Annotated in this window: 46 protein-coding genes; 16 read left to right on the forward strand and 30 right to left on the reverse strand. The window is 37.1% G+C overall.

Going from position 1 to position 49,828, the window contains the following annotated elements:
- Nucleotides 1–587: IS3 family transposase (locus IE867_RS09375; RefSeq protein WP_192484465.1), on the forward strand; the 587-nt coding region annotated here is incomplete at its 5' end.
- 78 nt (nt 588–665) lie between these two features.
- Here the strand turns inward: IE867_RS09375 and IE867_RS14900 are convergent.
- Nucleotides 666–1,403 carry a response regulator transcription factor gene (locus IE867_RS14900; RefSeq protein WP_192484466.1) on the reverse strand — a complete coding sequence of 246 codons (738 nt, stop codon included), beginning with the start codon at nt 1,401–1,403 and terminating at the stop codon, nt 666–668.
- 363 nt (nt 1,404–1,766) lie between these two features.
- Between IE867_RS14900 and IE867_RS09385 the strand changes: the two genes are divergently transcribed.
- From IE867_RS09385 to IE867_RS09415, 7 genes are all read left to right on the forward strand, one after another.
- On the forward strand, nt 1,767–3,035 hold the full coding sequence (locus IE867_RS09385; RefSeq protein WP_192484467.1) for an MFS transporter: 1,269 nt from the start codon (nt 1,767–1,769) through the stop codon (nt 3,033–3,035).
- 429 nt (nt 3,036–3,464) lie between these two features.
- The gene (locus IE867_RS09390) at nt 3,465–3,998 is read left to right on the forward strand and encodes a disulfide bond formation protein B (protein WP_192484468.1); all 534 of its coding nucleotides are present in this window, start codon (nt 3,465–3,467) and stop codon (nt 3,996–3,998) included.
- Between the two features lie 3 nt (nt 3,999–4,001).
- The gene (locus tag IE867_RS09395; protein WP_192484469.1) at nt 4,002–5,207 is read left to right on the forward strand and encodes an efflux RND transporter periplasmic adaptor subunit; all 1,206 of its coding nucleotides are present in this window, start codon (nt 4,002–4,004) and stop codon (nt 5,205–5,207) included.
- An 11-nt stretch (nt 5,208–5,218) separates the two neighbouring features.
- Nucleotides 5,219–8,332, forward strand: a complete 3,114-nt coding sequence (locus tag IE867_RS09400; RefSeq protein WP_192484470.1) for an efflux RND transporter permease subunit — start codon at nt 5,219–5,221, stop codon at nt 8,330–8,332.
- A 237-nt stretch (nt 8,333–8,569) separates the two neighbouring features.
- Complete coding sequence (locus IE867_RS09405) at nt 8,570–9,694, forward strand: ABC transporter ATP-binding protein (protein ID WP_192484471.1); 1,125 nt, start codon at nt 8,570–8,572, stop codon at nt 9,692–9,694.
- A complete protein-coding gene (locus IE867_RS09410; protein WP_192484472.1) occupies nt 9,691–10,608 on the forward strand; it encodes an ABC transporter permease in 918 nt (305 codons plus the stop codon). The genes IE867_RS09405 and IE867_RS09410 overlap by 4 nt, the downstream gene beginning before the upstream one ends.
- Complete coding sequence (locus IE867_RS09415; RefSeq protein ID WP_192484473.1) at nt 10,608–11,435, forward strand: ABC transporter permease; 828 nt, start codon at nt 10,608–10,610, stop codon at nt 11,433–11,435. The genes IE867_RS09410 and IE867_RS09415 overlap by 1 nt, the downstream gene beginning before the upstream one ends.
- Here IE867_RS09415 and IE867_RS09420 read toward each other — a convergent pair whose 3' ends face one another.
- Complete coding sequence (locus IE867_RS09420) at nt 11,436–13,898, reverse strand: TcfC E-set like domain-containing protein (protein ID WP_192484474.1); 2,463 nt, start codon at nt 13,896–13,898, stop codon at nt 11,436–11,438.
- A 181-nt stretch (nt 13,899–14,079) separates the two neighbouring features.
- Between IE867_RS09420 and IE867_RS09425 the strand changes: the two genes are divergently transcribed.
- The 3 genes from IE867_RS09425 to IE867_RS09435 are packed head-to-tail and all read left to right on the forward strand — an operon-like array spanning nt 14,080 to nt 16,035.
- A complete protein-coding gene (locus IE867_RS09425) occupies nt 14,080–14,655 on the forward strand; it encodes a hypothetical protein (RefSeq protein ID WP_192484475.1) in 576 nt (191 codons plus the stop codon).
- Nucleotides 14,630–15,208 carry a hypothetical protein gene (locus IE867_RS09430; RefSeq protein ID WP_192484476.1) on the forward strand — a complete coding sequence of 193 codons (579 nt, stop codon included), beginning with the start codon at nt 14,630–14,632 and terminating at the stop codon, nt 15,206–15,208. The genes IE867_RS09425 and IE867_RS09430 overlap by 26 nt, the downstream gene beginning before the upstream one ends.
- A 35-nt stretch (nt 15,209–15,243) precedes the next feature.
- Complete coding sequence (locus IE867_RS09435) at nt 15,244–16,035, forward strand: fimbria/pilus periplasmic chaperone (RefSeq protein ID WP_192484477.1); 792 nt, start codon at nt 15,244–15,246, stop codon at nt 16,033–16,035.
- Here IE867_RS09435 and IE867_RS09440 read toward each other — a convergent pair.
- The 7 genes from IE867_RS09440 to IE867_RS14825 all read right to left on the reverse strand — a co-directional run bounded on the left by IE867_RS09440 (nt 16,013) and on the right by IE867_RS14825 (nt 23,598).
- Nucleotides 16,013–17,404 (reverse strand): phosphomannomutase/phosphoglucomutase, encoded by a 1,392-nt coding sequence (locus IE867_RS09440; RefSeq protein WP_192484478.1) that lies wholly within the window; start codon nt 17,402–17,404, stop codon nt 16,013–16,015. The two genes, IE867_RS09435 and IE867_RS09440, sit on opposite strands and share 23 nt — an antisense overlap.
- A 37-nt stretch (nt 17,405–17,441) precedes the next feature.
- Nucleotides 17,442–18,623 (reverse strand): class I SAM-dependent methyltransferase, encoded by a 1,182-nt coding sequence (locus IE867_RS09445; RefSeq protein ID WP_192484479.1) that lies wholly within the window; start codon nt 18,621–18,623, stop codon nt 17,442–17,444.
- Nucleotides 18,624–18,625: 2 nt separating this feature from the next.
- On the reverse strand, nt 18,626–19,471 hold the full coding sequence (rluB, locus tag IE867_RS09450; RefSeq protein WP_192484480.1) for a 23S rRNA pseudouridine(2605) synthase RluB: 846 nt from the start codon (nt 19,469–19,471) through the stop codon (nt 18,626–18,628).
- A 28-nt stretch (nt 19,472–19,499) separates the two neighbouring features.
- Nucleotides 19,500–21,251 (reverse strand): alpha/beta fold hydrolase, encoded by a 1,752-nt coding sequence (locus tag IE867_RS09455; RefSeq protein ID WP_192484481.1) that lies wholly within the window; start codon nt 21,249–21,251, stop codon nt 19,500–19,502.
- A gap of 9 nt (nt 21,252–21,260) precedes the next feature.
- Nucleotides 21,261–22,013, reverse strand: coding sequence for a type IV pilus biogenesis/stability protein PilW (gene pilW / locus IE867_RS09460; protein WP_192484482.1), 753 nt, complete (start codon nt 22,011–22,013; stop codon nt 21,261–21,263).
- Nucleotides 22,013–23,137, reverse strand: coding sequence for a 23S rRNA (adenine(2503)-C(2))-methyltransferase RlmN (gene rlmN / locus IE867_RS09465; protein WP_192484483.1), 1,125 nt, complete (start codon nt 23,135–23,137; stop codon nt 22,013–22,015). Before rlmN ends, pilW begins: the two co-directional genes overlap by 1 nt.
- A 326-nt stretch (nt 23,138–23,463) precedes the next feature.
- Entirely contained in the window at nt 23,464–23,598 is a 135-nt protein-coding gene (locus IE867_RS14825; RefSeq protein ID WP_263971901.1) for a hypothetical protein, read from the reverse strand.
- Between the two features lie 356 nt (nt 23,599–23,954).
- Between IE867_RS14825 and IE867_RS09470 the strand changes: the two genes are divergently transcribed.
- From IE867_RS09470 to fabG, 3 genes are all read left to right on the forward strand, one after another.
- Nucleotides 23,955–24,812, forward strand: a complete 858-nt coding sequence (locus IE867_RS09470) for a universal stress protein (RefSeq protein ID WP_192484484.1) — start codon at nt 23,955–23,957, stop codon at nt 24,810–24,812.
- A gap of 386 nt (nt 24,813–25,198) precedes the next feature.
- Nucleotides 25,199–26,134 (forward strand): ACP S-malonyltransferase, encoded by a 936-nt coding sequence (gene fabD, locus IE867_RS09475; protein ID WP_192484485.1) that lies wholly within the window; start codon nt 25,199–25,201, stop codon nt 26,132–26,134.
- Nucleotides 26,135–26,396: 262 nt separating this feature from the next.
- A complete protein-coding gene (fabG, locus tag IE867_RS09480; protein ID WP_192484486.1) occupies nt 26,397–27,137 on the forward strand; it encodes a 3-oxoacyl-ACP reductase FabG in 741 nt (246 codons plus the stop codon).
- Here fabG and IE867_RS09485 read toward each other — a convergent pair whose 3' ends face one another.
- From IE867_RS09485 to IE867_RS09520, 8 genes are all read right to left on the reverse strand, one after another.
- Nucleotides 27,138–28,310: a UbiH/UbiF/VisC/COQ6 family ubiquinone biosynthesis hydroxylase gene (locus tag IE867_RS09485; protein ID WP_192484487.1), complete on the reverse strand. Its 1,173-nt coding sequence runs from the start codon at nt 28,308–28,310 to the stop codon at nt 27,138–27,140.
- A complete protein-coding gene (locus tag IE867_RS09490) occupies nt 28,307–29,575 on the reverse strand; it encodes an FAD-dependent monooxygenase (protein WP_192484488.1) in 1,269 nt (422 codons plus the stop codon). Before IE867_RS09490 ends, IE867_RS09485 begins: the two co-directional genes overlap by 4 nt.
- A gap of 112 nt (nt 29,576–29,687) precedes the next feature.
- Nucleotides 29,688–31,088: a S41 family peptidase gene (locus tag IE867_RS09495; protein WP_192484489.1), complete on the reverse strand. Its 1,401-nt coding sequence runs from the start codon at nt 31,086–31,088 to the stop codon at nt 29,688–29,690.
- Nucleotides 31,089–31,273: 185 nt separating this feature from the next.
- Complete coding sequence (locus IE867_RS09500) at nt 31,274–32,539, reverse strand: type II toxin-antitoxin system HipA family toxin (RefSeq protein ID WP_192484490.1); 1,266 nt, start codon at nt 32,537–32,539, stop codon at nt 31,274–31,276.
- 2 nt (nt 32,540–32,541) lie between these two features.
- Nucleotides 32,542–32,763, reverse strand: coding sequence for a helix-turn-helix transcriptional regulator (locus tag IE867_RS09505; protein WP_192484491.1), 222 nt, complete (start codon nt 32,761–32,763; stop codon nt 32,542–32,544).
- A 256-nt stretch (nt 32,764–33,019) separates the two neighbouring features.
- The gene (locus tag IE867_RS09510) at nt 33,020–33,238 is read right to left on the reverse strand and encodes a type II toxin-antitoxin system PemK/MazF family toxin (RefSeq protein ID WP_203249632.1); all 219 of its coding nucleotides are present in this window, start codon (nt 33,236–33,238) and stop codon (nt 33,020–33,022) included.
- The gene (locus IE867_RS09515) at nt 33,225–33,446 is read right to left on the reverse strand and encodes a CopG family transcriptional regulator (protein ID WP_192484492.1); all 222 of its coding nucleotides are present in this window, start codon (nt 33,444–33,446) and stop codon (nt 33,225–33,227) included. Before IE867_RS09515 ends, IE867_RS09510 begins: the two co-directional genes overlap by 14 nt.
- A gap of 84 nt (nt 33,447–33,530) precedes the next feature.
- Nucleotides 33,531–34,319 carry a sulfite exporter TauE/SafE family protein gene (locus tag IE867_RS09520; protein ID WP_225630021.1) on the reverse strand — a complete coding sequence of 263 codons (789 nt, stop codon included), beginning with the start codon at nt 34,317–34,319 and terminating at the stop codon, nt 33,531–33,533.
- Between the two features lie 103 nt (nt 34,320–34,422).
- Here IE867_RS09520 and IE867_RS09525 point away from each other — a divergent pair, with 103 nt between their 5' ends.
- Nucleotides 34,423–35,286, forward strand: a complete 864-nt coding sequence (locus IE867_RS09525; protein WP_192484493.1) for a LysR family transcriptional regulator — start codon at nt 34,423–34,425, stop codon at nt 35,284–35,286.
- Nucleotides 35,287–35,300: 14 nt separating this feature from the next.
- On the opposite strand, the gene coaD is transcribed toward IE867_RS09525, so the two are convergent.
- The 4 genes from coaD to IE867_RS09545 all read right to left on the reverse strand — a co-directional run bounded on the left by coaD (nt 35,301) and on the right by IE867_RS09545 (nt 37,534).
- Complete coding sequence (gene coaD, locus IE867_RS09530; protein ID WP_192484494.1) at nt 35,301–35,789, reverse strand: pantetheine-phosphate adenylyltransferase; 489 nt, start codon at nt 35,787–35,789, stop codon at nt 35,301–35,303.
- 21 nt (nt 35,790–35,810) lie between these two features.
- On the reverse strand, nt 35,811–36,362 hold the full coding sequence (sufT, locus tag IE867_RS09535) for a putative Fe-S cluster assembly protein SufT (protein WP_192484495.1): 552 nt from the start codon (nt 36,360–36,362) through the stop codon (nt 35,811–35,813).
- Between the two features lie 2 nt (nt 36,363–36,364).
- Nucleotides 36,365–36,772: a HesB/IscA family protein gene (locus IE867_RS09540; protein ID WP_318779340.1), complete on the reverse strand. Its 408-nt coding sequence runs from the start codon at nt 36,770–36,772 to the stop codon at nt 36,365–36,367.
- 297 nt (nt 36,773–37,069) lie between these two features.
- Nucleotides 37,070–37,534: a hypothetical protein gene (locus IE867_RS09545; protein WP_192484496.1), complete on the reverse strand. Its 465-nt coding sequence runs from the start codon at nt 37,532–37,534 to the stop codon at nt 37,070–37,072.
- A 448-nt stretch (nt 37,535–37,982) separates the two neighbouring features.
- On the opposite strand from IE867_RS09545, the gene IE867_RS09550 reads away from it, so the two are divergent.
- A complete protein-coding gene (locus IE867_RS09550) occupies nt 37,983–38,294 on the forward strand; it encodes a hypothetical protein (RefSeq protein ID WP_192484497.1) in 312 nt (103 codons plus the stop codon).
- A 267-nt stretch (nt 38,295–38,561) separates the two neighbouring features.
- On the opposite strand, the gene IE867_RS09555 is transcribed toward IE867_RS09550, so the two are convergent.
- The 9 genes from IE867_RS09555 to IE867_RS09595 form a co-directional block, all read right to left on the reverse strand.
- A complete protein-coding gene (locus tag IE867_RS09555) occupies nt 38,562–39,293 on the reverse strand; it encodes a class I SAM-dependent DNA methyltransferase (protein ID WP_192484498.1) in 732 nt (243 codons plus the stop codon).
- A gap of 1 nt (nt 39,294) precedes the next feature.
- Complete coding sequence (locus tag IE867_RS09560) at nt 39,295–39,459, reverse strand: hypothetical protein (RefSeq protein ID WP_192484499.1); 165 nt, start codon at nt 39,457–39,459, stop codon at nt 39,295–39,297.
- A gap of 99 nt (nt 39,460–39,558) precedes the next feature.
- Entirely contained in the window at nt 39,559–42,285 is a 2,727-nt protein-coding gene (locus tag IE867_RS09565; RefSeq protein ID WP_192484500.1) for a hypothetical protein, read from the reverse strand.
- 17 nt (nt 42,286–42,302) lie between these two features.
- The gene (locus IE867_RS09570; RefSeq protein WP_192484501.1) at nt 42,303–45,275 is read right to left on the reverse strand and encodes a hypothetical protein; all 2,973 of its coding nucleotides are present in this window, start codon (nt 45,273–45,275) and stop codon (nt 42,303–42,305) included.
- Nucleotides 45,276–45,400: 125 nt separating this feature from the next.
- Entirely contained in the window at nt 45,401–46,258 is an 858-nt protein-coding gene (locus IE867_RS09575) for a hypothetical protein (protein ID WP_192484502.1), read from the reverse strand.
- 162 nt (nt 46,259–46,420) lie between these two features.
- Nucleotides 46,421–46,714, reverse strand: coding sequence for a hypothetical protein (locus IE867_RS09580; RefSeq protein ID WP_192484503.1), 294 nt, complete (start codon nt 46,712–46,714; stop codon nt 46,421–46,423).
- Between the two features lie 106 nt (nt 46,715–46,820).
- Entirely contained in the window at nt 46,821–47,465 is a 645-nt protein-coding gene (locus tag IE867_RS09585) for an outer membrane beta-barrel protein (protein WP_192484504.1), read from the reverse strand.
- Nucleotides 47,466–47,696: 231 nt separating this feature from the next.
- Entirely contained in the window at nt 47,697–48,728 is a 1,032-nt protein-coding gene (locus IE867_RS09590; RefSeq protein WP_192484505.1) for a YeiH family protein, read from the reverse strand.
- 100 nt (nt 48,729–48,828) lie between these two features.
- Nucleotides 48,829–49,737, reverse strand: a complete 909-nt coding sequence (locus IE867_RS09595) for a hypothetical protein (RefSeq protein ID WP_192484506.1) — start codon at nt 49,735–49,737, stop codon at nt 48,829–48,831.
- Nucleotides 49,738–49,828 lie beyond the last annotated feature (91 nt).

Below are 49,828 nucleotides of genomic sequence, written 5' to 3' on the forward strand. Positions count from 1 at the left end.
TTGACCAAGCAAATATGGTTTGGTGTACAGATTTGACTTACATTCGCCTAAATCAAGGCTTTATCTACTTATCTGTGATCATGGATTGGTATAGTCGTTATGTGCTTAGTTGGGGACTTAGCAACTCCATGGAAGCCTCATTCTGTGTTGGCACATTAGAAGATGCGTTATTGCATTACGGAAAGCCTGATATTTTTAACAGTGATCAAGGGTCTCAGTATACCAGCACTGAATTTACAGGGCTTCTTTTAGCAAATGATATTAAGATTAGCATGGACGGTCGAGGTCGTGCCTTTGATAATATTTTTATAGAACGCTTGTGGCGTAGCGTTAAATATGAGGAGGTTTACATAAAAGATTATGCTGATATGCAAGAAGCCAAACGCTCATTAAAACGATACTTTGAGTTTTACAATTATGAAAGACATCATCAAGGTCTTGCGTATAAAAAACCAGCTGAGGTTTACTTTAACACTAGCTATAAAAATGCTGATGCTGACGCATTTAAAGAGAAACTATTATTAGGTTTAAAACCAAATGAAAACATTTGTTTGAAGCCTATAGTTGATGAGTTGAATTTGCAGTAGAAAAATATCCCATTTTTATTGCAAAGTGGTCTAGACAATGGGGAGTACTTTATTAAACACGTATAAAGACGTAAAAATTTAATAAAAATAACTCACCAATGGCTCAATCAACACCATCAATTCAGCTCGACTTCGCACTGAAAATTTGCGATAGGCTGACTGCAAATGTTTCTCAAAAGTGCGTGGTGATATCGCCATCTCATTGGCAAGCTCAATATTTGACGTCTCTGGATAATCACAACATAATTGCACAATCTCCTTTTCTCTAACAGTTAACACCTTAAAAGGGTCATCATGCATCAGTGACTGAGTTTCAAAATCTAGTTTAACCGGTTGTATATGCGCTTTAATATTCGGACAACGCATGATGAGCTTCTTAAAAGAATCCGAATAAACCAATTCTCGTAATTTATTCAGTAGAAAATTGTTACACAAATGATAACAAGCATTAAAAGCAAATTTAAACTGCAAGAAAACCAACACAAACTGTGCAGATGAATATTTAAATTTAAATAGCAAACTATCTCCCCCTTTACCAATTTGATGAAAATAGTCTGAACGAATATTTGCATAAGATAATAAATGTGAGTAAATAATTTGCTTTGGCATTTTTTGCACATTGGCATAACTATAGCATGGACAGCACTGTGCCAGATCACTCAATAGAAAATATTGACTCACCTGACTATCAATTAACGTTATTGCTCTGACTTCATCCTCAGCCACTAACGCAGCTGCTAACCCCTGAGCATTTGCAAAATCGACAACACCCTTAGCCTGCCGCAGCAAGCAATGACTTAAAATTTTGACTGGCACTTCGCACTTACCCCATTTTATTTAGACTCAAACAACGTTGACTTAAATATGACAACCTATGTTAATTGAGCGCCTATTGACACTTTAGCGCCAAGATCTTTCAAAATAATTACATTTACGTAACCGTTGCTTGCATCAAGATAAAACAATCAAAGCAAATTAAAATAGGTGGATTACCTATACTCAAACACGAAGGAGAAAAGCACTACACACTGCTTGATCTTAAATCAGCGCTTGAGATCATAGAAAAACAACGGGTTTAAATTCGTTACACTTTATGCAAAAGTATTTAGCATTTGCGCATTGCAATCGCTTTAGCGCAAAGTCATAATGCTTTTTCGTTTAAAAAACTCTCATTAAATTTTGAAAGCGACAATAACAACCAATAAAGTACATTTAAGTTTATTCATCTGGTTTTTGGGTGCATTTTTCTTCTTTTGCGAGTATTTCCTGCGCGTCTCCCCAAGTGTGATGCTGCCGCAATTATCCGACAAGTTCTCGGTAACTGCCGCAGGACTCGGTGCTTTATCTGCCTTTTTCTATTACCCATACATTCTCATGCAAATACCCGTTGGCATGATTACCGATAAATTTGGCCCTAAAAAGGTGATGATGTTAGCCGCATTTATCACTGGTATTGCTTGTATTATTTTCGCCCTTGCTAATAGCTTAACACTTGCCATTATTGCACGCATGCTCATGGGTTTTTGTGGTGCATTTGCGTTTGTTGGCACACTGCGTTTAGCGATTAACTTCTTCACTCCGAGCATCTTTGCTATGCTGACCGGCATCACGCAAGCCATGGGTATGCTTGGCGCTGCCGTTGGTGAGGCGCCAATGAGTATTTATGTGCATCATGTTGGCGTTGAGGTTGCGATGCTTAGTTTTGCGATATTATTTTTCATCATCGGTTTTCTTATGCTGTGGATGAGTAAACACAATTCAACGAACCAAGCATTGACAGCTAGCAATAGCAGCAAAATATCCCATGGCATTAAACAAGTGATAAACAATAAAGCACTATGGTTAAACTGCTTGTTTATTGGTTGCTTATATGGTCCGACAACCGTTTTTGCCGAGATGTGGGGTGCGTCATTTACTGCAAGCTTCAGAAGTCTAACACACACGGATGCCGCATTTACCACCAGTCTTATTTTTATTGGCATGGTGTTTGGTTGTCCTTTGTTTGGTTTTTTAAATAGTATGTGTAATGCACTGCAATTAATGCGTTTATCCGCTTTGCTGTGTCTTATCTTAATGATTGTGATTATTTATGTTCCAGGGTTATCATTATTGCAATTACAAGTGATTTATTTTTGCTATGGGATTTGCGATGCTGGCATTATCCCTTCTTATAATCGCTCAGCCCTTTTGGTACCGCGCCAATACTCAGGCATCGCACTTGGTATTACCAATATGTTCTCAGTTTTATTAGGTGCAATAAGTATTCAGCTTGTCGGCATTTTGATTAATCTAGTCAGTAGCGCTCAAATGCAAAGTACACACATCTATCCAGCTGAAATCTATCAACGCATATTTATACTGATTATCGTCTTATTCTGTATTTGTTTGGCACTCTCTTTCAAGATGAAACCCATATCAAAATCAACATCACTTGCACATGTTTCGTAACATTAACCTGATTTGATATAAAAAATCACAAACCCTGTTGGATTTACTGCAAACCCTCGTTAAAATGAACGTCTGTTCTAATCTGGGGTTAAAGAAGCAGTAAGTAGCTATGCAAATATTATTCAATTGGCATAATTTTAATGTTTTTACAACTTTTCGTCATTATTTTCAGCGAGCATCTACTATGCTATACCACTCGTCAATCATTTTACGGTGTTGGGTGCCGAAGAATTTTTTGATACTTTTGATTGATTGGACTGCAGGTAATATCTGGGACTATTGCCAAAGTTCGATCACTCAAAAGGGCGTAAAATTCAATGGCAAAAATGCTGCAAGATGGTTTATGGGTGGTATAGATAATGACTTCAGCGCTTTTTGCTCTATAATGACCAAAACGCACAAAGCAACTTGAGTTTAAAGGAAATCAATATGCACGGATTTAAAAGCCCGCAAATCTATTTAAGAACATTTATCATCGGTCTTTTGGTGATTGCTGGCATTATCTATTTTGAACTAACTGGTTTAAAACCTTGTCCGATGTGTTTATTGCAGCAATTTGCTATTTTATTGATTAGCATTATTGCACTTATCGCCCTTATCCATAAACCTAAAATACAGGGTGTGCGCATTTATAGTTTCACCCTTGGTGTGATTGCATTACTCGGTGCCTTGGTGGCCTTAAAGCAAGTATGGATGCAAATAAACCCAAGTGAATATGTTGGCAGCTGTGAAGCCGGTGTCGATAGTTTATTTCAAAATCTACCTTTTTTGGATTTCTTAAAGTCGCTTTTCACAAGTGGACCTGACTGCTCACAAGTTGACTGGCAACTGTTTGGTTTAAGCATGGCAAGTTATAGTTTTATTATCTTTATCGTACTTAGTACGCTACATTTTTGGCAGTTTCTATTTTATAACCCTCGTCATTTAGTAAATAAAACAAAAAATATGAAAACAGAAGGATAAATCATGGCTGAACTCTCCCTAAAAGCACCCAAGAAAAAGCTTATTAAAGCTTTTATCATCGTCATTGCCATTCTTGTCGTTATTTTTGGCGGCATCTTTGGCTTTGCTAGTTTTGTCAACGGTAAAAAGGCTTCAGCCATGGCAACTTGGAAAATGCAAGCACCTGAAGTCACCGCTACTGCCGCCAAATCTGAAACGTGGTATCCAAGTGTGAAGACCATTGGTGAAGCTGTCGCCATCCAAAATGTCAATGTTACCGCTCAAGCTTCAGGTTTAGTCTCAACCATCTCTTTTGAAGCCGGACAAATGGTTAAAAAAGGTGACGTGTTATTCACACTTGATACTGAGCAATTACAAGCACAACTAAAGCAAGCACAAGCTGATTTGGAACTTGCTAGAATCACCTACCAACGTGATGCTGACCTTTTAAAACAACAAGCCGTCTCACAACAAACGGCAGATCAATCAAAAGCAAAATATGATGCTAATCTTGCTAATGTTGAATCGATTCAAGCGGATATCAACTACCGCACGGTAAAAGCACCATTTGATGGCAAGATTGGTTTGCGTCAAATCAGCTTAGGACAATATTTTAGTGCTGGCAACAGTGCAGCAACGTTAACTGAAATATCACCGATTTATATTGATTTTAGTATTCCACAGAATAACTTTAGCAATGTTAAGGTTGGTGGTGATATTAAGTTTACATCTGACGCTTATCCAGGTGTTACTTTCAAGGCAAAAATCACTGCCATTAACTCACAAATCACCAGTGACAACAGAGCGCTTAATATTCAAGCAACCTTTGATAATAAAGATCAACAACATTTGATCTATCCTGGTATGTTTCTTGATGTCAGTTTAATTTTACCACCGATTCCAAACACCATCATTATTCCACGCAATGCCGTAAGCTATACCCTATATGGTGAAACGGTTTATGTGCTTGTGCCTGATTTTAAAGACGGGCAACCGGTGATGTCTGAATATAGTGCCATGAAAGATGGTCAAGTTCAGCTTGTATCAACAGGCAAGCAACAATATACCGCGAAGCAGGTTCCGGTTAAGACGACCATGACCAATGACAATAAAGTCATCGTTCGAGGCATTAAAGCCGGTGAGATGGTTGCGACCTCTGGTCAAAACAAACTGCAAAATGGTGTTAGTGTTGTTATCAATAATGACGTTGACTTCAAAAACAACCCATAGGAAAACGGCATATGCATTTTATTGATATTTTTATAAAACGGCCTGTGCTATCAACGGTAATCAGTTTACTGATACTCGTTGCTGGGATAGGAACTGCATTTACCTTGCAGGTACGTCAGTACCCATATATGAACAATGCGACGATTATTGTCACCACCGCGTATCCGGGTGCTAATCCTGAAATCATTCAAGGGTTTATCACAACGCCATTAGAGCAATCGGTTGGTGCAGCTGATGGTATTGATTACATGACATCACAAAGTGTACTTGGTTTAAGTACGCTTACGATTAACGTTAAACTTGGCGCTGATCCTAATAATGTCCTAAGCCAAGTGGTACAAAAAGTCAACGCAGTACAAAATAAGATGCCAAATGGTGCACAATCACCATCGATTGATATGCAATCAGGTAACTCATTCCCATCACTTATTTTGGGCTTTACCAGTGATGCTTTAAATGAACAAGAAATTACTGCTTATATCAAAAACCAACTAACGCCTAAACTGCAATCTTTAGGCGGCATCTCCAATGTCATCATTTGGGGGGAAAAAGACTATGCCATGCGTGTCTGGCTAAACTATGACAAGATGGCACGCTTTAATGTTACACCGGATGATATCGCTAACGCGTTGCAAGCCAATAGTTTGATTGCTGCCGGTGGTCAAATTAAAGGTCCTTATTTTAATGTCACACTTAACCCTACAACTAACCTTGATAATGCACAAACGTATAAACAATTAGTTGTTAAAAATGAAAATGGCAATCTCGTTCGTTTAGGTGATGTTGCAACGGTTGAATTAGGAGCTCAAAACTATACTGCCAATGTCAGCTTCAATGGCAAATATGGTGTTTTTGCTGGTGTTGTCGCCGCATCTGATGCTAACGTATTGACTGTTGTTGATAATATCATGAAAGACTTGCCAAGTATTAAAGCAAGTCTACCAACTGGTTTAAACATGAATATTGTCTACAATAATACCACTTATATTAAATCGTCTATTGAAGATGTTGTAAAAACATTGATTGAAGCAATAATTATTGTAACTGTTGTCTTATTCTTATTTATTGGTTCTTTTAGATCCGTTGTTATTCCTATTGTTGCCATCCCACTATCGATGATTGGCGCCTTCTTACTCATGTTTTTAATGGGCTTTTCCATTAACCTCTTAACGCTCTTGGCAATGGTACTTGCCATTGGTTTGGTGGTTGATGATGCCATTGTTGTACTCGAGAATATTTACCGACATATTGAAGAGGGTAAAACACCTTTTGAAGCATCTATCCAAGGTGCCCGAGAAATTGCCAATCCCGTTATTTTAATGACATTAACCCTTGTCGCTGTTTATTTACCGATTGGGATGATGGGGGGCTTAACGGGGATCTTATTTACTGAATTTGCTTACTCATTAGCAGGAGCGGTTGTTATCTCTGGGATTGTCGCTTATACATTCTCGCCAATGCTCTGCTCAAAAGTACTCTCTAAATCAATTACCGAGGCGAAAACAGTTAAGTTTATTGATAATTTATTTGAGAAACTTAAGAATGCATATGAGCGTGCCTTGCGTCTTGTTTTCAGCGTGCGCATTGTCGTGATTTTATTTGGTGCTGTTGTTTTAATTAGCTGTTACTCATTATTTATGGGCACAAAATCAGAGTTAGCACCTACCGAAGATCAGGCCTTTATCGGGATTCAAGGAACTGCCCCTTCTCCGGCTAACATTCACTATTTAAATACTTTTGCACCCGCACTTTATAAAGATATGAAAAGCTTACCAGGCGTTGAATCAACCTTTGTGGTCAATGGCTATCCACAGAGTAATAGTAGCTTTGGTGGCGTGGTCTTAAAGCCATGGAGTGAACGCAAAGAAACGCAAATGGAAATCAAACCGGTATTGCAAAACCTGGTCAATAACGTTGCAGGCTCTCAGATATATACCTTTGAAATGCCATCATTACCAGGTATTTCATTTGGTCCACCGATGCAATTTGTGATTCAATCGGTTAATAGCTATCCTGGAATCTACGCCATTGCTAATGATGTCATCAAGAAGATGATGTCAAGCGGTTTGTTTGTCTTTGCACAAAGTGATCTACAATTTGACAATCCGCAAATGATTGTACAAATTGATCGCGAAAAAGCAGCTTCTTTAGGCATTAGCATGCAGCAAATTGCTCAAGCACTTGGTTATGCTTACTCTGGAGGTTATGTGAACTACTTTAGTATGCTGGGTTATAGCTATCAGGTTATTCCTGAGCTTGCTGATAACCTTAAGCTAACCAAAGAGCAACTTGGACAAATCCGTATCACTACCACAAATGGTAAGCTCATTCCATTATCAGCCATTGTGACCTTTAAAACACAAAGTGTGCCACTGAGTTTAAACCGTTTCCAACAGCTCAACTCAGCAACCATTAATGCCGTGACCACACCAGGCGTTAGTCAAGGCCAAGCAATTGAATATATGCAAAACCTAGCTAAGACCGAGTTACCACAAGGGTATACACATGACTATGCAGGATCTGCACGTCAGTTCTTAGAAAACAGCAACCAAATGGCGATTGCTTTCTTATTTGCACTGATAGTGATCTTCTTGATGCTTGCTGCTCAATTTGAAAGCTTTAGAGACCCATTGATTATCTTAATCAGTGTACCGATGTCGATTTGTGGTGCATTAATCCCGCTGTATTTGGGGCAGTTATTTAATTCAGGTTATGCCTCAATCAACATCTACACACAAGTTGGTTTGATCACTTTGATTGGCTTGATTAGTAAGCACGGTATCTTGTTGGTGGAGTTTGCTAATAAACTGCAAGAAGAAGGCTATAGCAAAGTAGAAGCAATTTTAAAATCAGCAGCCCTTCGTCTGCGGCCAATTCTTATGACAACTGCGGCGATGGTTGTGGGTGTTATTCCACTTGTGATTGCCTCAGGTGCGGGAGCTGTAAGTCGCCAATCTATCGGTATTGTCATTGCATCTGGTATGACAATTGGTACCCTTTTCACCCTTTTCGTTGTTCCAGTTGTTTACACTTATCTTGCGAAGGATCGCCGTGTATTGATCGAACGTTGGAAAGAAGAAGATAAGATCATCGCACAAATCAATAAAGATCATCATTTAGAATAATTTCTCATAGGGCGTATTCAATACGCTGCTACATTTTTTGTCAACAAGGCGTATGCAATACGCCGCTACTTTTCTATTTTGACATCATTAAAACGTTGCAATACGCATCACACTTTTTATCAACAAGGCATATGCAGTACGCCGCTACTATATATTTTTGCTTTCTATTTTATAAAAACCCCTTTATCCTATAGCCTGATTTTTTAACACGATTAACAGATGGGGGATTTATGCCCAATGGAGAGAACAACTAATAACAAAAAACCACTCATTAGCATTCGCAATTTAGTGAAACGTTTTGATGATGGTCATACTGCTGTTGATGGTATTTCTTTAGATATTTACCCAAAAGAATTTTTCGCATTGCTTGGTAGCTCAGGTAGTGGTAAGAGTACTTTACTTAGACTCTTAGCTGGATTTGAGCAACCCACTGACGGCAAAATATTAATTGATGGCGTGGATATGACCAATATTCCACCATATAATCGCCCGATTAATATGATGTTTCAGTCTTATGCCTTGTTTCCACACATGACCATTGAACAGAATATCATGTTTGGTTTAAAGCAAGATAAACTGCCTAAAGATGAGATTGTTAAGCGCACGGCATCCGCGCTTAAGATTATTAAGATGGAGCATTTAGCCAAACGTAAACCCCATCAACTATCGGGTGGTCAGCGCCAACGTGCAGCATTAGCGCGTTGCTTGGCGAAGCGTCCTAAGCTTATTTTGTTAGATGAGCCATTATCGGCTCTTGATAAAAACTTACGTGATCAAATGAAGTTTGAATTAGTGGATATTCAAGAGCAAACCGGTAGTACTTTTATCATGGTCACACATGATCAAGAAGAAGCGATGACGATGGCATCACGCATTGGCATTATGTCCGAAGGCTGGCTTGAGCAAGTAAGTCCTCCTCAAGAGGTTTATGAATTCCCGAAAACACGCTTTGTTGCTAACTTTATAGGTAAAAGTGCAGTTTTTGAAGGTGCCATTAGTGAAATCAATGATGACTCAAGTGTTATTGATTCTGATGAGACTAAGTGCTCATTTAAACTTGATCGCCGCATTGATGGTGTTGAGGCACAACAAATCTGGGTTGGACTCCGACCTGAGAAAATATCTATATCGAAAACACCACCTGAAGATTACAACCCAAGTCAACCGGTCAACACAATCGTTGGCAAAGTGAAAGACATTGCTTATATGGGTGGTTTATCAACTTATCACGTTGAAAGTGCAACAGGCAAACGTATCACAGCAACAGACTTTAACGTTGAGCGTAATGCCGATCATCCCACTTGGGAAGATACGGTTTATCTGACGTGGGAACCTGAGAGTATCATGGTGTTGTACTCATGAAATGGCTTCATAATCTTGACCCTCATTTTGTACATAAGTGGCAAAATCGCTTTGTTATTTTGGTACCAATGCTATGGTTTATGGTCTTTCTACTTATTCCATTTTTATTTGTTTTAACCATAAGCTTCACGTTACCTGCCAATGGCACCCCGCCTTTCACTGCGATTTTGCAATACACTGATCATACCTTGCATATTATTCTGCATCTAAGCAACTATATACAAGCGCTAAGTTCTAACTTAGTATTTATTGCTCTGTTTGACTCAGTCAGTGTTGCCTTTTTTACAACAATATTATGTATTCTCATCGGCTATCCGATGGCTTTGGCACTATCGCGTATCAAACGTAAAAATGTTCAGCTAATTTTTCTGATCATGATTATCATCCCTTACTGGACGTCATTTTTATTGCGAACTTATGCGTGGGTGACATTATTAGGCAATCATCAACTCAATGTCTTTTTGATGAAGTTAGGATTACCAAGCATGGCATTGCTATATAATAACTTCTCAATGTATTTAGGCATGGTCTATTGCTATCTGCCCTTTTTGGTATTACCCCTGTATGCCACATTAATTAAATTGGATCCTATTTTAAATGATGCTGCTGCTGATTTAGGTGCCACTCCAATTAAGACGTTTTTTAAAGTCACCTTGCCACTGTCTATGCCAGGGCTTATTGCAGGAAGCTTATTGGTATTTATCCCCGCCGTTGGTGAAGTCGTCGTACCGCAAATCATGGGTGGATTAAATAGTGTTATGATCGGTAGTGTGATCTGGGAGCAATTCTTTACTGCCAATAACTGGGGAATGTCGGCAGCGATGTCGGTTATCTTATTGATTATTTTGGTTATTCCTGTGATTTGGATGCAAAAGATCCAACAACGTCAGGCAAAAGCATCAGGGAGTCTATAATGCGTATTTCCTCTTATTTTTCATACAGCAAAGTAATGCTCATTCTAGGCTTGATATTCCTATACATCCCTTTAGTCATTCTTATTCTTTTCTCATTTAGCAACTCTCAAATCATTAACTTATGGGGTGGGTTTACGCTTGATTGGTATAGGGAGCTTTTTCAAGATAGTGATATTATCAGTGCTGCTTTAATCAGCTTACAAGTCGCCCTTATTGCTTCATTGTGTGCCACAGTGCTTGGCACGATGGTTGCTTATATCATGACACGTTTTAATTACTTCAGAAGTAAAAACTTCCTTTATGGCATGGTCATTACACCTCTGGTGCTTCCAGATATTGTGCTTGGGGTCTCACTGTTATTGATGTTTACCTCATTACAGAATCTTATCGGTTGGCCACATGGTCGCGGCATGATGACGATTATCATCGCACATATTACCTTTTGTACTGCCTATGTGACGATTGTCATGCAAGCGCGTATTGCCAGTGCTGATCGCTCTATTGAGGAAGCAGCAATGGACTTAGGTGCCAAGCCTGCTAAGATTTTCTTTCAGATTACCTTACCACAGATCATCCCCTCATTGATTGCTTCATTTCTATTGGCGTTCACGCTATCGATTGATGATTTGGTCATTACTGAATTTGTCGCAGGAAGCAGTGATCCTACCTTGCCAATGTATATTTACTCAACCGTTAAAAATGGTCCTACACCTGAGATTAACGCGCTAGCCACATTGATGATTGCCATTATCTCAACTTGCGTTGTAGTTGGCGCATACATTGCATTTAAAATGGAACGAAAGCGTAAAAAACAGAAACAAAAATAATTACTTACACTCAACCTGCGATTGCCAAATATACAGATCATCATTGCTTATAGTTGGCAGTTGAATATGGCATGTTTGATCACCTTTTTCAAACGTAAGCTCAGTGCTTGTTGATAAAATATCTGCTTGAATAAAGCCATCATCATTGGTAACACCAACAATTTCATCATTGTGCTTCAATATGGCGTGAGCTAAAGGCTTAAGCTTACCATCATGATCAATCACAATATGCGACATAAATGGCACAACACGCGCTAGATGCCATTGAACTTTTTGAATATTACCTGGGTATAAAACAAGCTTTTTCGCCAATTGGTCATACTGATAACTTTCTGAAGATTTAGGCACAATGGTTAAATTATGATTTTTATAACTTGGCATTAAAAACAAATTACCTGTGCCTTGCCCTTGACCGATTTTAAGATCATTATCATAAATGTCATATTCAACCGCCTTACCCTCAGCATAAACCGATGCCACTACGCCTGAGTTATAAGCACCATCATAGCCAAAGGCGTAATCATTTTGAGCATACGCCATACTTGAATTAACCATGGCAGAAACTTGAGTGGTTTCTTTGGTGATATTACTCTGCACGTTGTATTGTGCTAATTTATTGGCACCATTAGCTGCAATAAAGCCGCTACTGTTATCTTCACTATAGTTAAGTGTGGCACTACTACTTAAATAAGCATTTGGACTACTATAATGAGAATAGTAAACTGACGCTGATTGATTAAATTTACCTTGTGTTTGACCATCATCCATATAATCAGAGCTGGCACTGACATTCCAACGACCTTGTGTAAAGTAAAAGCGAATACCTGCCTGAATCAAATGATCCTGATCAGTCTTAACTGCTGAGAATGTCATATCCGCACTTAAGCCAGAAGTGCTAAATAAATTGCGAGAAAGGCTTATACCATAACGATTTTGGTGTGTGATGGTATTCCAACTATGTGATAGTGATGTACTGACACCTAACCATGAAAAGCTTAAGTTATTTTGCAATTGTAACTGCTGCCCACTTGGCAAAGGATTAAAAAGCTCCCGTCTAGGCATTAATGAATCATTATTATCAATAACGCCTAGAATATTGCTATACCAACTAACGTTACCAAAATTCCACGTACCGGTAATCGATGACGCATATTTGTTGGTGTTTGACACGGTGTTGTACCATGACAGCCTTAAGTTGCCACCAAATAAACTATCTAAACCAAATGTCGCATAAATATCCTCGAAGTTAGACAGCATATTTCCTGTTAATGCTAAGCGATTATTTAAACTCTGTGTCCATTTGGCATTAAATATCGGTTCATCCGTATAGCTTTGCGGATAATAAAAATGCTCATCATTGCTATTGATCGTCTTTTGCAAATAGCCTAATGCAAATTGATAATTTGGCTTATCTACTTCAGGAATCAACGAAAACTTTGTAAAAAACTCTTGTGATACTGTTTTTTTATTAAATTGATCAATAACTTCAATCGTGATGTTATATGAACCATCTGGAAAGCTGTATGTATCAAGCTGCTGTTTCCCTGCGGGTAACTGCTGAGCATAAATCAATTGATTGTCTTTATAAACACGCACTTGCGAGTTGGTTGTTAACAGCACCTCAACTGGTGTGCCTGAATTGCTCGTGCTATAGCTATATACTTCATTATTATTACGCATACTCATACCAATAATATTTTGCTGAGCAAGAATATTATCCCCTGCCGTCATTGTCGTACCTACTGAGACCAGCGCTGGATTCCAATAATAGCGCAAGGTTAAGTTATTAATACTGAGCGTTGGATCACTATCACCATGCTGCGAGAATGTCTGCTCAATCGCAGGTGTCACTAGCAGACTGGTATTACCATAATTAAAGTACTGATTGGTATTGAGATTAAGACTACTGTCATTAAAATCCGTCGTTGAATAGAGTAAAGACGAATTATTAAAATACGAAAAGCTTGAAGTCGAAGACCCCAACATTGGATTAATGGGTCCATTAGTACTTTCTAGAAACTTAGGGTTAATAAAAACATATAAGTTAAGATTACTTGGATTAAATATAACACCTGCCACCTTTGGTGTTAACGCTTTGCAAATATTGCCATAGCCTAAGCTTTTAGGTGCATCTAACTTACAAAGTCTCTCACTATGATTAGGTAGTTTTTGTGATAATGCCTCCAGTACTTTCTGTTTATTCGCATCCGATAAGGTAGGCACTCTATTAATAACACTCTCTGGATTAAGTATTTCAATCGTACCATCATCAAATTTAACCATCGTTGTTGCAACGATACGTCCATTAATATAGACCGGAACGTTCATCGTTGATATTGCTTGATAATTTTCAAATCCTTTAGGGATGCTTTCATCCTCAATCGCACGAATTTCAGCAAAAGCAAACCCACCTTGCAATAGTGCCAGTAGATACATAAAACTTTTTTTGTGCTGAAATACCATTTTCTATCCATTTTATTGTGTGATTCGATATGAGCACATCATATAAAGTGATCAAAATAAAATCAGCATAAAAAACATTAATCTATCTTATAAGGTCATTAAGTGTTTAAATGCCAATTGGTTTCTTTTTAACCTAAGTATCGATTATGCTATAGCCATTATCAGTAAAAAAGGCACTTTGATGAGGATTACAGCAACCATCATCACGATCATGTTGAGCTATGTCACAGGCTTTAGTCATGTTGTAACAACAGGATTGAATTATTATATTCCCTCACGACTAGACTTCACACTTAGCCCGATTACTGGAAGCATTTATTCCAATAGTGAAAGTGTTTATACCAGTGATGTCATGTTTAACCAACATAATCGCTATAACCCAAATGATCGCTATGATTTGGTAGTCAACGCGTTTAACAGCACTTTTCTACCGTTGAAAGAAGATAATAGTATCGTCATTCCATTAGGAAAAGTCGATCAAGGTGTTGCCGAGGTTGGCATAAGCCATATTGCCTTTTTAAATGCCCAAAACAATCGCCTCACCTTACTCAATGGCAGAAACAATTCACACTGTGCCATTGTTGATAATCAGTTGTCATTTTTTGCAAGCGGTCAACCGGTAAATTGTGAACTTGAATTTAGTGGTCAAGCGCTTGTTGAAGAGTTAAAGCGTATGGAGCTTACCTTCAAAGCTGCCAAAATGACACAAGATCAATACACAGGAGTATTATATGTTACGATCAAAAAAACATTATAAATTGCTCTGTATCATCAGTAGCAGTTATTTAGCACTCTCAAGTGTTGGATATGGCCACGGTTTAGGTGAAGCACAACTAGTTATTGATATGCCCAATGCCACCATTAATTTTAATAGTGGCTATTATGATCAAGTCAGTTTAACCGCACATACTGCCAACATTTTTGAAGATAAAAACTATCGCCTAAGCATCACACCACAGCCACCAAACCAATTCACCTCAATCACACAAGATGGCAAAATGGTTTACGGCCTTGGCTTGGGGACTTTACAAAACACACAAACAGGTGCGGTTGTCTCGCTAATTGGCTTTGAAGATAGCCAAAGCAATAGTATCGCCCCAATAAGTGTGATTAACTCAGGCCTATGTCAATACAATGGTGCGCTTCAGGGAATTATCTTCAATAGTACACAATCATCTGGTAGTTGCCAGATGATATTTGATGGTAAGACACTTGCTAAGCTTAACCGCATTATGCTCAATGTTTCGGCAAATGATACGGTAGAGGGACATTGTAACCTCAACATTAATTGGTCACTGCAAACAATTTAATAGATTTAAAGATAAGATAATAAAAGGAGACATTTATGTTAAAACAAATTTTTGCACTTGGTTTATTTGGCTTACTACCACTGCAATTCGCAATAGCAGGGATTTCAGTAACACCACTTGTGCTTAAGCAAAACTCAACAAACACCAAAAACTATACTGATATCAAGGTAAAAAATGAAGGCGATAAACCAGCTTACATTGATGTTATCGCTGAGAAGTTTGACACAAAAATGGGGAAATTTACGCGCTTTGATGGTTTAACAGATCCGAAGAAATTTGGCATGATTGTTTCACCACCCAAATTAGTCATTCCGCCTAAGCAAACTCGTATTGTACGCGCTAATTTATTAAACAAAAACGTGAACGCAGAGGAAGCTTATGCCATTACTATTAATCCTGTGGTTAACGATCTAAAAGGCTTTACTGGCGCTGATGAAAAAGATACTGTCAGTGGTGTGCAGGTTGTTGTTTCTTATAAAGTGCAATTATTTAACCAACCTAAAGACATCAAAAAAGCACTTGATTATCAATATAAAGATGGCCTGCTTACAGTGAAAAATACAGGTAATAGCTATAGTGTCTTACGCAATATGTACGCTTGTGACAAGAGCTTTAAAACATATGGTCTATTGCCTCAGAATAATCAAGATAAACAAACTAAGGCAAAAACGGATGATAAGCTTAGTACATCTACCCAAATCAAAGGATGTAAAGCCCTTGGCAGTGAAGTGATTTATGCCGGAGAAGAAAAAACCTTTACAGTTGATAAAGGAAAACAAGTTGTATTTTATGAAAATGAGTCTTCTAAACTACACACGTACTTATAATCGACTCAACCCACTGGCTAAAATCATCTTTAATACGCGCTAGCGCTTCTTCGCTATCGGCTTCAAAACGCAAGACTAAGCATGGTGTGGTGTTAGATGCACGAACTAACCCCCAACCATCTTTAAACTCAACACGCACACCATCAATGGTAATAACTTTTTCATTATTAAATTTTGCTTGTGCTTGTTTGACTAAGCTATCGACTACAGCAAATTTTTGCTCTTCGGTGACTTCAATATTGATCTCAGGGGTGTTAATACTTTGCGGAATACGTGCAAATATTTGATCTAGAGACGCATCATTATTTGCCAGAATATCTAACAATCTGACACCTGTGTATAATCCATCATCAAAACCAAGCCAACGATCATTAAAGAACGTATGCCCACTCATCTCACCGGCAAGCTCAGCACCCGTTTCTTTGATTTTCTTTTTAATCAGCGCATGTCCTGTTTGTGACATAATCGGTTTACCACCAAGATTTTGAACAAACTCAGCAAGATTCTTAGTGCACTTAACATCAAATAAGATGGTTGCTTGTGGATGCGCTTTTAATACATCTTCAGCATAAAGCATCAACTGACGATCTGGGAAAATATTCTCACCGTTTGGTGTGATCACACCTAAGCGATCACCATCACCGTCAAAAGCCAAACCAACATCAGCATTATGTGCTTTAACCGCAGCGATAAGGTCTTTCAAATTAGCAGGTTTACTTGGGTCAGGATGATGATTTGGGAATGTACCATCAATCTCACAAAATAGCTCAATAACTTCGCAACCCAGCTTTCTAAACAATTTAGGAGCAATTTCACCTGTGATGCCATTGCCTGCATCAATCACAATTTTCAACGGTTTAGCGAGCTTTTCTTGTTTGGCAATATAATCAATATACTTATCAGCAATCGCAAGTGATTGATAAGCACCGACTTTATATTCTTTTGCTTCACCCTTTACAATGATTTGCTTTAATACTTGAATATCATCTTGTGCTAAGGTGTGTCCGCCAATCATCATTTTAAGACCATTGTAATTCGCGGGATTATGACTGCCTGTCAACATAATTCCTGTGCCACTGCCTTGTGTTTTTGCAGCAAAGTAAAGTACAGGTGTCGGCACCGCACCAACGTCAATTACATCACAACCTCCAGCTTGCAAACCTTCCGCTAATGACTTTAATAAGCTTGGACCTGATAAACGACCATCACGCGCGATAAAGACCTTCTGCTCACCTTGAGCACGCGCCTGCTTCGCGAATGCTACACCGATATTAAACACAACGTTCTCATTTAGGTCTTCAGGATAAGTCCCACGAATATCATACGCCCTAAAAATATGCTCAGGTGTTAACGCATTTTCTTTAAACAATTTATAACTCCTTTAACTTTTATAACTTTTACATCTTTCACAATAAATAACTTACATCAACATCATCAAATGCTTCAATTACATCATCATAGTCAACAGATAAAGCCATGACTTTAAAATTCTCAGCTAATTCAGTACTCAATGTCAGTAATTTCAACTCTTGATTTAATCGTAATATTTCTTTTTCATTTAAATCTGTTTGCTGCTTTTCATAAGCACACATAATTCCTGCTTGACTTAAAAAACTGCCTTGTGTGGCAAAACCATCAAGCACAAAGCCAAGATTCTCAGCATATTCAGCAACAGCTGTAAAATCAACATGTGCCGTAATATCTTGCACACCAGTGTAAATCAACGGATTATCATGCACATGGTGCTTGAAATAGCATTGCAATGTGCCTTTACTGCGCGCGTTACTATAATACAAATCACGCTGATAACCATAATCACAGATAAAAACCACACCTCGATTTAACACACTATGAATTGATGTTAGCCACGGCTTGATCCATAGATTAATTTCTGTTTGATAATCATTAATAGATAGCAAATTCTCTAATGGTAAACGCTTAATCGCTGCTGTTAATAATGGATCAGTAATATCCTCATCACACCAAATAAATTGATCTTGTTGATGATCAACCATCATGCGTTTTGCTACCTTTTCCTTAATAGTAATCAACTCAACCGGCATGGCATCGATTACTTCATTGGCAAAGACAATGGCATTAAGCTTTTCTGTTGGCAATGTATCTAACCAATGAATATGGTGATAATAATCCCCTAATGACTTTAATAAACGCTGTTGCTCAAGCTTCAAATCAGGGCTTAGCTCAATAATATAATAGGCATGGGGCAAAGCATTAAGAGACTTAAGGTGTTGCAAACAATCCAAAGCAAATTTTCCCGTACCTGCACCAAACTCAATAATGACAGGATTGTCACCCAGTTTTGGCAAGATATCCGCAAATTGTAAGGCAAAGGTTTGCCCAAAAAGGCTTGAGCTCATCGGTGCTGTCATAAAGTCACCTGATTCGCCAAGCTTTGGTTTATTCGCTGTGTAATACCCTAAATTTGGCGAATATAATGCCTCTTGCATAAAGCGCTTAAAACTAATGGGCGACTTATTGTTAGCAATGACATTGGCAATATGAGCACACATTTCTGCCACACGCAAACGCTCATCTGAATTTAATTCTGGCAGGGTTGTTTGATTCATTATTAACGCTTACGATCTAATTTATCCAATAGACTCTTAGGGAAATAAAAACGTTTCATCTTAACACTTTGACGTAAAGCATTAACATCTTGCGGGCTTAGTTCTTCTGATTTACCAGCACTTAAATATCTTGGTAAAGTGGTATTGCCATAACGCACACGTGTTAGGCGACTTACTTGCACACCAACAGCTTCAAACATTCGCCTTACTTCGCGATTTCGTCCCTCTGACAAGGTCACATGATACCATTTGTTCATGCCCTCACCACCTACAAAACGCACACTACTAAACTTAGCCTCACCATCGTCAAGCATAATACCCATTTTAAGCTGCTCGATCACACTATCTTCAATATCACCGAATAAGCGCACGGCATACTCACGCTCAACTTCATACGATGGATGCATTAAGCGATTAGCAAGCTCACCATCAGTAGTAAATAACAATAATCCCGTGGTGTTAATATCTAAGCGTCCAACCATAATCCAGCGTCCAACCTTCAACCTTGGCAAGGCATCAAATACTGTTTTACGTCCTTCAGGATCACTCTTTGTGCAAATCTCACCATCAGGCTTATTGTAGATGATGACTCGAGGACGCGATAATACAACCGCTTGGTTACGCAATGGCTTGCCATCAACAATGATCTTATCATCAAATGATGCACGATCGCCGATTTGTGCAACTTTACCATTCACACTCACGCGTCCGGCGAGAATTTTCTCTTCCATCTTGCGCCGTGAACCAAGACCTGCCAATGCTAAGAGTTTCTGCAGCTTGTCTTTATGGTCACTATTTGATTTAGGATTTCGATTATTTTGCTTATTTTGACTATTTCGATTACGCATTTTTATGTACTTCGTAGAATAAATTCAATTACTGCGGGAACTTTACCCCATTTTCACTCATTCGCCAAGAAAAGTGTTCATATACGCCTGTTTTTCCTTGTTCAATTAATTGGTAGATTTCCTCTTGGCTAATCTCAAAATCCGTGCCCATAATATCCAAGGTATCAACGAAAACGACACGATTCCAATTGCTTGGCTCTAAATGTCGCTTAAGTGAAGCTAATGAATAAAACTTCATAAATTCTCGGGTGAATTCAAAGATATGCCCTATCTTATGAAACCCTTGTGAACCTTTACGCATTTGCTTTAAGGGATCTTCTTTAGGATCCAAACGAAAGCCTAAGGTTTCAGTATTAAATATTTCATCATTTGATGCACCATTATACAAAGCATTAAGCGCATTGTGCATATACTTTTTATCATCAAATAACTCTAGCGGACAATTCCAAATCAAACCGCCATCAACCAGAATATTTTCTTCTTTGCCATCTTTACGTTTAACTGCACGAAATAGCATCGGAATACACGTCGAGATTCTAAGCGCTTCGACCACTTGCATCGTTGGCGTTGTCTCTGCACTATAAACTTCAGCACACTCCTTGGTAAGGTTAGTGCCAATAATATATAAATCATTACCTGTTAGTTGTTTCAATGTTGCAAAATCAATAAAACCATCACCAAGTTTACGCGCAATAAGCTCAGCCATGTGACTGATAAAGAAATCTCCTTTATACCAGCCAAAATCAGTAATTAAACGTGTGGAATTACTGATAAAATTGCGACTAGCATCCATAAACAACCGATAATCTAATTGACTTACAATTTCCTCGACATCTTTGGCATTAAAGCCAACTGCCAACAAAATTGCATAAATCGCACCAGCTGAAGTGCCTGCAAAGCGATGAATATTTTTCAAAACGCCCAATGATTCAAGGGCCGTAATCGCACCACTATAAGCAATCCCTCTGACACCTGCGCCCTCAAAAACCAAATTGCGAAAGGCATGAATGTTTAACTCATCAATCGTCTGCCTCAGGAAATGATTAACACGCATTTTCGATTGACGCATTGGAAAAGGTGAAATACTTTCAAGCGGTTTAACACGTGCGCGATAAAATACCTTGTAGAAGTTATCAACTCTCTCACGCTTAGCTGGCAGATATTTCACCGAACGCAACACCATCGTTTTAATTCGTAACTTACCTGGATGTATATCCAAAGCAGGCAAGCTTAATAATGCTTGGTAATACGCTCTAATCACCCATAACCGTGGCAAGCTAGCACTATTATTGCCTTGCGATTCCACTTGTGCTTCATTTAAACGAAAAAAACGATAGCCCCATGAGAATGGCCATTGTAAATACCACGGCACATCCGTTAATTGCTCATAAGGCATTGGATTGATCAATAATTGTTTTTGAATCAATTTCGGGTATTTCTCACATAACAGCAAGCTAATCAATGCGCTATAGCCATAAGCAATAACCGTGATGTTTTCAAGTTTGAAATATTCAATCACACTTTGTGCATCAAGCACACTTTGCACCATTGAACATTCAATGACTTTTTTAGGATAGCCACTTTGCCCATGACCATATAAGTCATAAGCTACGATATTATATTCAGATGAAAATTTTCTAAATTGCGCCTGCCAGTTAATCGCACTTCCGGTAATACCATGCAAAAATAGTAACGTTTTACGTTTGTGATCAATCTCATTGTGATAAACACACAGCCTGCGATTGCTTCTAAACAATCGCTTGGTCATCGATAGAATCATCTAGATACCTTACTCGTACAATTTAGAGCTCAGCTGCAAGCGCAGGGTTGCCGCTTCATTGTAATTGCCTAAGGCTTGTAATATATCCATCTTAAGCTTCATACTCTCTTGTGTCTTACCTGCTAATTCAATATAACGATTAACCATGCTAAGTGCATCTTTATAGTCTCTTTCGTGATATTCAAGTTGCGCAAGTTCCCAATAAGATAGAGTACTTCCTGCCCCTTGATCTATCGCTTTCTCAAAATAGTGCTTGGCTTGTTTACTATTACCTTGTTCTAACAAACAACGCCCATAAAGGGTAAAAGTCTCAGCTAAATTAATATTTTTTGGCAGAACAATTGAGCGTTGAAATAAATTGTTGGCTTGTTGATATTTATGCTTATCCATACATAAAAATTGCGCATAAAAATTATAGGCTTGGAAATCATTTGGTGCCATGCGTAATGCTTTTTCATAAGAGCGCTCGGCAAGATCTGGCATGCCTAAGTTTTGATAATATAAACCTTCGGCATAATAGATTGTCGGTACATTAGCATCTTGTGACTTGGCTTTTAAGAGCTTCTCTTTGGCGCGATCTAACATCTCACGCTGCGCGTAAACCACGGCTAATTCAGCATTAATCTTTGCCGCTTTAGCGTAATCAACCGTCGGAGCCTCAGGAATGTCTGGTAACTGCTTGGAGTTACTAGCACATCCAGCTATCATTATAATTGATATAAAAAGTCCTGCCTTGACCAATGGATTCCTTGTTTTTAGCATTATGCCTCACTTAAGCTACGTTGATATCGCGCCTGACGCTTGGTTTTGTCCTGCACTTTACCTGCAAGTTGACCGCATGCCGCGTCAATATCATCACCTCTGGTTTTCCTAATCGTTGCCACGAAACCTGCTTCCGTTAAATATTGCTGAAAGCGATGTGTTCGATTGTTGCTAGGCTTCTTATAGGGCGTGCCAGGGTATGGGTTAAATGGTATAAGGTTGATCTTAGCCGGAACCTGTTTTGACTTCAATAGTGTTACTAGCTCTTTTGCATGCTCAAGCTCATCATTTACATGCTCCATTAAAGTGTACTCAAAGGTGATATCCTTATGTGGTCCACGCTGCGCATAAAGCTTACATGCTGCCATTAGCTCATCAATATTGTATTTCTTATTAATCGGAACCAGATCATTGCGAAGCGCATCATTAGGTGCATGTAGTGATACGGCTAATGAGACATCTGACTGCTCAAGTAAATCATAAATGCGTGGTACAACACCCGATGTGCTTAGTGTTACACGACGCTTTGACAAGCCATAAGCTAGATCATCCATCATAATATCCATCGCACTGACAACAGCATCAAAGTTCATCAATGGCTCACCCATGCCCATCATCACCACATTGGTCACGTGTCGATCGTGTTCACCTTGTTGCTTTGATAATGCACGCACTGCTGTCCACACTTGACCAATAATCTCAGCCACAGTTAAATTGCGATTGAAGCCTTGCTTGCCCGTTGAGCAAAAACTACAGTTCAACGTACAACCCACTTGTGAAGATACACACAATGTACCACGCGAACCTTCTGGAATATAAACGGTTTCAACTAAATTACCACCGACATCGATAAGCCACTTATACGTGCCATCATTTGACGGCTTATCTAATACCACTTTAGGAGCGACCACTTCAGCCACATCCATCAGCTTCTGACGCAAGGCTTTACTTAAATCACTCATGTCATCAAAAGATGTGATACCTTTTTGATGAATCCACTTAAATACCTGTTTAGCACGAAATGGTTTCTCGTCAATACTTGCAAAGTACGCTTGCAGGTCTTTTTGACAGAAATTCATTAGGTTGGTTTTTGTTACTACTTTCTCAATTGCCGTGTCCTGCATCTATATACTCTGTGTCGTTTTATTCTTTTTATTCCATTGATTTAATCACTAAAGTTACGCATTATGCATTTTTTCTACTTCAACACCCCGCCTCGCAAGCTTAAGCATCCCTCTTGCAAAGAGGGAATTAAAATTACCGTCATCCAATTCCCCTCTTTGCAAGAGGAGTGGCAGCCGTAGGCTGACGGGGTGTTTATAAAATCATAGTTTTTTATAAAATGCGTAAGTCAATTAATCAATGATATGATTGCATAGGGCATTATACAGATGATTATTTTGCGTTCAATAATTTTGTGAGATCTTTTGCTGTTTGCATATTGCGTAGTTTATACAAAATCGCTCTGGAAAACGACATGTTCAATGTATTTTTGTTGCAAAAGCGCCTCAGTTTTAAGTGATGTTAAAGCCAAAACACCAGCGACACCTACCATTACAATCACTAAAGCCATTACTGTTTTCATTATTTACTCTCATTGATCATTTTCACTATAGGCATTCTAACCTGTACTATTTATAAACAAAAATCATATAAACTTATAGCCTTATCAAAAAAACAAATAGCAACAAACGTGCTAGCAGTTCGCCAATAGTATTGCCATACCCATCAGGAATCATTTTGCGGTGTTTGATTGCAAAGTAATTTATGAAGATTTTGGCAAGTTGGATTGCAGGTAATAGTTAGGGCTATTATCAAAATTCAACTTGTCAAAAGCACGCAAAATACAAAGCAAAAAAATCTGTAAAATGGTTTGTGATGGGTATAAACTAATGTTTATGGAACATTTACCCATGGTTAACATTTATAAGGGAGCTCACCATGACATACAAAAAAGCACTTGTTGCCGTTAATATTTATGAAGACACAGAACACGTTATCGCATCAGCTAAAGCCATTGCACACAAGCTAAAGCTTAAGCTTGATGTCATGACCGTTATTGATAATGCTGCTGAATTTGTACCTGCGGCAATGGATTTCCAAAAAAGCTTACAAGAAAATGCCAAACAAAAATTACAAGAGATTAAGCCACAATTCGATGGTATTAATGCCGAGTTTCATATTGCGCAAGGCAATCCAAATTATGAAATCACACATTATGCTGAAGAAAATGACTGTGATCTGATTATTATTGGCTCACACGCACGTCATGGTTTAAACCTGCTACTAGGCTCCACAGCCAACAGTGTGTTGCATAAAGCTAAATGTGATGTTTTAACTGTACGTATTCGTGAGAACAATCCAAATCAAGTGATGAATTATGACAAGATTCTACTGGCTACGGATCTTGAGGATGATAGTGCCCAAGTTGCTCATCTTGCAAAGGAGATTGCGCATACTTTTGACTCATCGGTTTCAACAATTTGTGTTCAAGGTGATCCAACCGTTGTTACCGGCATTTATGGCATCGTGCCAGAAGTACAATCCCAACTTACTGAGGATATGCAGCAAAAACTTAATGATTGGTCAAACGAATACCAATTCAAAGGTCAACGTTACCTCCAAGCAGGTAGTGCCGCAGATGAGATTACTGAGACGGCTAACTCACACGGCTATGGTCTTATCGTCATAGGTAGCCATCAGCGTGGCGCCTTTGGCCGCTTTTTCCTAGGGTCAACTGCCAATGCGGTACTTCACCATGCTAAACAAGATGTACTTGTTACTAAGCTTAAAGCATAGATTCTATACTTTCCTTTATCCAATTCTTTAATCTCTGTGATAATTTATCTTAATCAATAACAAACCTTTTGAAGATTGGCGCAAAATTCACTAGGATAGTGCCAGCTTTAATAACTGAAGTTACGCACTTTAGAAAAACTATGATTGTATAAACACCCCGTCAGCCTACGGCTGCCATCCCTCTTGCAAAGAGGGGAATTGGGCAACAGTTAATTTTACATTCCCCTCTTTGCAAGAGGGATGCTTAAGTTTACGAGGTGGACTGTTGGAATAAAAAACGTGCGTAGCTTCAATTAACAACCGTATATCTATTGCTAATTATTTGCTGCTATTTATAAGCAAATAATTAGTGATGATTACAGTATTAAGAAACTAGGAATATCGATATGACAACAACAGCGATTGTTTTCCCAGGACAAGGCTCACAAAAACTTGGGATGCTCAGTGATTATTACGCACGTTTTAATGAAGTGAAACAAACCTTTACCGAGGCCAATGATGCTTTAGGTTTTGACCTTTGGCAAATTACTCAAGAAAATGAAGATAAGCTTAACCAAACAGAATATACACAACCTGCGTTATTAGCTGCAAGCATTGCCGTTTGGCGCGTGCTTAATAATCACAGCAATATTACCCCTGAAATACTTGCAGGACACAGCCTTGGTGAGTATTCGGCACTTTGTGCTGCAGGTAGCATTGATTTTGCTGATGCACTACGTTTGGTGCGTTTACGCGGGCAACTGATGCAATCAGAGATTACTGATAAAGCATGCGCCATGAGTGCTATTTTAGCATTAAGCAATGAAGAAGTGATCAAGTGCTGTGATCAAGCAAAATCAGCGGGCATTGTTGAACCTGCTAATTTTAACTCGCATGGACAAGTTGTGATCTCAGGTGAGTTACAAGCCGTTGAGAAAGCCAATGAAATCGCCAAAGAAATGGGCGCTAAACGCGCGCAACTTCTTCCTGTTAGCGTGCCATCGCATTGCTCATTAATGAAAGAGGCAGCTGATAAATTTGCTACGGCTTTAGATAAGATTACGATCAAAGTGCCAGCCATTAAAGTGATTCATAACTACGACGTTCAATCACATACTGACATTAATGAGATTAAAACCGCTTTGGTTAAACAGCTTTACTCGCCTGTCAAATGGACACAAACCATTGAGAAGATGGCTGAGCTTGGTATTACTAACGTTATCGAATGCGGTGCGAATAAGGTATTAACAGGTCTAAATAAGCGTATTGTTAAAGAGCTTAACTATCAAGATACCGCAAGCGTTGAGGCGATGGATAAACTGCTTGGGCAAGTTAAAGCATAATAGCTATAGCTACATTAAAGATGCTTGCTTAAGCCCCTTCGACTTACGCTCAGGGGACGATCTATTAACGTTGGCTGAACTCAGTTCTAAGCCTCTATTAAAGGCACTTACTTCGACCCCTTCAACTTACGCTCAGGGGACGATATACTGACGTTGGCTGAGCTTTAGTCGAAGCCTCTATTAAAGGCACTTGCTCTCAGAGAGCGATGAATAATGTTAAAAGAATATTTGAATATACCAATACAAACTAAAAGGATAAAAAATGAATTTTGAAAACAAAGTAGTTTTTGTAACAGGTGCAAGCCGTGGAATTGGTGCCGCTATTGCTAAAGATTTCGCTGAAAAAGGTGCAACCGTCATTGGTACAGCCACCTCTGAAGCAGGGGCTGAGAAAATCACTCAAACATTACAAAGCTATGGCAAAGGTCACGGCATTAAGCTTGATGTGACTGAAGCGTCAAGTATTGAAGCAGCTTTTGTTTGGATGAAAGATAACACAGGTTATCCAGATATTATTGTTAATAATGCCGGTATTACTAAAGACAATCTAATGATGCGTTTAAGCGAAGAGGATTGGCTAAGTGTCATTCACACTAACTTAGATTCTGTGTTTAATATTTCTAAAGCAGCGATTCGTCATATGATGAAAAAACGCTGGGGTCGCATCATTACAATTGGTTCAGTGGTTGGCACATCAGGTAACCCAGGACAAGCAAACTACTGCGCCAGTAAAGCTGGTGTTATTGGTTTTTCTAAGTCATTAGCGCAAGAAATTGCCTCACGCAATATCACCGTTAATGTGGTCGCACCTGGCTTTATCCAAACAGATATGACTGATAAATTAACGGGTGAGCAAAAACAAGCCATTATCACACAAGTGCCAGCACAAACATTGGGACAACCCGAGGATATCGCCCATGCGGTTACTTTCTTAGCATCTGAAGGTGCACGCTATATCACCGGACAAACAATACATGTCAATGGCGGCATGTATATGGCATAATCAGCCACCGGCGGCTTGCTCGATAAAAAATCGTTTTAATATCTTACTATTATTTACCGCATTAACACCCAAGGCTCTTAACGGCTTTATAAGCGGGTGATCATTACAAAAAAGCTGTTTTAGCCCTTGCATTGCATGAATCATCAACTGATTATCAAACTGGCGTTTACGCGCATATTTTGCCAATGTACTGCTATCGGCAATATTGCGTCGCAGATGCTTTGCTTCAGTTAATACCTCAATCAACGCGTGCACATCGGCAAAGCCTAAATTAATGCCTTGCCCCGCTAACGGATGAATCGTGTGCGCAGCATCGGCAATCAGCACCACACCCTGCTTGTAGTAATTATCAACATGGCGTTCAATCAATTCAAAGCTCATGCGCTTACTTTGTAATTGCAAATCACCTAATTTGCCTTCTGCAGTCATGCTAAGATATTCATTAAAGCTCTTATCATCCATCGCATTAAATGTTGTAAGCTCATCACTGGCGACTGAAAAGACAATAGAACATAAATAAGGATCACAAAGCGGCAAAAGTGCTAACACGCCCTTCTTCAAAAAGCGCTGATAAGCAATATCTTGATGCGGCTTTGTAGTTTTAACATTAGCAACGATGGCATGTTGCTGATAAGGTTTAATGCTGCAGTCAAAGTCATATTGCTGACGAATAAACGAATTAGCACCATCAGCGCCAACAATGAGTGTTGCCTCAAGCTCTTTGCCATGATCAAGTGTTATTGCAGTATGTGTTGCATGAGAAGTTAACGCTGTAATTTTCGAATGCTCAAAAATAGTAACATCTGACTTTTTCAGTGCTTGATATAATTGCGCAACGATTAAATCATTCTCAACAATCGCCCCTAGACTCTGCAGCGAACACTCATCGGCTTTAAGACTCAATTGTGCACTTGAGTTTTGATCCCAAACCTCCATGGCAACATAGGAATTAATGCGTATATTGACAATGTCACGCCAGACACCAAGCTCATTTAATAAGTCTTGGGAGGCGGCATTAATCGCACTGACGCGCTTTGGTGCTGTCGTATTATCAAACGACTTCACAATGTGTCCTACTTCAACCACAGCAACTTTAAAGCCGTTTTGCACTAAGCCTAAACTTAAAGACAAACCCGCCATGCCGCCACCGACAACCATTACATCATATTTCATAAGATACTTTTTCCATACTTTGAGCGCATTAAGCTTGAACCGTGATTATATTTGCCCATCATTAATTTGCTAAAAGATTTCTTCAAATGCTGATCACGCTCCAAGCAATGAAGGGCAAAACCTCTGGCAAGTTTAATGGGTAACACGTCCTGACTAAATACATTAATCATAGAATGTGTCAACAGTGCTGTGCGCTTATGATCAAATACTCTAGTCTCTTGATACTTAGCTAACATCTTAGCAATATTCTGTGTTGTAAACGCGACGTCATCATTTGCAAGTAAATCATAGACTATACCAATATCACGAATGCTGAGATTTAACCCTTGACCTGAAATCGGATGTAAAAAATGCGAGGCATTGCCAAATAATAATACATTTTTGCGATAAAGCGTTTGTGCACGAATAAGTGACAAGGGAAAACTTTTAAGCTCGCTCACATCAATAAAACGCCCCAAACGATAGCCAACAAGGCGCTGTATTTCTTTTAAAATAGTTGGTTTTGACCCTGCCTTCCAGTAGTCAACTTTATCATGATCAACACTCCACACGCATGCCATTTTCCGATCATCAACTGGTAAAAGTGCTAATACGCCATTATTAATAAAACGTTCATATGCAATATTGTTATGAGCTCTTTGTAGATCAAGATCAAACACTAGCGCGCTTTGCTGATAATCATGTGTATGAGCCGAAATACCCGCCTTTTCACGCAACTTAGACTGCGCACCATCAGCAGCAATAATTAAATCTGCTGTTATTTCTAAGGTGTTACCATCTTTTTCAATCACTAAATTAAAACGCTCATCCTGCTCCAACAAATCAAGCACCTGACAGTCTTGATAAAGTATAATATGATTTTCATCCATAAGCGCTTGATATAACGCTGGCAATAAGTGCTTCATCTTAACGACAATACCTAAAAACGCTAAGCCTTCATCTTTAGCATAAAGATTAGTCTGCGCATATTGCCCTTTGTCTGACACATGCACTTGCTTGATATATTCAACATGGTCTTTGATCTTCTGCCAAATACCTAAAGTATTTAGCACACAAACCGAGCTATACGACAAGGCAATCGATCTATTGTCAATTTTACTTAGTTCAGTATTGGCAAGCTTTTCAATAAGTGTGATTTGCTTATTTTGCTTTGCTAAGCTCAATGCCATCAACATACCAACAGCACCACCACCAACAATCACTATCTCGTGGTGGCTCTTATCTAGATTGTTCTTTTTATTGTCTTTAGTCATTTTCAATAACAAGTATATATACGCCCTTATTAACTGAAGATAGTTTAACGATAGTTGTTAGACTTTAGAATGGCTGATAGACATTATTCTTTTGAATTCATTTAAATTCTTTGGATTCTTTGTTTTACGCATTCGCTAGCGCATTATTTGACGGCACTTTATTCATCGCATTTAAGACCTTCAATATACTAATAGCTTGCGCTAACTGCTTATCTTTATGCAATAGACTTTGCGCATTTTTATAGTCTTTCTTATAGTTTGCCAATGCTTCTTTTGTTGCTTTATCCTTTTGAATATCATTATTTGAAACAATGGCATGTTCAAAACTACTTTCATCAAAGACTAACGCTAGCGTATCGCTATCACCTTCATCATCTTTCGTATTATCTGCCAATAAATCAATCTCTTCTTCATCAATGATGACATCAGGAATAACCCCTCTTGATTGAATGGCAACCCCATTAGGTGTGTAATATCGTGCCGTTGTCAACTTCACGGCATTGGTTTCTGAAATAGGAATAACTGTTTGTACAGAGCCCTTGCCAAAGGTTTTCACCCCCACAATCACCGCTCTTTGGTGGTCTTGCAGCGCGCCTGCGACAATTTCTGATGCTGAGGCAGAGCCCATATTCACCAATACAACCATCGGTAGGCCATGGATATAATCATTACTCACAGCATAACTTGTGATTGACTCCAATGGATTACGTGATTTGGTAAAAACAATTTTTTTAGGATTTGTAGGTGTTACTTGCAAAAAAGTATCACTAACTGCCACAGCAGCATCTAACAGTCCTCCAGGGTTATTGCGTAAATCCAACACATAACCTTTCACATGCGCATTTTCCTTAACCAGCTTATCGATATTTTTCTTCAACTCTTCAGCAGTATTGCCTTGAAATTGACTAATTCGTAAATAACCATAGTCTTCTGCCACAATCTCAGACTTAACCGAGTCTAGCTTGATATTTTCACGTATTAATGACAATTTAATCGGCTTAGGCGCTTTAGGTCGCAACAATGTGATTGAAACTTCAGTCCCCGGTTGGCCACGCATCTTTTGCACCGCTTCATCCAAAGTTAAACCGGCAACACTGATATCGTTGATTTTAATAATATAATCACCCGCTTTAACACCTGCGCGCTGTGCAGGTGTGTCATCAATCGGTGAGATGACCTTGATGCGCTCATTTTCAGCACTAACATGCATACCAAGACCAGCAAACTCGCCATGCACGGACATTTGCAGATCCTCAAAATCATCATCATCTAAAAATCTTGAGTGCGGATCCAACGACTGCAACATACCATCAATCGCTCCTTCAAGAATCTCCTCATCACTTAACTCATCAACATAAGCTTGTTTTACCAAACCAATACTACGTGATAACTTATCAATGTGTTTTTGTGTGTCTGGGCTTTGTCTGACTTGATTTACTTCGTTTAGTTGATTGCCTTGCGAAAATACTGGCATACAAAGAAAACCAAACAATGATATATAGAGTGTCAAATTTATTTTTTTCATAGCCTGTACCTCTACTTTAGCTTATAAGAAACATCCGTTTACTCCGGTTCCTGTTTATTCTTAAGTGTAGAAAGTATTTACATATTTTCAAATAAAGATTGAATATTGGTATAGTCACTTTGCTATGGGCAATCTGATTTCAAATGTCACTATTTGAGAAGGTACATCACTTAGAGTATCTATGCTTACTGGTATGATTGAGAAGGTTTAAGTAGCCTTTGCTGATGTTTTTGAATCGTAACAATAATATCTTGATATACATTGGATTGATAATGTTTGTCATTATTCAGTGTATCTGCTAACACAATCGCCTTATCTACAATCGTATTAAGCATTGGTTTTAGGATGTTTGATAGCGTAAATACTTGTTTAAAACCAATCGCTTCTGCTAATTGCAGAAAATGTCTTAGATAAACTTCCTGAAATTTATATTTACTGGCAATTTTCATGGCCATTTTTGCCTTGAGTGATTTGTCGTAAATTGTTGTACTCAACAAATCATAGCGCGGCGCTAGTATCATGCTGTTTTGATGATATAAAATGGAGAAGTTTTTGCCATGGGCATCACCGTTGCCAATAAGGAAGTTAAAAACAACCGTTTTAAATAGCTCAATTTTGTCTTGTGTGCGCATTTTCCCTTTTTTAATTTGTATATCAAGCAGTTTAAAACAATCAATCAATGAGGGACCACCTTCGTTCTCATATTTGATTTCTGGAGGAATATGTAAAGCCTGACAAAAATCCTCCTGATGTAGACGATGAATTTGTCTTTGTACAATCATTCGATCATAACGTTCAACAATATAGTAGGGTGTGTTCTCAAGCCATAAAATATCAACGTTTGCAGCGTTTAATCCGCAGGATTTAGCAAGTTTCATGCAAAATAGCTCATTGAAAACAGTGTCGGTTAATCCATGGATTGCTGGCTTAATAATGTGACTGGAGGGGGCGTTTTCAAGCGGTATAGCTAGCTGGTTGTTGGCAAAAGCAATAACAAGCTTATCCTGTGCTCCTGCCTGAGATAGTTTGATGCCGTCATCTCCTGCTAGAAGGGGGTGTTTATGTAGTGTCTTTAGAATATCATTGGCATCATGATCATTAAGAATTTTGTATTGATACTCTGAGTCTGCTTCAGGGGGATAGAATGATACAGAACCGGCACACTCCCCACCGATAGCCTTGAGTAATGCAAAAGTATTCTTAGATGAAATATGCAAGTGCTTAGCTAAGCGAGATCGTAACGGTTCGTCAGGAAGTAAGCCAGAGAAATAAGCAAAGGTAAGCTCATGACCAAATGCTTCATTTTGTAACGGTAGTGACATTGACAAAGGAGGATTGTTATTGTCAGAAGTATATGTTGGTAAATAGTTGAAGCTCAATTTTCCGTCACTTAGAGAGAGAGTTCCAATGCAGATGTTATTGAAATAAACGGTTAAGGTTTCAACTGCCATAGTCACATCCACTCACAATGCAGATCTAGTGCAATGCCAATGGCTCCAAGCAGGTGGATGACCTTGCCAATTTCTGCAGTTTCTTTACCATTTTCAATGTCACTAATAAAGCGGGTGCCAACACCGCTAATGCCTGAAAGATCTGATTGAGTAAAATTTTGTGCTTTCCGTGCTTTGCGAATAATATCACCAATATCTTGGGTGTTGATTATATTAACTCTCATTTATCAAGTGCCTTTTATTCCCGATCAGGCATAATTTTAAGCAAGCTTGGTATGTGTTGTCAATATTTTCCCTAGCGGGAATATTTTATAGATTAAATTACAATACATTCAATTAGCTTCTAAAATAAATAAACACAATTTAGACACTCAAATGTAAGCGAATACCTATATTAATCTTCTCAATGATTGCACTTTTTAGTGTACCGATTTTGTGACTCATTATTCGCTGAACTGAAACCGTTCTAATCTGATGACATTACGCTTTAGAATCTTTTGTCAAACCAGATTCACTCGTTGCAATAAAAACTTCAAATGGATAAACTTTAGTCACATTAGAGGTAATTGGAATAACCGTAATAGTTGCAGATACTTTATTATTTGCATTATTACTCACGATAACAACGGGGCGAGTTTTTCTAATTTCTTGCCCCACTGTAGGGTCAAGATTCATAAAATATATCTCACCACGTTTCATCACTTAATCCATCATTAATGGTTACATCAAAACTTGAGTCAATTTCTTTATTCGCCATTTTATAAGCCTGCTCAAGCTGCTGTTGTTGCAGTAAATTCAAAGCCTCTTGAATGATCTTTGATTTATCTTTATGTGAAGTTTTTGCATAACTTTTAATAAACTCAAACTGCGTCGCAGGTATTGATATTGATAATCTTGCTGAAGACATAATAATTTCTCCTAAAAAGTAACATCCAAAGTATTACTGAAAATATGAATTTTGTCAAAATCTATCTTACTTCACCCTTGAATACTACAACATATCAATAATCACATAGATTAAAAGTAACCTGAATAACCACAGAGATATGACTTCAGGGCATTTTTTAACAATGCGAATACCAATCGGTGTGCCGATAACTGAACCAACCAATAACCCACACAAGGCAGGTAAATATAAATACCCCAGACTATACGCAGGAATCCCTGCAGCATGATAACTAGATACTAACATGGTAATGGTCGCGATGAGCCCCGTTGGAAAAGCAGTTGCTGCCGCCATTGCTGCACAATTTTTCATTGGATAATGGTAGTGTTTCATATACGGATTAACAATGCTTGAGCCACCAATACCAACGATACTCGAGAGTAATCCTGTGGTGCTACCAAGAAAAATGCATGAACCTTTAGACGGCATCACAATATCTTCACTCGCGTGTGTTTTCTTCAAACGAAATGTCTTAATAAGGCTTACTAATAGCACGACGGCAAACAAAATCTCAATCGCTCTTGCAGGCATAAACTCACTAATAATAGTACCTAAAATCGCACCAACAAAGATCATTGGCAGCGCATTTTTTAGAATTGTTAGCACTAAATGCCCATGTTTATAATGTTTGTAAGCATTGTAAAATGCATTGATCATAATAAATGCCAGTGATGTTGAAACCGCTAAATGAATAGCTATCGTATTTGACATCCCTTGATATTTACAAACCACTAACATCAATGGAATGATGATAGCGCCACCACCTGCGCCTACCCATGCAGATAAAATACCGGTGACAATGCCCGCCACCAAATAAATCATTAACACAATCATCAAATCAACCTTTCGCAAAAATTTATTATGTCATTATGTTAACAAGCGCTACACTATAGATAAAATGAATTAAGTAAATGGTGATCATTCAAATATGGAATCAATGAAGAATATCCGCGCCTTTTTAGCCGTCGCTGAAACCCTATCATTTACTGCCGCGGCTGATAAATTATTTTTGACACAACCAACGATCACCAAACGCATATCGCAATTAGAGTCACAATTGAATAATCAACTATTTCATCGCACAGGATCTCTGGTTCAGCTTACTAGCGCAGGCAAAGCCCTTATCCCTTATGCTAATCATCTAATGCAAGCATGGAGTAGTCTTGAGCATAAAATGCAACTTTTCCAAGACGATGTTATCGGTGATTTAAGCATTAGTTGCAATTATCATCTGGGACTCAATTTTTTGCCCCAAGTACTTAAAGAGTTTATATCTAAATACCCCAAAGTAAATATCAAACTCGACTCAACCTACTCATTACCAATCATTGAAAAAGTGAGCGCGCTTGAAGCAGAAATTGGTTTAATCACCTTGAAAGAAAATATGCCTGAAAATATTGATTGGCATATTCTGCAAAAAAGTCGTGTTATCGCTGTTATTGCTACAAATCATCCATTGTGGCAGCACAATGGTGATATTGTGCAGCGCTTAAATGAAGTCCCTGTGCTATCTCCCGCACCTGAGAATAGGCATCACACGGTTTTGCATACACTACTGGATAAACATAACATCCGCTCACCAGAGCTTAGTAACATCAATATGCTTGAAATCATTAAAAGACTTGTTGAATCAGGCTTTGGCTGGTCAATTATTACTGAGGATATGATGTCAGATAAACTCAGAGAATTACCACTTATCGATACACCGATCTATATTAGCAGTGCTTGTATCTATCATAAAAAGGTCGAGCTATCGCGTGCAGCCAAGGCTTTTCTTGAAATATGTCAAAAGGTTCCTTAAATCAAACTATCAACTTAATTATGACGACTTCTTTTTGCTAATAATGCATCTAACACTACCGGATGTACATAGTCAGCCACACGATAGGGATCAATTTTAGATACTTGACGAATCATTGTTGATGATAAACACGTATATTTTTCATCCGGCGTTAGAAATATCGTTTCAAACTTCTTATTTAAATGGCGATTGATATTTGCCATTTGAAACTCATAGTCAAAATCAGAGACCGCGCGCAATCCGCGAATAACAGCACTTGCACCCACTTCATCAATAAAATCAGCAATCAATCCTTGTAAGCGCACAACACGCACATTAGGCATGTCAGACAAAACTTCAGAGGTGATGTTAAAGCGCTCCTCTTCAGTGAAGAGTGTTGACTTGCCATTACCTGTTGAAATAGCAACAATCACTTCATCAAATAACGATTTCGCGCGTTTAATTAGATCAATATGCCCTAAACTAATAGGATCAAATGTCCCGGGATAAACTACCTTTATCATGGTTTACGTCCTTTACTAAACCTAAAAAAGTCCAAGCTCAAGCTTTGCTTCTTCGGTCATCATTTCAGAATTCCATGGCGGATCAAATACCAACACCACATCAGCCTTGTCGACATTGGCAAATTGTTTAAGCTTATCTTCAACATCCAGTACCAATACAGGACCCATGCCACACCCAGGAGCGGTTAATGTCATTTGTACACCTATGTGATAGTTACCACTGTCCAAACGCGTGGTTGAAATATCATAGATCAAACCTAAATCAACGATGTTTACTGGAATCTCAGGATCATAAACCGTGCGTAGCTGATCCCATAAAAGATCAAGATTCACCTCATCACCAGCTTGAATATTAGCTTTATCACTTGGCAGAAGCACTACCTCACGATTAATCGCATCGGCATCTTTGCCATCAAGATAAACTAGATTACCCATCACATTTAGCGTGAAGCTCGCCCCCATTGCTTGCGTTACCAGCACTTCTTGCCCTGGTAACAAAGTCATTTTCTCACCATAAGGAACTGTGGTTACCTCAACTTCACGGCGTAAAATAGCAACATCAGACATTTTCATTATTATTTTAACCCCTCTTGTTGCACGGTGAAGCTCTCACCACAACCACAACGCGCTGACTCATTGGGATTATTATAAACCAGTTGTGATAAACCTAACTCTCTTTTGACATGATCTATTTCAAGACCATTGACATATTGCAATGCCTTAGGATCTACGAAAAACAAAACACCTTCTTCATCGATCTTAATAAAGCTTTTGGGAATTTCCTTAATCGGTTCAACAACATAAGCCAAGCCTGAACAACCTGTTGTTGTAATACCAATCTTGATAGCAAGCGATTGGGTTTTCGCCAAATGGTTTCTAAAATGCGCTAAAGCAGCTTGAGTGAAAGTCACGGGCTGCTCAGCTTTTGGGTCAAATTTTTCTATCATCGTTAATCTATCTTTATCTTCACTTGTAAATAGCACCGCTATGGTATCATTTACTTATGCTTTTTTCTAAGGTTTTAAGCATGTATGGTTGAGCAACGAATTGAATGAAATTAAAAGTTATCGAAATAAAAGTTGATCTATGCAAAAAAAATAACTCATTAAATTATGATAGATAACCACAAGCTAAGCCCATGGTTATATAACATGCATTTATGATCACAAGAAGATCAGGTTACTTGTTAGAGTTTAAATTCAGAGAGATTAGAAAAACCTAAGGTACCTGACTCATCTCAAAAGAATAAGGCAGATACTAGTCTACAGTAGATACTCCCTTTATGGAGTTACAAAGCAACGATGCTCTTTTGCTACGCATCCATCAAAAGAATATTGATGACTATTGCCATCAATAATATCATTCATACCAGTAATTTCTTCTAAAGATTGACCAGATGAAAATTCAGCAAATCGTGTTTTTAGAATGTCATCATTTTGATAACGTATTCCAGACATACAATAAGTTGCATTGCCGGTATAATCCCAAAAAGAGTTATACTCAACTGTGTCAATTCCAACGTCGTAGTTCACACGAGATTGCTCTTTATTCTTCTCTCCAATTGTAACTGTACGTTTTACGTACTTACCCTGTTGGTCAATCATATAGCCATGCATACGAAACTGTGCAAGCTTATCAACTGCTGCACAACTACTGATGTTATCATACAAGAAATTTCCTGCTGATGCAGCCCCCATAGCAATGGTTAAACCCAAACATACCATACTAGTTTTTTTAAAAAACATAATAACCCCTTCTTTGTTTTTAGTTTGTTTATAATGAAAAGTGCGATTTTGTATATATCCATCAGAGACCAAACGTTTAACTGAAAACAGCTTAAACTATATGAACTGTTCAAGATAAAACCCCATATCGCACAAATTATCGTAGCTCATTCTTCCAGAAAGAATAACATACAAAGCATTACCAAATAGTACTGATAGATACACAATCGACCATAATGATTTTATGATGTTCGTAAGCATGCAAAATGCAAAGTGACACATATCAATCATTTTAAAACTCGCTTATCCCAATGATTTCTCTACCCCACCATCACAAGACTCAATTAATTAACAACAATAAAACATTCTATTTCAAATATAATTTAATTTTTAATGATATATTATTATTGACAAACAATAATTTATAGTCGATACTACTCTTGCCATTAACAACAAAAGGTAAAAAACAATGAAAAATATAATTACACTTACATTATTAACTGCTTCAGCGCTAACTGCATTTGCAAATACATCTCAAGATCCAAATCAGGAGCCTGTACTAGCCAAAGTATCTACAATTGAAGTATTTAAAGGCAATGTTGACAAAGAAACACCAGACAGAACAATTAACACATACACAGCGCCAGGCTTTGAGAAATGTGCTGTCTATTTAAAATCAGGAGAAGAATCTGCCAAAATGGTTATTACATTATCTAGAACTGGAAACGAAGAAGGGGCAAAATACCTACTTCAGTGTGAACCAATGTTACACTCAGCATAAGATATCGAAGTTTAGATCTGACCTGACAGTTATCTGTTTTTCAAACGCGATTTTTATTTGATATAGTTGAGCTGTTACGCGACAAATATAATGCTCAATCTTGCCACAATATTTAGTACCTCTATCTATCAACATGCAGATCAATAACATGTTGTGTTCTTCAAATAATACTATAATTGCGGTGCTAAGTGACACTGACGTTGAGCATTTGTTGTGAGTGTTGTTGATAATTAAGTTATTGTCGCTTGAGGTTGATGTCAACTAAGCTTATTTATGCTTTTTAATTTTTAAAAAACGTATTGGTTTACTTTCCAACATATAATTCCAATACTCACTACCCTTTTCCTTAATGCCTTTGGGGGAAATGCTAAGAGGTATCCATTCGACAAATTCAAAACCAGCACTGGAAAAAGCATCTGTTATTGTTTTTTCGGAATAATGAGTTACTTGAATATCGCAAGGATTAGTTGTTAAAAATCTTAATTTAAACGTTTCACCATCCTTTAGTGGTCTATCATGAAAAGCTTGTTCACTATATTGCAAAAGCATATCACTTTTCGCTTTCTCACCAATAAAATCAATAGTAGTTAATATAGTGCCATTATTACTTAGCAGAGAATATAATTTCTTGCATACCTGCTTAAGATGTAAAACATCACTACAATAATTAATCAAGAAACCAGCTGCTATCAAGTCGAATTCTTGGTCAGATTCAAAATCATTGACGCATGAATGAACGAAAGATATATCATTATTATTTTTAAATGATTTTTCTGCCAATGCTAACATTTCAGCTGAACTATCAACACCTAGGACAGGTCTAAAACTATTAGTAAAGAGAATATTGGTATAAAATCCATTTCCACAAGCCAAATCCAATGACCGACATTTCTTCAGCTCTCTAAGTTGATTTTCGATTAGCCATTTCTCGAGATACTCTCTGTACGGTAATTCATCTGTTGCCTTATATTCAGTAGCAACTTGATCATATGTACGCATTTTATTTTTCCTTGTTAATAAGAACCCCTACATAAAAAGGAAACTCCCCTTTAGCTGCATCACTACCCCAGGTGATTCTGCTATCAAATGTGGGTTGGCTAATATTATTGCCAAATACAGTTGTAGTGGTTAACACAATAGATGCACACACTAATAATTTACGCATAAAATTTCCTTCTATTTATAGTTTAATAACGAAAATTAGCGGTGGATCATGTCACTTATATTCTTGTGCATATTTGAATCGATCGTGAACAACTATTTGTTAACTCAAAGTCCCTCTAATTGAAACAGCGTCAATCATTACTGCCCCATAATTATAACCTCCAGTAGTAATGTTGATTTTATCAATAATAGCATTTTTACAAGAATCTGGAATATTAAAAGTTTTCGAACTATAATTTGAGTCTGACAGACTCTGCTGTGACACAGACCCACATGAATACCCGTCATTTTTAATAAAATCTATTTTATAAATAACACCTCCTGATGTCGGATATGGGTCAAGATAAAGAGTAATATTCTCTACATTTGTGATTGGCTGATAAGTCAATGACAATGTCTCTCGATAATTAATACCTGAACCACTACTTGATAACCAACAATCCCTACTATAATTGCATGATTTTCCCAGTTCAACATCATTTTCACCTATTGCATAAATTGCTTTACTGCCAGTATATGCAGTGCCTTCAATAATTTCAGCACCGATAGCCCAGTAATCATCAATTAATTGTTCTATTGGACCCAAAACATTGGAACTTACAGTTGTCTTAACTTTTCTATTATCACCGCTTTTAACAGTTTCAATATACTCAGCTTGTAGCTTAATATATTTATTAATATCTGTAAATTTGACATGATAAACTCGATCGGTTGCACCGCTAATTTGTGTGCAAGATGAGGTATCATATTGGTCTGTACAACTATACCATTGAAATTTAGTAGAATAATATTCATCTGAGTTCATGCCAGTTATATTAGCATATAAATCATCTGATGAATAAATATCACTACTGTCAGTTGTTGATCTAATTTTAATCTCAACAGGATCATCATCTTTAGCAAAATCAAGTGGATCTTGAATAAAACCTAAATTTCTAACGCCTAAATATGATTTGTTAGTCGGGTAAAAAGAAAGAAGGTTGTTACTACTATTATGTGTTGCAGGTAAAAATGGATAATCAAAATCATTATCAGCCTTAGTTGACATATATGAATTAGCGTATGAAACAGCATTATATCTTAATGAATCTATAAAAATATCACTGAAGCCTACAGATTGTTGTAAAACACTAAATGGTCTTGTAATTACATTATTGCGTTCAAGATAAATATTCCCAGCATCACCTCTTCCATAGAGTCCATAATCTTGATTAAAGTCGTTGGTATACGAATGAACATCAAGATTACGTTTTCTACTAATTGATGAGTCATAAATACCTGTAGCAATAAGTTCTTGACTATTTTTTTGTCCACTTTGATTTATATGAACACCTTTAACTATTGAATAATTACCAAGTGTTAGATTTATTTCATAGTCAATGTAGTCGTTAAAATATGATTTAAGAGGGGTTAGCTGTTGAGAAAATTTTCTAATGTAAGAAACTGTACTTTTATCAATCGGCTTTATATCTAAAAATGTATTATACGTAGAATATTCGTTGCCTTGATCTTCACTAAATTGTGGAATAAGATATTTTTGGTATTTATTATTTTCTGGTGAAATATACATATAGCTAAGACCTCTATTATCACTGGTTCCTGATCTTCCAGATGTACAAAAATAACCGTTGAATCCAGCCTCTGGAAGATATGCTAAAAATTGTGCATTACAATCGTAGTAATATTCAGATGTAATATCTATTACATTAACATCTTTGGCCTGAAGGATATCACCATCAGCCAAATCAGCTAACTTAACTGAAAAGCCCAATGATTTACTGTTAGAATTATAATAATTATCTTCAAAATATAGAAATCCTGTTTTTGGATTATACAAAGTATTGTTTAAATCACCTAATATTCCACCATAAAGGTTGAGAAATTCATTTTTATCTTGATCATCGAATGTTTGTGGTAAATATATTTTTTTCCATATATCTGTATCAATATTATAAATACCAATATACCACTTATGATTTTTATCAACACTAGCTTCACGTTCATCATTAATAATTGCAATAAGTTCATTTTCATAAACTCCAACTAAATTATGTATTTGATATTTGTTAGTAATAGTCCCATTATACGAATGCTCAGTATCAAATTTTATCTCTTTATAAACCCCTTTATCTGCATTATTACGTATAATATACAATGAGCTGATATTATCAAAATTTTCATCCTGATGCGCAGGAGGAGCAGTTATATTAACTCTGTGTTTAGGTTGAAAATAGGCAGCATATTGATAAGAAAAATTTCCATGCACTGGCAATAAAAACGGTGCTATATCATAGCGGTCAGTTAGATCTTGTTTATATTCATGCGTTTTTAATATTGGATCAAATTTATGTTTAGATTTATTATAAATCATCAGAAACATTCTGGATCCAGCTAAATTTTGATCAATTGATGAATCATTTAGATCAACTGGACGATTAACATAATAAAGCATTCGGGCATTTTTATAGTGTTTATCTAAAAGTGACTCCATATCTGTAGACTCATCCTGAGTTACATTAATATTTACATTGCCAAAAACAGCTTGTCCTGAGTAGGAACTATCAGGATTAGCTATGGCAGCAACTTCCATTTGATATTGACCAACTCCAGGCTTAGTTGGGCTAAAATTACTACTTATAGATACTTCACCTGTTTGTGAAATATTAAAATATTTATCAATACTTTGGTCTTGATTTGGCGTAACTAACCATGAAACATCAGAATATTGTTTTGTATTAATTTTATCAGCAAAGCTGTTTACATATCCAGAGCCAACAAAGGTTGCAATCATCGTTGAAACCAAAACTTTTTTATTTAAATAAAGCATAAACTAGAACCCCATTATTAATAATTTAAACTATAATTTTTTGCAACTACTGCAAGAGTTACTCCAACATAATCGCCAACTGTTGCATCAGGACTCACCACATTAACAGCTAGATCTTTATCAATGATCTCATACATATTTTCAAAAGAGCTACCTCCTTTATGCACAACAATATAGAAATCACCTATAACTGATTGATTAACATCAGACCTACTAATTGCCTTTAATCTAAGTTTGTACAAACCAGCTTCATGGGCGACAGCTTTTAACTTTATAGTTGGTTCTCCAGTTATAGATAGAACAGCATCATCAAAAGTAAAATAATTAACACCATCTAATACATTTTCTTCAATAGTATCAAGAGGAATAATTCTCCACTCTAGATCTTGAGGCATCCATTCTCTTGAATCTTTTGTGATTTTATCAACTACTTTTAAAGTTATATAAACATATGAATCGACAGCATCAAACTCAGCATATCCATGATAAGTAAGATTTGGCAACGTAATATTAAACTTTTTATCACTATCAATAACTTTATAGTCAGATAAATCACTAGAATTTAATACAGTTATCGTATAATGCTGTTCAAATGTTTTTTGACGCAAACTATCAGATCTTGATTTAGCTGTTACCTTAAACTCGTAATCACCTATATTTACATTAGCTGGAACTTGATATTTTATTGTGCAGCTTGAAATTGGACTTAAACTAGTACTACCTTGATAGAAACAGTTATTTAAATCTTTATTTTGGTAAATTACTTGCGGATAATTTTCCTCAGATCCTAAATATTCAACTGTAATATTATCAGCAAAGCTGCCGCTTTCATTTTTCAGTACCTGATCAACATTTGCATCCATTTGTTTGATTGATAGATTAACTGGAGTAAGATCCATAGCTAAATTATTATTTGATAATAACCTAACACCTGCTTTTACACTTTGATTATGATCATAGTTTGCAAATATACTAAGCTCTTTATCTTCAACGATATTATTAGCGCTAACTCTAATCAAACACTTACCAAAAGCTGAAAAAATTTTTTTACCATCGACAGAGTCATAAATAATATTATCGCAATCAGAACTGTCAATAATATAGCTGCTATCGGCTAATGGTAAAGCTAAATTAAAATTACGTGCTGGAGCTAAGCTGTTATTTGTTAATTCAATAATCTTAGTTTTATTAGAGTTTAATAAATTATAATCAAGTTTAAAAGTAATATTTGGCACATGAGTATAAACATGACCGTTGACAGGATTATTCCCATCATTTATATCATAAACTTGAAATTGATAATCCATTCCATCGACTAAATCTTGAGGACTTATATTGTCAACATCAAGTCTTATTCTACATCTATCACCTTGATACATTTGTTGAATACTAGAACATTCATTTATAATGTTTACTCCTGGTATTTCAGGAATAGAAAATTTATAGTTTGTTAGATCAGTCTCTGTCATTGCTACTAAAACCAAGCCAGTATTTTCACCAATAAAGTCAATCTCTTTTTCAAAGTACAAATCATTTATAGATCTTGTTTCTGAGACATTACTAACTTTAATCTGTGCAGATTGTTCATATAAGTTAACTTTCACTTTCAAGCTTAATTGAAAACTTCCAGGTAACACAGAAGAATCCATAGTGGTATCTCGATTAATCACGATCTCACAGCTTTCACCAGCTTTAATGAGTTCTTGATCTTGGCATTTATTTTCAATAATAATTCCATTTTCATGCCCAATATCTAAAGGCAAATCAAACTCAATATCTTTAACTGGAATATCTATAGTTGTATCATTTTGTAAATATAACGAACCTGCTGAAGTGGATTTACCGATAAAAACCTCATCATCTAACAAAAATTTCGACTTTTTAAATAAATTAATTTGATTAAGCATTACACCATTGGCAGAAATACTTATAACATCTTGATCTATACGATCATCACTATAATATTTTATAAAACATTCTGAATCACTTTCTAAAGGATCACAATAATAATTTGAAACACCAAAACCTGCAGCTTGATCATCTGCATTTGATACTATCTTCAATTTAGAATTTGGAGTATTAAACGCAGTAACATCAGATCTTAAAATAAATGATAAATAGTCCGAACCCATATCATCATAAAAATCATAATTTGCTGCATTTTTAATATTTAAATCAGGCTTTGCTAAAGTAAGCTCATCTTTAATATTAACAACCCCAGGCAATAATGGACCAAGCCTTGTATTATTGCGTGTACCATCAAACTCATGACCTATTGCATAAGTTTTCGAGGCTCTTGGCGGCATTAAGAACTCACCATACAAAGTACAAGTTTCATTTTTATTTAATGTTACACCTACACAAGGATATGGATTAAAAGGGTTCTCAATAATTTTAAAACTAGGAGCTGTAACCTCAATTACTTCTTTTGTTAAAGTTACCGGGACATCTGTAGGGTTACTGATAATCAATAAGTTGCTGCCCACAGTATGCAGTAAATCATAGCCACTTTCATTAACACGAGTTAATAAATCCAATGACTTAACTTGAAGCTCTACTTGGTTTGAAATAATTTCTTGACCATTAACTTGAGCTTTAACGGCAATTTTTGCAGTTTGAAGTTTATTTGCCAGATCAATATCTACAACTGAAAAACTAAAATTACAATATTTTGCAGTTGACAATCCATTACAATCTTTCTTAATTGAACTTACAATCTGCGTCGGTGTCAAACCAATTATCTCAATATTAGACACACTATATTGTTCAGCATTTGATGTACCGCTCGTGCCTGCTATCGCTAAACCATTATAAGAATTATTAAGCTGCAAATTAACACTCATCAATTGCCCAACAACCGAAGTTCCACTCTCTGTAGCCAAGTTCAGGGAATATTCAGCTGGAGAACCTGCTTCTGGTGACTCTTTCGATACGCACCCTGTCAATATAATAACTAAACATAATGACATAATAATTTTTGTCATTTTCATATCAACCCCAAAATAATATATTATTTAGTTTTGTAAAAAATTAAATCAGTTAATAAAAATAAATTTTGGCCTCAGTTTCAGATTTAACAATTGACCAAAATTTAATAGCTTTAATTGAAGTTTAATTACAGAGTTTTTTGCTCAACTGCAAGAGTACCCACAGCTTCACCAGCTGTAGCCGCTGAATCTACTGAATCAATCTCGCCAGTTATTTCATAATTATCACTGAAAGTATGTGTAGCACCGCCATCAGTATCTTGGATAAATATCCGCATTTTTTTAGTTAACGCACCATCAGTATCCTTATCTGTAACTTTAACCTGAATATCATAAAACTGATTACCTAAACTGCCTGTAAGTAAATCAGTTTTTACCGTTATCACCCCATTTGTATCAATTTTAAAGTACTCTGCAGATGCACCAACAATACTCCAAGTAACATTAGTTGGTACTTCACTCCCTATATCTACTTTCTTCTTAAGAGCTGCATCTACATAAATAGTTGTATCTGTAGCTGCATTATCTTTTACAAAACCTGTGTAATAATCATTATTAAATTGCAGATCTTCATCGAACATTTCAGCGTTTTCCATTGACCCCGTACCAGTTCCATCCTCCAAAATAGTAATGCTAAGAACTTTATTCAAAGACTGCCCTGCATAATCAGTTGAAGTATCTGTAGCGACCGCTAACACATTCAAAGTATAAGTTTGATTTAATTGAAAACCGGTTTTCTCAACTGATAACACACCTGATAAAGGATCTTCAAATTTGAAATATTCCATACCATCAGTGCCGCTGTCAGCAGGGATATCATTCCAAACAACTTCCACAGCGTCTACTTTTGCATCACCCAATGTTGCAACAGTTGCACCAACATCAGTCTCACCTGGCGCCAAATAAACATTCGTCTCAGCAACAGCCATCGCAGAGCACGCCATTAAACTTACCCCAATGGCCTTACTTAAAATATTCTTTCTCATCGTTAAAATTTCCCCAATTTATTTATTGATATTTATTCACCAATTCAGTCGATCATCGATACTAAATTAGTTGCACACAGCCTTGGAAGCAAGGCCGATCTCTATTATTAGCGCAAACGGCCAAAAAATAAACATACTGGGATATACCCACGGATACCAATACTACTTAACCCATTGCCTATACAAATAGTTCTCACAATTTATTGCACAATCACTACGCAATTTGTCAAGCATGCCAAAACAGCGATCCTCCTCACTATACTTATCATATTGCAATCTAATATTATTTTTAACACACCACTTTCTAACAGTTGATATTTTAAATCCTGTTATTTCAGCAACCTCTAAATAACTATTACCATTTTGCTTAAACTGATTCAAAACTTCTCTTAAAGGACGCTGATAACGAATCTCTAATGTCTTTAAAAAATTCATAGTTGAATATTGATTAGCCATATTACCCCATCATAACAGTTACTCAATAATACAAATTATTGTTGCTAATTATTATGCTAAACTCGACATACTGAATGATACACGGCGTTAATGTATCAATACGTATCTAAGTAAGTGTATAACTTACTGTCACACCCATACTATAGTAAGCTAGCGCGTCATTATCTGTAATATCTTTGAATGTATCTGTACTTTTACCAAACACATAACGCAAGTTACCTGCTACAGATAAACCATTTTGCCATTGATAGCCAACTTCAGCACCAATGCGCGGAGCTAGATTCCATTTACTGTCATGATCTGAGCCATTACTAATATCTATTGTCCAACGTTGTACTTCAGCACCAGCCTCTACACCAACAACCAAACCAAAATCAAAAAACTTTTTCGCTGTTAATAATATTGGAATATTAAGCATATTAAGCTTATAAGTTGCTGAATTTCCACCAACACTAACATCTGCTTTATTAATGCTATCCAGATAGTTAACACCTGTTTTGACACCTAATGTATAGCTTGGCAATATCGTATAGTCATAACCAATATAAGCACCAAAGCCTATACCTCCACCATTAGTCGTTGAACCACTCAATGTAGTTTGTGACAAACTGTTAAAGGTGTTTTTTGGTGTTGCATTTGCTGATATTTCACCAGTGAATACAACATGGTTTTGCTCGTTAACTAAATTAGCAAAAGCCATACTTGACAAAGCGATAGATCCAATTGCTGCTGATAATAGTAGCTTTTTCATGATTATTTACGACTCCTTATTTGATTGCAAAACATATATTACGAACATTAAACCTCAGGGTTCTTATTGCACTAAAACAGGAGGGCATAAATCGAAGTAAAACATTCGTAATTGGTTTGAGATCATAATGATTTCATAGCTTCATGCAAGTAACTAAACTTGTATCTTAGATACTGTTTGTATGAAACGGTCTTATTGTCACTTATCAATAGTTAACTCATCTATATGAGATTACAATAAGACTAAATGTGTTATTAATAATCCGCCTAATACAAGCCATATAAATAGAATCAATGATAATAACAATGGTTTAAGACCTGCCTGCTTAAATTTAGAAAAATGAGTTTCTATACCAAGCGCTGTCATTGCCATCGTCAACATAAATTGGTCAACTACTAGAATGCCATGCACCAATGATTCAGGTAATAGTTGCAATGAATTAAACCCTGCAACAACAATAAACCCTACAGCAAACCATGGAATAACCATTTTTACCTGTGCTTTATTATCACTATTATTAGCATTTAACTTCTTCGCTTCGTGTGCAATCCATAACCCAACGAAAATAAGCAAAGGAGCTATCATCATAACCCTAATCATTTTTACCGTCACTGCGATCACTTCAGCATTATGATTTACGGCATTACCAGCTGCTACTACTTGAGCTACTTCATGTATGGTTGCACCTGTAAAAATACCATATCCTGTATCATCTAAAAACAACAGTCCACTTTTCATTAAAATTGGATAAATAAACATTGCTAGCGTTCCAAAAATGACTACTGTACCAACTGCCATAGCTGATTTATAAGCTTCTGACTTTATTGCGGACTCTGCTGCTAATACTGCCGCTGCACCACAAACAGAGCTCCCTGCAGAAATCAAAATTGAACTATCTCGATCTAATTTAAAAACCTTCTCACCTAAGACTATGCCCAAGATAAAAGTTGTTGCTAAGACGATCAATGACGCCAATAGACCTGACAACCCTACTGAAGCAATTAACTGAAATGAAAGGTTAAATCCAAATAATATAATCGCTATCCTCAAGACCCGTTTGGCAGAAAAAATCACACCACTTGACCAACGCAAAGGGGTCTTATGTTTTAATGTATGCGCATATATAATCCCTAAAATTATACCTATAATGAGCGGGCTAATACCTAAATCCTTTATCACAGGAATCATGGCAATGATATAGGCTAATGCCGATATTAAAATAACTTTAGATAATCCTGCAAAAAAACCAAGTCTAGATTTCATTGTTTTATACCACTTATTGTTTTAATGATTAAAAAGCTAGATCATAATAAACAGCAAGTCAATTTCAAAATATTATTATTGCTGTGATCTACCACTGGGCTTATGACCACTCATCAAGCCATATATTCATATAGTCGAAGACAAGCAAATTAGTCCAAGTATAATAACCAGTTTCTACAACAAACCCTACCCCATAAGCAGACTTGTTGCCTATAGATTTCTGAAAAGGCTTACCAATGCTAGTTCTTAATACTTTATTAGCATCAACAGCCATTGCGGTAATACCATAAAGCACTGTTCCTGCCACAAATTCATTAACATTAAATTCATTTCCATCTGCCATATTTGCTACTTGCAGACCTAGATTAAATGCAACTGATCTCAACATCCCACCACCGGCTTGTACTATTGTCAAAGAGGATCCTTTTAGCTTGCTATTCATTTTTTTAACAGATTTAGTCATCATGCTAAGAGAAACTGATGATTCAAAAAGACCGGCTGCAATAAAATTTATAATAGCTGTTGTAGCAAGGCTCCCAGCTTCATATTCTTCACCACTTACTAATGTTGGAACAATGCTTGCTACAGCCCAAATAGCACCTCCTCTGGCAACTGATACAATATATGCACTATTATTTATTCCTTTGATTTTATTACTAGCGTTACTAGAAACACCTCCTAAATCAGCAGCATTTTCAGCATCTCTTAGATTATACGACCTTTTCCCACCTATTTTTGATGCAGATTTAGTAATTGGGACATTCATTAATGCATTTGCTGCACCAGAGAGAAAACTACGCCAATCTGTTGGTGCGCCAATCATTGGGCCGGCTATCAACATTCTCTCAACACCATCAAGCATCATGTTACCAATCAAGGCTACCACAAATGGCGCTGTTGAGTTCAACATAATTCCACCTACTGACATAGCTAATGAGAATATAATACTTCCTGCAATTTTACCACTATCTCCTATTGAACGACAATTATCTTTGCCGGTTAACGACAACTACAATTGCCGCTTAAACCACCCTAATTTAGCATGGTTTTATCTTCAGTTACAATATTAATATTTTGCTTATTATCTGTTCTTGCTTTTT

This window comes from Cysteiniphilum marinum, from assembly GCF_014857925.1.
Classification (GTDB): Bacteria; Pseudomonadota; Gammaproteobacteria; order Francisellales; family Francisellaceae; genus Caedibacter; species Caedibacter marinus.

Bases quoted from the DNA above. Each gene is read 5' to 3' on its own strand.
- IE867_RS09390 (WP_192484468.1), top strand. From the start codon at position 3,465: ATGCACGGATTTAAAAGCCCGCAAATCTATTTAAGAACATTTATCATC.
- IE867_RS09395 (WP_192484469.1), top strand. From the start codon at position 4,002: ATGGCTGAACTCTCCCTAAAAGCACCCAAGAAAAAGCTTATTAAAGCT.
- IE867_RS09400 (WP_192484470.1), top strand. From the start codon at position 5,219: ATGCATTTTATTGATATTTTTATAAAACGGCCTGTGCTATCAACGGTA.
- IE867_RS09405 (WP_192484471.1), top strand. From the start codon at position 8,570: ATGGAGAGAACAACTAATAACAAAAAACCACTCATTAGCATTCGCAAT.
- IE867_RS09410 (WP_192484472.1), top strand. From the start codon at position 9,691: ATGAAATGGCTTCATAATCTTGACCCTCATTTTGTACATAAGTGGCAA.
- IE867_RS09415 (WP_192484473.1), top strand. From the start codon at position 10,608: ATGCGTATTTCCTCTTATTTTTCATACAGCAAAGTAATGCTCATTCTA.
- IE867_RS09420 (WP_192484474.1), bottom strand. From the start codon at position 13,898: ATGGTATTTCAGCACAAAAAAAGTTTTATGTATCTACTGGCACTATTG.
- IE867_RS09425 (WP_192484475.1), top strand. From the start codon at position 14,080: ATGAGGATTACAGCAACCATCATCACGATCATGTTGAGCTATGTCACA.
- IE867_RS09430 (WP_192484476.1), top strand. From the start codon at position 14,630: ATGTTACGATCAAAAAAACATTATAAATTGCTCTGTATCATCAGTAGC.
- IE867_RS09435 (WP_192484477.1), top strand. From the start codon at position 15,244: ATGTTAAAACAAATTTTTGCACTTGGTTTATTTGGCTTACTACCACTG.
- IE867_RS09445 (WP_192484479.1), bottom strand. From the start codon at position 18,623: ATGAATCAAACAACCCTGCCAGAATTAAATTCAGATGAGCGTTTGCGT.
- rluB (WP_192484480.1), bottom strand. From the start codon at position 19,471: ATGCGTAATCGAAATAGTCAAAATAAGCAAAATAATCGAAATCCTAAA.
- IE867_RS09455 (WP_192484481.1), bottom strand. From the start codon at position 21,251: ATGATTCTATCGATGACCAAGCGATTGTTTAGAAGCAATCGCAGGCTG.
- pilW (WP_192484482.1), bottom strand. From the start codon at position 22,013: ATGCTAAAAACAAGGAATCCATTGGTCAAGGCAGGACTTTTTATATCA.
- rlmN (WP_192484483.1), bottom strand. From the start codon at position 23,137: ATGCAGGACACGGCAATTGAGAAAGTAGTAACAAAAACCAACCTAATG.
- IE867_RS14825 (WP_263971901.1), bottom strand. From the start codon at position 23,598: ATGAAAACAGTAATGGCTTTAGTGATTGTAATGGTAGGTGTCGCTGGT.
- IE867_RS09470 (WP_192484484.1), top strand. From the start codon at position 23,955: ATGACATACAAAAAAGCACTTGTTGCCGTTAATATTTATGAAGACACA.
- fabD (WP_192484485.1), top strand. From the start codon at position 25,199: ATGACAACAACAGCGATTGTTTTCCCAGGACAAGGCTCACAAAAACTT.
- fabG (WP_192484486.1), top strand. From the start codon at position 26,397: ATGAATTTTGAAAACAAAGTAGTTTTTGTAACAGGTGCAAGCCGTGGA.
- IE867_RS09485 (WP_192484487.1), bottom strand. From the start codon at position 28,310: ATGAAATATGATGTAATGGTTGTCGGTGGCGGCATGGCGGGTTTGTCT.
- IE867_RS09495 (WP_192484489.1), bottom strand. From the start codon at position 31,088: ATGAAAAAAATAAATTTGACACTCTATATATCATTGTTTGGTTTTCTT.
- IE867_RS09500 (WP_192484490.1), bottom strand. From the start codon at position 32,539: ATGGCAGTTGAAACCTTAACCGTTTATTTCAATAACATCTGCATTGGA.
- IE867_RS09505 (WP_192484491.1), bottom strand. From the start codon at position 32,763: ATGAGAGTTAATATAATCAACACCCAAGATATTGGTGATATTATTCGC.
- IE867_RS09510 (WP_203249632.1), bottom strand. From the start codon at position 33,238: ATGAAACGTGGTGAGATATATTTTATGAATCTTGACCCTACAGTGGGG.
- IE867_RS09515 (WP_192484492.1), bottom strand. From the start codon at position 33,446: ATGTCTTCAGCAAGATTATCAATATCAATACCTGCGACGCAGTTTGAG.
- IE867_RS09520 (WP_225630021.1), bottom strand. From the start codon at position 34,319: ATGATTGTGTTAATGATTTATTTGGTGGCGGGCATTGTCACCGGTATT.
- IE867_RS09525 (WP_192484493.1), top strand. From the start codon at position 34,423: ATGAAGAATATCCGCGCCTTTTTAGCCGTCGCTGAAACCCTATCATTT.
- coaD (WP_192484494.1), bottom strand. From the start codon at position 35,789: ATGATAAAGGTAGTTTATCCCGGGACATTTGATCCTATTAGTTTAGGG.
- sufT (WP_192484495.1), bottom strand. From the start codon at position 36,362: ATGAAAATGTCTGATGTTGCTATTTTACGCCGTGAAGTTGAGGTAACC.
- IE867_RS09545 (WP_192484496.1), bottom strand. From the start codon at position 37,534: ATGTTTTTTAAAAAAACTAGTATGGTATGTTTGGGTTTAACCATTGCT.
- IE867_RS09550 (WP_192484497.1), top strand. From the start codon at position 37,983: ATGAAAAATATAATTACACTTACATTATTAACTGCTTCAGCGCTAACT.
- IE867_RS09555 (WP_192484498.1), bottom strand. From the start codon at position 39,293: ATGCGTACATATGATCAAGTTGCTACTGAATATAAGGCAACAGATGAA.
- IE867_RS09560 (WP_192484499.1), bottom strand. From the start codon at position 39,459: ATGCGTAAATTATTAGTGTGTGCATCTATTGTGTTAACCACTACAACT.
- IE867_RS09565 (WP_192484500.1), bottom strand. From the start codon at position 42,285: ATGCTTTATTTAAATAAAAAAGTTTTGGTTTCAACGATGATTGCAACC.
- IE867_RS09570 (WP_192484501.1), bottom strand. From the start codon at position 45,275: ATGAAAATGACAAAAATTATTATGTCATTATGTTTAGTTATTATATTG.
- IE867_RS09575 (WP_192484502.1), bottom strand. From the start codon at position 46,258: ATGAGAAAGAATATTTTAAGTAAGGCCATTGGGGTAAGTTTAATGGCG.
- IE867_RS09580 (WP_192484503.1), bottom strand. From the start codon at position 46,714: ATGGCTAATCAATATTCAACTATGAATTTTTTAAAGACATTAGAGATT.
- IE867_RS09585 (WP_192484504.1), bottom strand. From the start codon at position 47,465: ATGAAAAAGCTACTATTATCAGCAGCAATTGGATCTATCGCTTTGTCA.
- IE867_RS09590 (WP_192484505.1), bottom strand. From the start codon at position 48,728: ATGAAATCTAGACTTGGTTTTTTTGCAGGATTATCTAAAGTTATTTTA.